Source organism: Janthinobacterium sp. 344 (genome assembly GCF_900112025.1).
Lineage (GTDB): Bacteria > Pseudomonadota > Gammaproteobacteria > Burkholderiales > Burkholderiaceae_D > Janthinobacterium.
The window spans coordinates 1-57,671 of the sequence record NZ_FOKL01000006.1; the positions used below are offsets into that span (position 1 = coordinate 1).

A 57,671-nucleotide genomic window follows, 5' to 3' on the forward strand; every position below is an offset into this window, starting at 1 on the left:
GCCAACTTGGCGGGCCAGCAGGATGTGTTCGCGGGTCTGTGGCATTGGGCCGTCAGCTGCGGAGCACACCAGGATCGCGCCGTCCATCTGCGCGGCACCGGTAATCATGTTCTTGATGTAGTCGGCGTGGCCTGGGCAGTCAACGTGTGCGTAGTGACGGGTTTCCGTTTCGTACTCGACGTGGGCGGTGTTGATCGTGATACCGCGCGCTTTTTCTTCTGGAGCCGCATCGATCTGGTCGTATGCTTTAGCTTCGCCGCCGAATTTCTTCGACAGAACCGTTGCGATTGCAGCGGTCAGCGTGGTTTTACCGTGGTCGACGTGGCCGATGGTGCCGACGTTGACGTGCGGCTTGGTCCGTTCGAATTTACCTTTTGCCATTTTGAACTCCTAATGATTTGATTAGATTGCTCAGGCACACGCCCGACGGTCTGGTTTGAATTGCTTCTGTGCTGCCTGCTGCGAATTCTGGTGCCCTTGACGTGGATCGAACACGTGGCCTCTCCCTTACCAAGGGAGTGCTCTACCACTGAGCTACAAGGGCTGTAATTTGTTGCATGCGATGCATCAAGCATCTGAACGGAAACTGGAGCGGGTGAAGGGAATCGAACCCTCGTCGTAAGCTTGGAAGGCTTCTGCTCTACCATTGAGCTACACCCGCGAGGTATCGTTCACTTTATCTTCACTTGCTTTTTGCTACTACCCAGTTTTCCTTGCAAAAACTTGGTGGAGGGGGCTGGATTCGAACCAGCGTACTCATAGAGAACAGATTTACAGTCTGTCGCCTTTAACCACTCGGCCACCCCTCCGCGGGAACCGCAGAGTATGAAGCATCTACTCACAACTGTCAACCTTATTTACTGATGCCTGACTGCTGCATTTGCTTATAAAGAAGAAGTTGGCTGCTTCGGGGCGTGATTATAAGCTCCCGATTTGAGAATGTGCAAGGGTTGGCGCAAAAAAGTCGTCTTTTTTCGCATTTTTTTTATCCCCCCTACCTGGAAGCCGCATTTTTCCGTCATTTACCCCCATTTCCCTTCCTTACCGGGCGTCGGGCGGATGCATCCAGGAGTTGCCATGGGGCTTATATTTGCGCAACAACTGTTGATGCAGCCCCGACAGCACGGGCAATTTGGGGTTGCGCGGATCCAGGCGGCGCACGCCGGCAATGAACGTCAGCGCCTGCTGCCCCATGCGCTCATCCCAGCCTTCGTGCTCCAGGCATTTCAGCACGGCCACGGCCGCATTGAAGACCACTTGCGGATTCTCGGGCAGGCGCGTGACGGCTTCGCCCATCAGTTCGACGGCGCCGCGGAAGTCGCCCGCCCCCGCCCTGGCCGCGCCGGCCGCCACCATGTCGGCCACTTCCTGGCGGCTTTGCCGCGCCAGGGCCTTGGCCAGTTCCTCGCGCCCCGCCTTTTCAAAGACGGCCATGGCGCGCGTCATGGTGGCGCTGTCGGGCGCATTGCGCATGACTTCGCGCATCACCTCGGCCGCGCCATCTTCGCGCCCGTGCGCCAGGCAGTGGCGCGCCAGTTCCGTCTTGAGCATGTTCGAGCCGCCCACGCTGTGGCGGTTGGCGGCCAGGGCCGCATCGAGCGACTGTTGCAGGCGCTCCCCGTTGCCCGTCTGCGCATGCAGCATGGCGCTGCACAGGGCGCTGCACAGCTCCGCGTTCTTTTGCCCGCCCATCGACTTGTCGAGGTCGCGGATGACGGCGCCCGCCTGCAGCGGATCGCCCTTGCGCACCAGGGTCTGCACGAGGCGCACATGGTCTTCCGGATCGCGGAATTCGGAATACTTGGCCTTGCTGACCACCAATTTGAGGGCTTTTTCCGCCGTCTCGATGTCGTCGGCCGCCAGGGCCGCCTCGCCCAGGCGGCGCAGGCGGCGCACGGCATGCGGCGACAGCGCCACCGCTTCGCTCAGGGCCGCCTGCGCCAGTTCCGGCTTGCCTTGCGCCAAGTGCGTGCGCGCCAGCCAGTCATAGGCGTCGAGAAAGCGCTTATTGTTTTCCAACAAGCCTTCCAGCGTGCCCTGCGCGGCGTCGTACTCGCCCAGCAGGAACTGCGTCTTGGCCTGCCCCAGGCGCGCCCAGCCGATGGCCTTGCTGTCGTACAGGGCCGCATAGATCGGTTCCGCGTCCGCGGCTTCCCCCAGCAGCAGGTGCAGCTCGGCGCGCAGGCGCAGGAAATCGGTGGCATAGCGGGGATACAGGCTGGCGCCCTCGGCGCAGGCGGCGATCGCCGCGCGCTCGTTGCCCACGTCGATCAGCGCGTACACGGGCACGAAGGCGTTGCGCTTGTCGAGCGCGCGGGCTATGCGTTCGAGCATGTTGTCAGCGGTAAACGGCTTCAGGATGTAATCGGTGGGCAACAGCTCGACGGCGCTGACCACCTTGGCGAAGCTGCCTTCGCCCGTGACCATGAAGAACATGGTCGAGGCGTGCATCAACTTATGGTGGCGCAAGTCTTCCAGCATCTGCTGGCCATCCTGTCCCCCTTCCAGGTCGTATTCGCACAGGATCAGGTCATACGCTTTGCTGCCCAACATGCGGATCGCCTGGCCCGAGCTGGCCGCATCGTCGATCTTCGCCAGGCCGCACAGGTTGAGCATGTTGTGCAGGCTCGAGCGCATGCCCGGATGCGGCTCGATGATCAGTGCGCTGAGGCCCTTGAGTTCTTTCATGTCGTGATGTCCGAAAACTCAGCGGCGCGCCACACTGGTGCATGGCGCCAGCCAGCATGAGGCTGCCGAGTATATGCCGGCGCCGCGCGCAAGGGAATGGCGCGGCGCCGAAACTGCCCGGGAAAACCCGTAAATCAGGCGACGGCGCGCTCCGGATGCCACAGTTGCGGCTCATGGTCGATCAGGTCGAGCAGCGCCGCCACCACTTCCGGGTCGAACTGGCTGCCGCTGCGCTGCTCGATGTATTCGCGCACCTGCGGATACGGCCACGGCTCCTTGTACGGCCGTTCATGCAGCAGGGCGTCGAAGACGTCGACCACCGCCACGATGCGCGCGGCGACGGGAATGTCGCGCCCCTTCAGGCCATTCGGATAACCGGCGCCATCGAAATGCTCGTGGTGGCCGCCGGCGATCTGCGCGCCATACGTCAGGTAGCTGACGCCATCGACCATGTTGGCGGCCCGTTCAAGGATGGTGCGCCCGACGCTGGCATGCAGCTGCATCTGCGCCCGCTCCTCGTCCGTGTGCCGGCCCGGCTTGAGCAGCACGGCGTCCGGCGTGGCCACCTTGCCCACGTCGTGCAGGATGCTGGCCAGGCCGATCATGTCGAGCAGCTGCGGCGTGAGCTCGTCGGCATACACGCCGCGCTGCTGCATGCGGCGGGCGATGGCGTCGGACAACTGCTGCACGCGCCGCACATGGCCGCCCGTGTCGCTGTCGCGGAATTCGGCCAGGTCGGCCAGGGCCACGACGGTGGCTTCCTGCGCCTTGCGCAGCTGGCCGAACATGTACAGGTTGTCGAAGGCGGCGGCGATGCGCTGGCAAAACACTTCCAGCAGGTCGCGCTGGATCTGCGCCAGCGGCCACGGCGGCGTGACGGAGATGGCCAGTTCGCGGTTGCCTTCCGTGTGGATGAACAGCACGTTGGCCGGATGCTCGAACTGGCTGCGCTTTTCCGCGAAGGCCTTGTCGATGGTGGGCGTGAGGGCATGGTCGGCCGGCAAGGCTTCCGATTCGGCCAGCATGGCATAGGTGCCCGTGGCGGCCACCACCTCGGGCCGTCCGGCGCCGCCCTGCATCAGGCACAGCACGCCATCGGCGCCCACGTCGAGGATGGCGCTGACCTGGTTCAGCACGCCGGACGCGAATTCGCGCAGGGAATGGATCTGGTACAGGTTGGTGGCGCCGGCGAGGATCTTGCCCAGGCCGATGCGGCTGCGCTCGAGCATCATCAGGCTTTCATACGCGCGCAGGGCCGAGATGACGGTGGTAAACAGCTTCTGCGTCGTCAGCTCCGTCTTCGCCTTGTAATCGTTGATGTCGTATTCGATGATGACGCGCTGCTCGGGCGCCTGGCCCGGCTGGCCCGTGCGCAGCACCACGCGCACGATGGGGTTGTTCAGCTCGGCGCGGATGCGTTTGGCGAGGATCAGGCCCGCATCGTCCGTTTCCATCACCACGTCGAGCAGCACCAGCGCGATATCGGGCGTGTCGCGCAGGATCTCGAACGCTTCGCGCCCGCTGTAGGCGGAAAACAGCTCCAGTTCCCGGCCCTTGAAGCTGACATTGCGCAGCGCCAGCCGCGTCACCGCATGCACGTCGACGTCGTCATCGACGATCAGCACACGCCACAGGCGCTGATCGGGTGCCGCCAGTCCCGCGGGACTGGCCACCGGCTCATCCTCGTCGAGCAGCCAGTTATCATCTGCATCGGCTTTGAGGTCGGTCATGAATACTCCTAATGGATAAGGTCGATGTGGACGCTGCTTTGACGCCTATCAAGCATAATCAGATTAGATGCTGCTTACAACAGGATTCTGCGCGCCCCCTTCGGCACTGGCGGGACTGGGCACGGACGCCGGCACGGCGCTCTGCGCCTTGCCGCCACACGGGTCCTGGCCCGGCCCGACGCTCTGGTAGCGCACCTCATACCTGCCTGCACCGAGCTGTTCCACCGTCAGCTTGTCGTGCGCCAGGATGTACAGGTAGCGCACGTTCGAACGCCGCTCCTGGTCATACAGCTTGACGAACACGGGCGCCGCGTTGGCGCTGTTATCGATCGTCAAGGTCAGTTCATCGCCCCTGTTACCGATCGGAAAACCATCCACATAACCGGACTGCGCCGGCCAGGGTTCGCCATTCGGCGCCACCAGCGCCGCCGACTCGGCCGTGCTGGCGCCATCGCAGGCCGGGTGGATAGGCTTCAGGCTCAACTGGGTGACGGCCAGTACGCGGATCTCGGGCGCCTTGGCTTGTGCAGGCTCGGCCGCATACGGCTTGCCCACCGCCCAGCTGTCGATGGCCACCACCTCGTTCTTTGCCGGCGCTGTGGCGGCAGTATCAGGCGGTGCCGTCGGCGGGTGCGCCCTGGCGCCATCGCGGGCCAGGCCGCTCCAGGCCGATACCAGCGCGGCCGGGACGGGCTGGGAGGTGTCGAGCATCAGCAAGGCGCCCAGCCAGCCCAGCAGCAAACAGACCAGCAGACTCAGCCACCAGCGCCAGTTGCGCCAGATCGGTGCGTGGCCATGCCGCGCCTTGCCCTTGGACGGCGGCACGTCCTGCGCCCAGGCGTGCTCATGCTGCTGAGAATGACCTTTGGCGCGGCCGTCCTTGCCCTTGCCTTCTTCATGATGGGTACTTTCCAGCCATTCGATTTCCCATTCCTCGGCGGCGATCCACTCGTCGTGCTCCTTGCGGCGCTGCGGGTCGGACAGGGTGCCATAGGCGCTATTGAGAATGGCCATGATGCGCGCGGCCTTTTCGTCACCGGGATTTTTATCGGGATGGTATTTCTGGCTGAGGGCCTTGTACGCGGCACGTATGACTTCCTGCGGCGCCAGGCGCGCCACTTTCAGGTTGTCATAGTGTGTATGTATCTTTCCCATCGTTCTATCTTGAAATCGGTGCGCGGCGACGGGTTCTTGCAGGATGGAACCGTGCTGTATCGGTCATCATATACGATATGACAAGATAATAACCACCGGCGGACAGGAAATTGCAGGGCCGTTACGCCCTGCCTTGACATCAGAGTCGGTGGCTGCGGTCGCCTGACAACAGGGCTTCCGGCAATTCCACCCGGTGCCCCACGACCAGCACCTTGAACAGCTCGCCCATCTCGGCCGGCGACAGCAGCTTCTGCACGGCGCTGGCCTGCGGCAGGTAGGTCCTGACCTCTTGCGGGTCGGTGCGCAGCAGCAAGTCGCCGATGCCGGCGCCCAGCAGGAAGGTGGCCTGGTTCATATAGGCCAGCACGTCCAGGCCCGCATCCTGCGCCGCCACGGCCATGGCCGTGAAGTCGACGTGGGCCGTGATGTCCTGCAAGCCGGGCAGATAAAACGGTTCCGCGTGGGCATGGTGGCGGTAATGGCACATCAGGGTGCCCGTGGCGCGCAAGTCCAGGTAATACTCGTGCGCGGGGAAGCCGTAATCGAACAGCACGGCCGCCCCGCCCTTGCCGGCCGTCAGCATGCGCGCCAGCGAGCGCATGAAGCCGCTGGCCACGCCGTGGATCTCGGTGACGTAGCCGACAGGCAAGGCCTCCGCCTCGGGCACCTGGGCGGCGATCTGCGCGGCGACGTCAGCGCCGGCGGGCCGTTCGACAAAGACGAACTGGCCGTCGGCGATGCTGACGTCGAGCTCGCACCAGCCGGCGGGCGTCTTGCTGATCAGGTTGACGGGCATGGCGTCGAGCACTTCATTGCCGAACACGGCGCCTTCGAAGCTGTCGGGGAAACCGTCGAACCACACCACTTGCGGGAAGGCGGCCAGCGCCAGCTCCTGGCGCGCGCGCAATTCGCCGGACAATTCGACGATCGCATACTGCTCGATATGGATGCCGGCCTGCGCCGCTTCCGTCAGGATGTCAACGGCCAGCTTGCCCGTGCCGGCGCCGAATTCGAGGATGCGCGGGGCCGTTTGCGCCATAATAGCGGCTGCCACATGGGCCAGGGTGGCGCCGAACAGGGGCGAAATTTCCGGTGCGGTTGTAAAATCGCCATCTTTGCCCAGCTTGGCGGCGCCGCCGCTGTAATAGCCAAGGTCAGGCGCATACAGCGCCAGCTCCATGAAGCGGACAAAGGGAATGGCGCCGTCATTGCGCGCGATTTCGGCGGCAATCTGGTGCTGCAAGGCATGGGACGCGGCCAGCGCGTCGCTATCGGGTACGGGAAGAGACATACCGTATTGTAGCGAATCGGCGGCGCAAGCCGCCAGTACCGGCCCTGGCAGCCTCACCTCACATATCAATACAGTAAAGACATGACACCAGCATCGACACTGCCACACAGCCCCCCCCGCGTCGCCCTCGTCACGGGCGCCGCGCGCCGCATCGGCCGCGCCATCGCCCTGGGCCTGGCGCGCGACGGCTGGGATATTGCCGTGCATTACCGCGCATCGCACGACGAAGCGCTCAGCCTGGTGGCGGAAATCGCCGCCCTGGGCCGCCGCGCCCACGCCTTTCCGTGCGACCTGGCCCAGGAAGGGGCCGTGCGCCAGCTGCTGCCGCAGGTGCAGGCGACACTGGGCCCCGTCACGTGTGTCGTCAACAACGCATCGTTGTTTGAATACGACAACGCCGGCGATTTTTCCGTCGGCGCGCTGGACGCCCACATGCACGCCAACCTGGCCGCGCCCATCCTGCTGGCGCAGGCCCTGTACCAGGCGACGCCAAGCGGCGGACAAAGCGTCGTCATCAACTTGCTGGACCAAAAACTGTACAATCTCAATCCTGATTTTTTGTCGTACACCTTGTCCAAGGCGGCGCTGCTGTCGGCGACCACCATGCTGGCCCAGGCGCTGGCGCCAAAAGTGCGCGTGGTCGGCATCGCCCCCGGCATCACCATGGTCTCCGGCGAGCAAACGGAAGCGAACTTTTCCAAGGCGCACGAAAATACGCCGCTGGGCCGTTCCAGCACGCCAGAGGATGTGGCCGACAGCGTCTGTTATGTGGCCCGCGCGCGCGCCTTGACAGGCACGACCTTGCTCGTGGACGGCGGCCAGCATTTGATCGGCTTGCCCCGCGACGTCATGTTTTTGACCAAATAATCAGCAGCCACACCAGACAAACCAGCATTCCAGCATCCCCTAAAAGGTAAATTATGTCGTCCGCCCTGTTCCACCCCCGCCTGGCCGATTGCCGGCGCCTGTTCCTGCGCAATTACGAAGTCCTCATCAACATCGGTGTCTATGACTTCGAGAAAAAGGGCGAGCAGCGCGTCCTCATCAACGTCGACCTGTACATTCCCCTGGCCCTGTCGACGCCCAAGGATGACCAGCTGGAAGAAGTGGTCGACTACGACTTCATGCGCGAAACCATCGCCAAACGCATGGCGCAAGGCCACGTGCAGCTGCAGGAAAGCCTGGTCGACGACGTGCTGGCGGCCATGCTGTCGCACCCGCGCGTGCGCGCCGCGCGCGTTTCGAGCATGAAACCGGACGTGTATCCCGACTGCGAAGGCGTGGGCGTGGAAGTATTCAAGATCAAGGATGAAGTATGAGCAACATGAACAACGCCGCCGTGCACGAATCGATGACCGCCGCCGTGGAAATCCCGGCCAACGTGGAAGCGCAGAAACTGGCGCGCAAGAAGGCGGAAAAGATCGCCCTGGAAAACAACAAGCTGCACAAGCGCCTGTGCCGCCTGGTGGGCCAGGCCATCGGCGATTTCAACATGATCGAAGATGGCGACAAGGTAATGGTCTGCCTGTCGGGCGGCAAGGACAGCTACGCGCTGCTGGACATCCTGATGACCTTGCGCGAACGCGCACCGATTCATTTCGATATCGTCGCCGTCAACCTGGACCAGAAGCAGCCGAACTTCCCGCCGGAAATCCTGCCCGCCTACCTGACGGAACTGGGCGTGGCGTTCCACATCGAAAACCAGGATACCTACAGCATCGTCAAGCGTTTGATCCCGGAAGGCAAGACCACGTGTTCGCTGTGCTCGCGCCTGCGCCGCGGCATCCTGTACCGCGTGGCCGACGAGCTGGGCGCCAACAAGATCGCCCTCGGCCACCACCGTGATGATATTTTGGAAACTTTCTTCCTGAATATGTTCTTCGGTGGCAAACTGAAAGGCATGCCGGCCAAGCTGCAGTCGGACGACGGCAAGCACATCGTCATCCGCCCGATGGCCTACGTGAAGGAAGAAGACACGCAGCGCTATGCGGAAGTCAAGGGCTTCCCCATCATTCCATGCGACCTGTGCGGTTCGCAGGAAAACCTGCAGCGCAAGCAGATCAAGGGCTTGATGCGCGAATGGGACAAGAAATTCCCGGGCCGCGTGGAAAGCATCTTCTCGGCCCTGTCGAACGTGGCCCCGTCGCACCTGATGGACCCGAAACTGTTCGGTTTCAAGGACTTGAAGGCCGATGGCGTGGCCAATCCGATGGGCGACATCGCCTTCGACGAAGAGCCGTGCTCGACGCCAACGACGTTTGGCACCATCGCGCTGCAGCCGCTGTAACCTCCCCGGCCTTCGCGCTCCTGTTGTTTCGCCGCCACCATCCCGGTGGCGGCGCCCTTCTCCTTTCCCCCTGCGCCCATTTGAGGTACCGTAGTCAGCTCTGCCGGTACGCGATGTGTCACGCGCGCATTCCTGACCGGCGGTCAGCACGCATTCTTCCGACAACCTCACTGGAATGAACCATGACGCCATCCGCGCTCAAGCGCCCCCTGCTGTTCTCCCTGCTTGCCCTCAGCCTTGCCACCGCCTTTGCCGCTCCTGCGCCTGCCCCCGCGCAGACCGACCGCCAGGCCGACCGCTGGGATTTGACGGCCCTGTATCCAAACGATGCCGCTTTCGATGCCGACGCCAAAAAGCTGTCGGCCCAGCTGCAGCAGCTGGCCGCCTGCAAGGGGCAGTTGAAAGCCTCGCCGGCGCGCCTGAAAAGCTGCCTGGACCTGTACGCGGATGCGCGCAAGCGCGTCAACATGCTCTATACGTATGCGGCGCAGTATTACGATCAGGACACGGGCGACAGCAAGGGCAACCAGCTGAACCAGCGTGCCGCCCTGCTGGGCAATGAGTTCAACCAGGCCACCACGTTCCTGCAGCCGGAAATCCTCGCCCTGGGCGCCAGGCGCATCGATGCCATGCTGGCGCAGGACAAGGGCTTGCAGCTGTACCGCTTCCAGCTGAGCAACATGCTGCGCAGCGCGCCGCATACGCTCGACGCGGCCGGCGAACAACTGGTGGCGCAATTCGGCCTGGCGACCAGTTCGGCCGCCAGCGTCTACCGCACCCTGGCCAACGCGGAAATCCCCTGGCCCACCGTCAAACTGTCGGACGGCAAGGAAGTACGCCTCGACCAGGCCGCCTACACGAAATACCGCGGCGACGACAACCGCGCCGACCGCAAGCAGGTGTTCGACGCCTTCTTCGGCAAGTGGAAGGAGTACGAGCGCACCTTCGGCGAAACCCTGTACGGCCAGCTGAAGACGGACGCCGCGTATGCGAAGGTGCGCCATTACCCCGATTCGCAGAGCGCCGCGCTGGACGCCGACAATTTGCCGCCGGCCGTCTACCAGACCCTGATCGCCCAGACCAACGCCAACCTGCCCACCCTGCACCGCTACTTCAAGCTGCGCGCGCGCATGCTGGGCATCAAGGACCTGGCGTATTACGACGTGTATGCGCCGCTGCTGAAAAGCGACCGCACCTTCCCGCTGGCCGACGGCAAGCAGATGATGCTCGACTCCGTCGCGCCGCTGGGCGACGAGTATGTGCGCGCGCTGACGTCCGCCGTGAACGCGCGCTGGATGGATGTCTATCCGCGCCCGCGCAAGGTGGCGGGCGCCTACATGAATGGCGACGCGTATGACGTGCACCCGTTCGTGCTGCTGAACTACACGGACAACTACGAGGCCGTCAGCACCTTGACGCATGAATGGGGCCACGCCATGCACTCGGTGCTGGCCAACAAGGCGCAGCCGTCGATCTATGCGCCGTACAGCATCTTCGTGGCGGAAATCGCCTCGACCACCAACGAGGCGCTGCTGCTCGACGCGCGCCTGAAGCAGGCCAAGGATGACGACGAGCGCCTGCTGTACCTGGGCGCGGCGCTGGAAAACCTGCGCGGCACCTTCTTCCGCCAGTCCATGTTCGCCGAATTCGAGGCTGCCATCCACGGCAAGGTGGACAAGGGCGAGTCGCTGACGGGCGAGGAGATCACGGCCATCTACGCCGGCATCCTCAAGCGCTACCACGGCGAGGCGCAGGGCGTCATGACCATCGACCCGGCCTACGCGCTGGAATGGGCCTACGTGCCGCACTTCTACCACGGCTTCTATGTGTTCCAGTACGCCACCTCGATCGCGGCGGCGCAGGATTTCTCGCAGCGCATCCTCGACAAGGAACCGGGCGCGCTGGCCGCCTACCTGAAGATGCTCGGTGCAGGCGGTTCCGCGTATCCGTATGAACTGGTGAAGGCGGCCGGCGTCGACCTGGCCACGCCGAAACCGTACCAGGCGCTGGTGGCGCGCATGAACAGCATCATGGACCAGATCGAGGCGATCGAAGCGAAGCGGGGGAAGTAAGCCGCTTGCAAGCCGACGCAACCCCAAGCGAAGGCTGGGGTCAGACCCCCACACACGTTAGCGCAAGCCTCTGCGTTAGCGGTGTTGAGGGTCTGACCCCGGAGTGGCCGTTTCCGCCGCCGCGAACGCCGCCGCATCGCTCTCGAACATGTCTTCCAGTTCCTCGCGCGCCTGGCGCGTGAGGGACATGACTTTTTGCTGGTCCTGGAAGTGCGGCGCCACTTCCAGCAAGGTCTTGAGGTTATGCCGGCCAAAGATGCCGGCCGCGCGCTGCGCCCGCTCCTCGCTGAAGCCCACCTGGCGCAAGGTCTGCTCGCCCAGCAGCAAGGCCGCGGCGAAGGTCTCGCGCTCGATCAGGGTCACGCCCCGCTTCATCAATTCATAGTAATGCGTGACGTTGCGCGCGCGTGCCAGGATCGTCAGCTGGGGCAGGCGCAGGCGCACGGCGTCGACCAGCGCCAGGCTGTCGTCGACGTTGTCGATGGCGATCACCAGCGCCCTGGCCTTCTCGATGCCGGCCGCCACCAGCAGATCGACGCGCGTGGCGTCGCCATAAAACACCTTGAAACCGAACTTGCGCAGCAGCTCGATCTGGTCCGGGTCGTGATCGAGCACCGTCACGCCGATCTTGTTCGCCGCCAGCAGGCGGCCGATGATCTGGCCAAAGCGGCCGAAGCCGGCGATGACGATGGGATTGTCCTGCGCCTCGATATGGTCGTCCGGGCGGCGCTTCTTGTCGCTCTGCAGGCGCGGCGCGACGAATTTGTCGTGCGCCAGCAGCAGCAAGGGCGTGGCCACCATCGACACCGTCACCACCACCACCAGCAAGGCGCCCGTCTCGGGAGAAAACACATGGGCGGCCACGGCGGCGGCAAACACGACGAAGGCGAATTCGCCGCCCTGCGACAGCAGCAGCGCGAAGAACAGCTGCTGGCCGCGGGGAATGTCGAAGAATTTCGACAGCAGGTACAGCAAGGCGATCTTCACCGCCAGCAGCCCCGCCACCAGGGCCAGGATCAGCAGCGGCTGGGCGCGCAGCACGCCGAAATCGACGGACATGCCCACGGCCATGAAGAACAGGCCCAACAGCAAGCCCTTGAACGGTTCCAGATCGGAAATGAGCTCATGGCGGTATTCGGAATCGGCCAGCAGCACGCCGGCGACGAAAGTGCCCAGCGCCATCGACAGACCCACCGATTCCATCAGCACGCAGATGGCGATCACCAGCAGCAGGGCAAACGCCGTGAAAATTTCACGCAGGTCCGTCCTGGCGATGAAGCGCAGGATGGGATTCACCAGGAAACGCCCGCCGATCACCAGCGCCGCCAGCACGGCGGCCAGCTTGGCCACGCGCAGCCAGCCCGGCTCGCCGCCATGCGTGACGAGACCGCCCAGCAGCGGCACCAGCGCGATCATGGGAATGGCGGCGATATCCTGGAACAGCAAAATGGAAAAGCCGGCGGAACCGGCGGGCGTGCTCATCAGCTTGCGTTCGCCCAGGGTGGCCAGCACGATGGCCGTCGACGACAGGGACAGGCCCAGCCCGCCCACCAGCGCCGTGCGCCAGTCCACGCCGAAGGCCATGGCCACGGCGCACAGCCCCGCGCTGACGACGGCCACCTGCGCCCCGCCCCAGCCGAAAATGGGCCGGCGCAGCAGCCACAGGCGCTTCGGTTCCAGCTCCAGGCCGATCAGGAACAGCAGCAGCACCACGCCGAACTCCGAGAAGCTGAGGATCACCTCGACATTCTTGATCAGGCCCATGCCCCACGGCCCGATGACGACGCCGGCCACCAGGTAGCCCAGCACGGCGCCCATGCCCAGGCGCTTGGCCAGCGGCACCAGGATGATGGCGGCCACCAGGTAAAACAGTATGTTGATGAGAAAGCTGTGGTGTTCCATGGGGATTCCGGGCAGAGATGTGGATGAAACAACATCATGCCTGAAGTGGCGCGCCCCCGCCAAAATCGAGTCCCCATCCGGCGCTGGCCAGCGCCGCGTCCTGCCAACGCAAGACGTGCCATTCCAGCCTGTCTTGCGTTAGCGCAAATGGCCGCGGCTCAAACCGGCAAGAATCGTCATGGCGCCTGACGACTGGGGCCACGTGGCGCAACCATCCCGGATGCGCCAGTACCGGAGTTCACCTCTCATGCAACAACGCCCACCCAACGATGGCACGCCAGCGCAGCCCATCCCCCATCCTTCCTCCCCTGCCGCTGCCAAGGCCACGCCGCAAGGGCATCGCCAAGCGGCCAGCGCGGCGGCATCGGAGGGCGAGGATGCCCTGCCCGCGCCGGGGGAAGAGCTGCTCGCGCTGCTCGGCATGGCCCATGCGCTGGGCATGAAAAAGGCGTTGGCCGATCGCTCCATCAGCATCAGTACCAGCATGCTGTTCTTTGCGCTGGCCAGCAGCGATACCGTACCGCCCCTGCCGCAGCAGCCGAGTTCCCCTGCGGGCGTCTGCTTTGCGAGCGTTTTGAAAGAGCTGGCGCAGGAGCGTTACCAGCAGGTGTGGGACGCCTACTTTCATTTTCCGCAGTCCGATTTCAGCTGGACAGGCGATTTCAGCGATGCCGGCAAGCTTCCGCTTTCCACCAATGCGCGCATCTGGCTGCAAGCTGCGGCACGCTACGCGCGGCAATCCCAACGCCAGCAAGTGGAGCTTGCCGACTTCATCGGGGCATTCTGGGGACTCGCACAGGGACGATGCCTGGAAAAACTGCAGCAGATGGGCGTCGATATCGCCATGCTGCGCAGCCAGTACGAACATGACCTGCTGTCAGGGCACATACCGGAAGCGCCGGCCAGGAAAGGGGCGGCGTCGCCGCCTTCGCCGACAACGCAGTCCAACCATATTCGCCAGTATCTGCAGCATGACCGTGCCTCACACCTCGATCAGATGGGTTTCCATCGCTATGCGATCGCCGTTGCGGCCTTTCTCACCAGCGGCGATACGCACGGCCCCATCAGCATCAGCATCCAGGCGCCATGGGGCGCGGGTAAATCCTCGCTCATGCGCCAGATCCAATTTGAGCTCGAGCCCGCCGCGAACCCGCCTGTCAAGCAGGACAGCATCACCACGCGCAGAGTCTTGCAATTTCTTAACCGCCAGAGGTCATCCGCGCCACCAGCGAACATCAATACCGGCAAGCGCTGGACCATCTGGTTCAATGCCTGGAAGTATGAAAGTTCGGAACAGGTCTGGGCCGGCCTCGTCGACGCCATCGTCAGCCAGGTCAGCGACCGCTTGCCCGCCGCCGAGCGCGAGCTTTTCCTGCTGCGCCTGAACCTTTCCCGCATCGACGACGGCTTGGTGCGCAAGAAAATATATGACCGCGTCGCCACCCTCTGGTGGGTCAGCATCCGTCGCTGGGCGCTCACCGCCGGGGCATTGATACTCAGCTTCGGCACTGTCTCGGCGCTCATTTCCCATGTCATTCCCGAGCGCCAGGATTGGAGCGCCGCCAGCCTGTCCGGCGCCGCTGGCACGCAGGTGGCCATCGCGATGTATGCCGTATGGGCCTTCTTTCAATCCAGGAAAAAAATAGAGGATGAGCCGGCGACATTCAGCCTCGCCGAGTATATGCGCGTGCCCGACTATGCGAAATCGGTGGGCATCATGCATCACATCCATCAGGACTTGCAGCGGGTGGTCGAAACTTTGCCGAATCGCAAGATGCAAGATGGCAGCGGCACGCTCGTCAATGAACCGCTGGTCATCTTTATCGATGACCTCGATCGTTGCTCACCGAATAAAATTGCCAGCGTGATCGAAGGACTCAACACCTTCCTTGCCGGTGACCGGTCCGAATTTCTCTTTGTCATCGGCATGGATCCCCAAGTGGTGGCCGCCGCGCTCGAGCATGCGCACAGGGACGTCAAGAGCCATTTGCCCGCCTATGAGCAGACAGTGCCACTGGGTTGGCGCTACATGGATAAATTTATCCAGCTGGCGTTTACCATTCCTCCTGGCCGCGACTTGAAAAACGATACCTTCATCGACTACCTTATCGGTGCCGATACGTCAGCGGCGCCCGCCGCGCCAGATAGCCAACCTGGCGCGACGGCCGGGCCACGGCACGAAGCGCCTGCCGACGATCCGAGCGCGAACGAAACTGCAGCGTACCAGCGGCAGCGCGAAGCAAGCAGGCAGTTCCACAGCGATGGCAAGGATGTGCAACAGATCATGCGCTCGATTAGCCGGGAATATGCCTCCAGCCCTCGCGAGATCAAACGTACGCTGAATTTTGTCCGCTTTCTTTTGCTGCTGCGTATCTCGCGCACGGCACACCAGCGGCCCACGCCAGCATTGGCACAATATCAGCGCTGGGCCGTGCTGTGCATGCGCTGGCCGGATCTGGCGCTCTGGCTGCAATGGGGCAACGCCAATCCGCCGCATGCGGAGACGTCCGCCGCCTTCGACAATATGACGGCGCAGCGCTTGTCCTTGCTCGAGCAATGCACCGTAACTGCCAATGGGGCCTGGGAGGAGTGGGGCAAGCGCGCTGCCGACACCCTGGGTTTGCCCATCGGGAAAGTCAGCTGGCTGGCCAACCCCGATATCTATCAGTTTTTTGTCCAGGAAAATCGGCAGCCTCCCGCGGAGCGCATTTCCGCGGGGGCTGCCATTGGCTACTACTAATTAATCGCCCACTGGCGCCACCTCCGTGCGCAGCACCGGATACAGATTCAGGCGCTCATCCCAGGAAGCGTGGCGGCGGGCGAAGAATTCCAGGCGCGCCTGCGGGCTTTTGGCGAAGGCGGGATCACTGGCCAGCTTCTGGTGGAACTGCGCCGCCAGCGCCGGGTCGGCCGCCAGCTGGGCGCGCGCCACGTCTTCGGCTACGTAGTCTTCCATGTATTCCTTGCGTTCGAAGGCCGTGTTGAAGCTGCCCCAGGCCAGCAGCGAATCGGGCGCGCGCGGCTCCAGCAGGGCCACCACCAGGCGCGCCTTGGCCTGGTTGACGGGCACGTACAGGGCGCCGGCGCCGATCACGCGCGCCTCGTCCTGCCATTCACCCTGCACGGCCGCCGTCTGGCGCCCCTCGAACGACTGCGCGCCGAACGTCACTTGCGTGGCGCGGAACGCCTGCACCGGCTGCTGGCCCCAGGCTGTGGCCAGCACCTGGTAAGTGACGCCATGCTGACGCAGCTTGGCCGCCACCATCGGCGCCTGCGCGGCCGGCACCAGGTAGCCGGCCTTCGGCGCGGCCTGCTGCAGGTCGGGCACGATCTCGTCGCGCAGCGGCACGGTCCACAGCTGCGGCGTGTTTTCATCGTAGCGCGTCATCAGCGCGCCGGAGATTTCGGATGGCGTGCGCGTATAGGCATAGCCGCGAAACGCGATCAGATGGCTCTTCTGCGTCGTCTTGTAGGTGAGCGGCAAGGTACTGCCGGCCAGCCGCGCCGCGCGGCTGTCCGCCTCGAGCGCCGTTTGCCGCCACTGCGCGCCGTGCCGGGCCACTTGCGACAGCAAGGAGACGATGGTGTTGCGCGTGATGCGCACGCGGGTCGGATAATCCTTCCACGAGTGGGTTTCCACCAGCACGCCGAAGCGGTTGCGCAGCAGGAAATAGCCGTGCGAAAAGCGCGGGTTCGGCGCCGAGTCGACAAAGCCCGATTGCGGATTGTCTTCTTCCGCGAACGAGATATAGAACGGCTTCGGGTCCGAGCCCTGTTTTGCCAGGTCGGCCAGGACGTTGTCGCGCAACGCCGTGCCGGCCACGCGCAAGGCAGCATCGCCCGCATGCACGGGTTCGACCTGGATCGAGATGTCCGGTTCGAACTGCGCGCCATCGGTGACGTGCAGGTCGACATACGCCAGCGGGTCCCAGGCATTGACCAGCGCCAGCATATGCTGCATCTCCGGGGAATCCGCCTTCACGTAGTCGCGGTTCAAGTTGAAATTTTGCGCCGTGCTGCGCCAGCCCATTTCCACGGGACCGCGCTGGTTCGGCCGGTTCCACTGGCCGAAGCGCTCGTGGCCATCGACATTAAACACGGGCACGAACAGCAGCACCTGTTTGTCCAGCGCGCCCGGCGCCGCCTTGCCTTCCAGGACTTCGCGCAGGGCCTGGAAACCGGCATCCTTGCCATCGATCTCGCCCGCATGGATGCCGCCCTGCACCAGCAGCACGGGCAGCTTGCGGCGCGCCGCCTGGGCCGCCGTCAGGGCGCCCGTGTTCGTCACGGCCAGCGCCAGCATCGGACGGTTTTCCGGCGTGCGGCCAAATTCCACGCAGCGCACCTGCTTCGGATAACGGGCCTGGAACTGCCGGCACAGGGCTTCCACTTCCGCATAGCGGCCCGTCGTCAGGAAACCGGAGCGCTCGGCCACCGTGGTCAATGGCGAGGCGGCGTAGGCAGGCAGGGCAAAGGTGGACAGCAAGGCGGTGGACAGCAGGGCGTGGCGTAGCATCGGAAGGGCTCCGGCGAGAGTGGACAAGCGGGCAATTATAGGGGCGGTGACGCGCGTAAAACCGCGGCGAAAAATAAAAAAGCCGGCACAGCGTGCGCTGTCCCGGCTTTGCTCTGGCGAGCGTGAGTTAGGAACCGAAATGATAATTAAATTCGACCCAGCCCTGGCGGCCTTGCGGGCTGTAGTTACCCACCGGGTAGTACGGCCAGCCGCCGCTGTTGTCGCGCTTGACCGTATCGAGGACGTTGTTGATGATCAGCGACAGGGTGGCGCGGTCGCTGATGCGGTACACGGTGCTGATGTTGGCCAGGGCCGTCGGCGTCAGGTAGGCCGTGCCGGCACTGTTCGGGATCTTGCCGTAGCGCGTCACCAGCAAGGTGTTCGACCAGTCGCCCGCGCTCCAGTTGACGCTCAGGTTCAGCTTGTCCGGCCAATCCGTGCTGCTCATGTCCTTGAGCTCGTCGATCTCTTCGTCGCCCACGAACTGCTGCGACTTCTTGCTCAGCACCTTGGCATAGTTGGCCTTGAAGGCGAAGCGGCCATAGTCCGTCGTGCGCAGCAAATACTTCAGGCTGATATCGACGCCGCTGGTGCTCTGCTTGGCCGCATTGATCGGATTGACGGTGATGGTCTTGATCTCGCCGGCGCGGTTCAAGGCATTCGCGGCAAAGCGCTCCACGCGGTTCAGGGTATCGACGCAGGTCGGCGACGTGATGTCGGTCTTGCCCAGGCGGCAATCGGCTTCGTCGCGCAGGATCTTGTCGGCGCTCAGGTTGGTCACCAGGTCGTCGATCTTGATGTTCCAGTAGTCGACGGAGACGTCGAAATTGGAGCTCGGCGACCAGACGGCGCCCACGCCAAACGACTTGCCCTTTTCCGACTGCAGGTCCTTGCTGCCGTTCTGCACATAGTCGGCGCCCGGCGATTTATTCGCGTAGTCGCAGTCCTCGATGGCCTGTCCGGCGGCGCCGCAACGGTAGTAGTCGGTGGTGCTCGAATAGTAGCCCGTGCCGCGCGCCTTGTAGATGTAGTTCATGTCCGGTGCGCGGAAGCTGGTGGCGTAGTTGGCGCGGAACAGCACTTCCTTCGTCGGACGCAGCTCCAGCCCGCCGTTATAGGTGAACTTGCCATCGCTGCGGCCGGCAAAGTTGTAGCGGTCGTAGCGTCCGGCCAGGGTGCCCGTCAGCTTCTCGTGCAGCGGCAGGTTGACTTCGGCGCCCAGCGCGTAGCGCGTGCGCGTGCCGGCCGTGATGTCGGACTTGGTGGCGACGTTGAAATAGCCTTCATTGAGGCGCGCATCGGGCACGTTGCTGAAGCCCTGCTTGCCCGCTTCGGCGATGGTGGCGATCTTCGCCACGCCGGCCGGCAGCTGGAACAGGTCGCCGTTGGTGGCCAGGCTCAGGGTATTCGTCCAGGCCTTGTCGTCGCTGTCGGAATTGCCCGTGATGCTGTCGAACTCGGCGGCCGTCAGGCGGCGCGACAGGCGCGCAGGGTCCGGCGCGTAAATGGCCACGCCATTCGCGTCCGTGCCCAGTTTCGGTCCCAGGAAGAAGCTGTCGATATTGGCCAGCGCGCGCGGCGTGTGGCTTTCGCTCTTGTACAGCGAGGCGTTGTAGTTGGCTTCATACTGCCACGATGCCGTGCCGGGAATGCGGCCCTTGGCGCCCAGCGAGATGGCGGTGGCCAGGTCGTCCCACTTGCGGTTGTAGCGCGACACGCCGCCCATTTCCTCGGGCGAGATGTAGCGCGTCCATGCCTCGTAATTGCCCGTGGTCTGGTTCTTGAAATAGCTGTTGCCCGTCGATGAAGACGTCCACGAAGGGCCGCGCGTATTGTTTTCCGTGGCGTTCTTGCCGATCAGGAAATCGGCGAACAAGGTCGTTTCCGGCGACAGCTCGTAGTTGGCGCTGCCGAACACGTTCTGGCTCTGGTTCTTGGTCTGCGTCGTCCAGTAGGTCGGGCCTACTTTCGGGCTGGCGCAATAGCTGCCGTTCTTGGCCTGGTACTTGATGACGCTGCCGCCGAACAGGTCGCCGAACTGGCTGCAGGTGTCGCCCAGGTCCTGGTAGGTGCCGGACGTGCCGGCCTGCACCACGCGGCGCGAAGCGATATTCGTCGGCGTGCCCGAGCGCGTGGACATGAAGTCGCGCTCCAGGCTCGACAGCGGATCGCGCTGGCTCAGCTCCACGCTGAACAGGGTATGCAGCTTGTCGAAATTGCCGCCGCCCGTCAGCTGCACGCGCTGGTTGCCGCCGCCGCCGCGCGTGGTGGTGCCCGCCTTGACATTGATGTCAAAGCCTTCCGTCTGTTTTTTCAGGATCACGTTGATCACGCCGGCGATCGCATCCGAGCCATAGATGGCCGAGGCGCCGCCGTTGAGGATCTCGATGCGGTCGACGATACTCGACGGGATATTCGCCAGGTTGGTGAAGTTCACCGTGCCTTCGTAGGCGACGGGGAAATCGGCCAGGCGGCGGCCGTTCAGCAGGATCAAGGTGTGGTTCGGGCCCAGGCCGCGCAGGCTGATGGTGTTGGCCGATGGCGTGAAGGTGTTGCCGAAGTCTTCGCCTTGCGTAAAGCCGCTGTTCTGCACCTGGTTGCTCAAGGCGTCATAGACGTTCTTATAGCCTTGCTTGGTGATCTCGTCGCCGGTGAGGATGGTGACGGGCGACGGGCCTTCCAGGCTGGCGCGGGGAATGCGCGAACCGGTCACGACGACCGCGTGCGCGCTCGCTTCCGGCTGGGTGTCGGCGGCTGGCGCGGCATTCTGTGCCTGCGCCTGGCTGGCGGTGCCGCCCAGGATGGCCAGTACGGCAACGCTGAGCGGGGTTAACTTGAATTGTCTAGGCATCTTTGCGCTTCTCAAGGTGGGAGAAAGACTGAAAGATATCAAGATGTCAGTATTTACAGAACGAATACTTTCATCTTTCTATATACCATTATTGTTATATGGAAATATTTCATGGAAGAAAACCGCGCCAGTGTCGACGCGGCCAGAAGAACAAAGCCCCGGTTACTGTTTCCTTATGGAAATTTCCTTGTATTGCGGACGCAGCACGCGCATGGCCGTATCCTCAAGGCTTTCCACCCGGCTCAGCAGCCTCGATGCCCCCGTCGCCGGCGCGCAGCTGCCCGTGCTGCGGTAGCGCAGCGCCGCCGCCAGCATGCCCTCGGCCGTATCGCCCAGCTGATGCTCATAATCGTCCGTCACGCCGCACGTCGGCGCCATGCCGTCGGCGTAATCGCCAAAGCCCTTGGCGTTGACGCCCTGGAATTGCACGGCGAAATACGTGTTGCCGCAATTCGGCTTGGGATAGAAGCCATACGGCTTGCCGCACGTCGTGCCGCCGATCAGGTTGACTTCGATATCCACGCCGCGCAAGCCGTTGATGATCGATTCGCTGGCCGAACAGGTATTGCCCGTGGTGAGCAAGGTGACGCGCTTCAGGCCCAGGGATGGCAGCGCCGTGCCCTTGGCGATGGGGTTCGGCCCGGCGAAACCCTGGCTCTGCGCATGGAACGGCAATGGCGCTTCGCGCCTGGTCTTGTCATTCGCCAGCACCTGTTCGAAGACCTTGCCCGCCGTTGCCTGCGGGCCGGCGATCATGTAGGCCAGCTCGCTGGCGACATCCAGGTAGCCGCCGCCGTTGTAGCGCACGTCGAGCACCAGGTCGCTGATGCCGGCCGCCTGGAAGCGGCGCATGGTTTCGATCAGCTGGCGTTCGGCCACGTTGTTGTGCGTGTTGAAGGTCAGGTAGCCGACCTTGCCCGTGGGCGTATTGATGATGCGCTCGTTCTGCACGGCGCTCGTGCTGACCTCGACCGCCTGCAGGCTGGCGTTGAGCAGCGTGCCGCCGCGGCTGAAGCCCAGCGCGTGCGTGCCTTGCGCTTCCGGGAACAGGCCCGCGTTGAGGATCGCCACGCTGGCATCGTCACGGGCATTGACGAAATCGACGCCGTCGACCGTTTGCAGCACGTCGCCGCGCTGCAGGCCCGCCAGCGCCGCCGGCGAACCCGGCTCGACGATCGTGATCACGGCCCTGCGCGGCGGGACGTTCTGCGCCATGGCCAGCAGCATGCCGTAACCGAGTTCGATGCCGTTCTGCGACGCGTCCCATTGCGCGGTCGTATACGTGAAATGGAACTGGTCCTTGGGCTTGCCGGACGCCGTCGTGGCCGTTGTCTTCAGCACGTCGAAATACGCGGTGGGCGTGGCGAAGCTTTGCGCCTCGTACGTCGTCGGCACTTCGCGGTACCACAGATAGGTTTCGTCGATCCAGCTGCGCACCCACGTCAGTTCATCGAGCAGGCTGCCCTGCCGGTCCACGCCGCTGCCGGTACGCGGCTTTTCGCAGCGGTTCGCCACCGTGGACGACGCCACCAATACCGTCGGTCCCGTCGACGTCACGGGCGGGACAACGGCGGCGCTGTCGCCGCCACCGCCACCACCGCCGCAGGCGCTCAGTAGCAGGACCAGGGGCGCAACGGCCAGGAATGAGAGACGCAGGGCATGCATGAAAAACTTTCCAAAAAGAAATTATCGAAAAATTATAATGCGTTTTGCAAATGAGCGTTGTTTTATTTGATACAAAAATGGCGCCCGCAGGCGCCATTGATTGAGCTTATGCCCCTACCGCGCGCATCAGGCCACGGTCGCCGCCACCGGCGCCGCCACGACTGGCGGCAACGGGGTCGGCGCATTGAAGGCGATCAGCAAGCTGGCCTCTTTCTCTTTCGCCGCCTTCAAGTGGCGTTCCTTCACATGGCCATAGCCGCGGATGTCTTCCGGGATGCTGGCGATCGCCACGGCTTGCGCCAGCTTGGCCATCGTCAGCTTCGGCAGCAAGCCGCCCACCGTCGCGCGGTATTCAAGAATCAGCGCGCGCTCCATCTTGCGCTCGGCCGTATGGCCGAAGATGTCGAACGCCGTGCCGCGCAAGCCTTTCATTTTGGCCAGCACGCCAAACGCCTTCATCATCCATGGGCCGAATTCCTTCTTCACCAGATGGCCCTGGGCATCGGTTTTCGCCATGATCGGCGGCGCCAGGTGGAACTTGAGCTTGATGTCGCCGTCGAACATGGACGCGATCTTCGCCTGGAAGGCGCCGTCCGTGTACAGGCGCGCCACCTCATACTCGTCCTTGTAGGCCATCAGCTTGTAGAAGTAGCGGGCCACGGCTTCCGTCAGGCGCAGGTGCGGGCCATTCAGGGCGCTCTCGGCGGCGCGCACCTGGCCGACGAAGTCCAGGTACTGCTGCGCATACGCGCGGTCCTGGTAGGCCGTCAGCAGGGCCACGCGCTTTTCGATCAGGTCGTCGAGCGTCTCGATGCGCTTGAATTCCACCACCTTGGCCGGGGTTGTCATGCGCACCAGGCTGGCCGCATCATGCGCGCCCGCGCGGCCCCAGTTGAAGGCCGCCTTGTTGAATGCCACCGAGACGTTGTTCAAGTCGATGGCCTTCATGATGGCCGCTTCGCTCAATGGCACCTTGCCCTTTTGCCAGGCGTAGCCCAGCATGAACATGTTCGTCGCGATGGAGTCGCCCATCAGCGCCGTGGCGATCTGCCCCGCGTCGATGAAGTCCACGTGGTCGCTGCCGCAGGCCTTTTCGATTTCCATGCGGGCCGAGGCGCCGGGGAATTGCCAGTCCGGGTTCTTCACGAACGCCGCCGTCGACGAGCTGGTCGAATTGATCATGGCCCAGCTGCGGCCTTCCCCCATGCGCGACAGGGCGTCGCGGCTGGCCGTGACGATCAAGTCGCAGCCGATCACGAGATCGGCCGCACCCGTGCCGACGCGCGTCGAGTGGATGTCTTCCTGGCGGTCCGCCAGGCGCACGTGCGACATGACCGGGCCGCCCTTTTGCGCCAGGCCGCTCATGTCCAGCACGGAGCAGCCCTTGCCTTCCACGTGGGCCGCCATGGCCAGGATCTGGCCGACGGTGACGACGCCCGTGCCGCCGATGCCGGTGACGAGGATGCCGAACGGCTCGGCCGTCGAGGGAATGCTTGGTGTCGGCAAGGCCGGCACGGCTGGCGCATCCTTGTCGGCGGCGGCCGCCTTCTTCGGCTTTTTCAGGCCGCCGCCTTCCACCGTGACGAAGCTGGGGCAGAAGCCCGTCGTGCACGAAAAATCCTTGTTGCAGGACGACTGGTTGATCTGGCGCTTGCGCCCCAGTTCCGTTTCCAGCGGTTCCACCGACAGGCAGTTCGATTGCACGGAGCAGTCGCCGCAGCCTTCGCAGACGGCTTCGTTGATGACGGCGCGCTTGGCCGGGTCCGGGTATTCATTGCGTTTCCGGCGGCGGCGTTTTTCCGAGGCACAGGTCTGGTCGTAGATCATGGCCGACACGCCCGGCATGTCGCGCAGTTCGCGCTGCACGTCCATCAGTTCCGAACGGTGGCGCACGGTGACGCCTTCCGCCCAGGCATAATCGGATGGGTATTTTTCCGGTTCGTCGGTGACGACGATGATGGGGCCGACGCCTTCGGCGGCGATCTGGCGCGAGATGATCGCCGGCGACAGGGGGCCGTCGAATTCCTGGCCGCCCGTCATCGCCACCGCATCGTTGAACAGAATCTTGTAAGTGATGTTCACCTTGGCCGAGACGGCCGCGCGGATGGCCAGGATGCCCGAGTGGAAATACGTGCCGTCCCCGAGATTGGTAAACACGTGTTTTTCATTCGTGAACGGCGCCTGCCCCACCCAGGTCACGCCTTCGGCGCCCATGTGGGTAAACGTCGACGTTTCGCGGTCCATCCACAGCACCATGTAGTGGCAGCCGATGCCGGCCAGCGCGCGCGAGCCTTCCGGCACTTTCGTGGAACTGTTGTGCGGGCAGCCGGAGCAGAAGAACGGCGTGCGGTCCTTTTGCGGATCGGGTTTCACGCTGATCGCCTTGAGGACGTTTTCCTTCGCTTCCAGGTAGGCGATGCGCTCCTTCACGCGCTGCTCGACGGGATGGCCCGCGTAGTAGCGCGAGATGCGGCTGGCGATCGCCCGCGCGATCATGGCCGGGTTCAGTTCATACGTGGCCGGCAGCAGCCAGTCGCCGTGTCCCGTGCCCTTCTGGTTGCTCCATTCGCCCGTGTCGTCGAACTTGCCGACCACGCGCGGACGCTCGCCGTCTTTGAGGTTGTACAGCTCTTCCTTCAGCGCGTATTCGAGGATTTGCCGCTTTTCTTCCACCACCAGGATCTCGTCGAGGCCCTTGGCGAATTCGTGCACGCCGTCCGCTTCCAGCGGCCAGGTCATGCCGATCTTGTACAGGCGGATGCCGATGTCGGACGCCGTCTGCTCGTCGATGCCCAGGTCCGCCAGCGCCTGGCGCGTGTCCAGGTACGATTTGCCGGCCGTGATGATGCCGATGCGCGCCTTCGGGCTGTCCCAGATGATTTTATTGAGCTTGTTGGCACGCGCATACGCCAGCGCCGCATACCATTTGTAGCTGTTCATGCGCACTTCCTGCTCCAGCACCGTGTCGGGCCAGCGGATGTTCAGGCCGCCGGCCGGCATCTCGAAGTCGGTGGGCTGGGTGATCTGCACGCGGTCCGGGTCGAAATCGACGGCGGCGCCCGACTCGATGATGTCGGTCACGCATTTCATCGACACCCACAGGCCCGTGTAGCGGCTCATGGCCCACGCGTGCAAGCCGTAGTCGATGTATTCCTGCACCGACGACGGGTACAGCACGGGGATGCCGCAGGCATTCAGGATATGGTCGGACTGGTGCGCCGTGGACGAGGATTTCGCCGCATGGTCGTCGCCGGCCAGCACCAGCACGCCGCCGTGCTTGGCGGAACCGGCGTTGTTCGCGTGCTTGAAGACGTCGCCGCAGCGGTCGACGCCGGGGCCCTTGCCGTACCACATGCCGAACACGCCGTCATATTTGGCGTCTTCGAACAGATTCGTTTGCTGCGTGCCCCAGACGGCCGTGGCGGCCAGGTCTTCGTTCAGGCCCGGGTGGAACTTGACGTGGTGTTCATCGAGGTATTTCTTGGCCTTGATCGCCGTCATGTCGACGGACGTCACAGGCGAACCGCGGTAGCCGGTGATGTAGCCGGCCGTGTTCAGGCCCGCTTTCAGGTCGCGCTCGCGCTGCAGCATGGGCAGGCGGATCAGCGCCTGCGTGCCCGTCATGAAGGCGCGGCCGCGCTCCAGCGTGTATTTGTCGTTCAGGGAAATTTCGGACGCGTGCGCGCCCGGCTCAAGACTCGAGCCCTTGATTGGTGCATTCATTACTTGTCTCCATTATTCTCGGTGCTACGCGTGCAAAGTCGGTTGAACTCACACGTACCGGCTGTGCCTTGTGGGCAATGCCGGTGCGGAAAAATGACTTGTTTGTCGTAGACTACCACAGGAAGGCGCGCAGTTCTTTGCTGCGCTGCACTCCCGTGTTGCTTCTTTTTTGTGACTTCTGGTCAGATCAGCAGAGTGCTGGGGTCAGACCCGTCGGGGCTCGGCGCCCCCGCTTGACCGCCGGTACTTCAGCTTACGCCGCGTTCGTATCTTGCAGCACGCCGCGCTTGATCTGGTCCAGCTCGATCGATTCGAACAGGGCGCGGAAGTTGCCTTCGCCGAAGCCCTGGTCGCCCTTGCGCTGGATGATCTCGAAGAAGATCGGGCCGATCACCGTCTGCGTGAAGATTTGCAGCAGCAGTTCGCGTTCGTTTTCCGTGCTGTGGCCATCGATCAGGATGCGCAGGCGGCGCAGCTCATCGAGCTGCTCGCCGTGGTTCGGCAGGCGGCGGTTGACCAGCTCATAGTAAGTTTCAATCGTGTCCTGGAAATCGATACCCGTATCGCGCATGCCTTGCACGGAGGCATAGATATTGTCCGTGCCCAGCGCGATGTGCTGGATGCCTTCGCCATGGTACTGGTCCAGGTATTCGGCGATCTGCGACTTGTCGTCCGACGATTCATTGATGGGGATGCGGATCTTGCCGCACGGCGAAGTCATGGCCTTCGATTTGAGGCCCGTCAGCTTGCCTTCGATGTCGAAATAGCGCACTTCGCGGAAGTTGAACAGGCTTTCATAGAAGCTCGCCCATTCCTTCATGCGGCCACGGTGCACATTGTGCGTCAGGTGGTCGATATAGGTCAGGCCGTGGCCGACGGGGTTGGCGACGGCGCCAGGAATGGCGACGAAATCGACGTCATAGATGCTGATGTCGCCGATGCCGCCCGGCGCGGCCGCGTTTGGCTTGTCGGCGCCCTTGCCGCGCCAGCGGTCGACGAAATACAGCAGGGAATCGCCCACGCCCTTGATGGCGGGGATATTCAGTTCCATCGGCCCCGTCTTATTGTCGAAACCCCAGGCACCCAGTTCCAGCGCGCGGCGATACACGAAAGCCGCGTCGTCGACGCGGATGGCGATGGCGCACACGGACGGGCCGTGATGGCGGGCAAAACGCTGCGCGAACGAATCCTGTTCGGCATTGATGATGAAATTGATGTCGCCCTGGCGGTACAGGGTCACATCCTTGTGGCGGTGGCGCGCGATGGCCGTGAAGCCCATGTTCTCGAACAGCTTGCCCAATGCTTTTGGGTCTGGTGCTGCATACTCGACGAACTCGAAACCATCGGTACCCATCGGGTTATCCCAAGGCTGAAATTGCATGATGTCTCCTCCAAGAAGTAGCGCACAGTATAGGCGCGGGTCACGGGCATTAAATGCCAAAGATCTCCCGAACAATCATGATTTGCGCAATAATATTGCGTGAAATAAGACCCTCCGGAGGAAGCATGAGCAAAATTACGCTGGATAAAACGGATCGCAAGATCCTGGCCGTCCTGCAGGCCGATGGCCGCCTGTCGAATCAGGACGTGGCCGAGCAGGTCAGCCTGTCGCCGTCGCCATGCTTGCGCCGCGTCAAACGACTGGAGGAAGCGGGCGTGATCCGCCAGTATGTGGCCCTGCTGGACCCGGAAAAGATCGGCCTGGGCTTGCTGGCCTACGTCAACGTACGGCTGGAAAAGCACAGCGACGCCACCGCCCACAGCACGGCACGGGTGCTGGCGCCGAACCTGGTGACGAATACCTCGCCGCGCGCCGACTTCGCCGTGGCCGTGGCGCAATGGCCCGAAGTGGTGGCCTGCTATGCGATGACGGGCGAGATGGATTATCTGCTGCGCGTGCACGTGGAAGACATGGAACACTTTTCGCGCTTCATGATGGCCACCCTGCTGCGCCATCCGGCCGTGCTGGACGTGAAATCGAGCTTCGCCCTGCAGCGCATCAAGGATACGACGGCCCTGCCGCTGGTGTAGTCAGTCGGCGGGCGGGGGCGGCGCCGGCTTCTTGCGCCCCGGCAAACGCTGCAGCAGCTTGCTGGCGGCGCGCGCATTCGCCTTGAACGTATAGTCGAACATGGCAAACTGCTCCTGCACGGCTTCCTGCAGCATGCTCGATGGGTTCGGCGGCAATAGTTTCAAATAAGCATCGGCCTCGCCATAGTCGCGCTGGATTTCCATGCCCGCCTTCTTGGCGATATGCATCATCGTCTTGTTCGACGACAAGCAGTGCATGTACAGCGTATCGACATCGTTGTTGCGGCAGTGAATCGCCGCCCGCTCGAACAGTTTCGAGCCGACCCCCATGCCGCGCATGGATTTCGACACCGACACGCCAAACTCGGCCACTTGCTCCTTGTCCGTCACCACATGTTTCGCCGGCGCCTTGTCCTTCGGCGCGAACGCCAGGTGGCCCACGCCCACCAGCTTGAAGGTGCTGTTGTAGACGCCGTAGACCATGTCGCGCGAAAAATCCATCTTCTGCACATACTGGGCGACAAGCTCATCGGGCAAGGCGCTGCCAAAGCGCAGCAGCCGGTCGCTCTTTTCCAGGGTCAGGAAATGCTTCATCATGCGGCGCCGGTCGCGCTCATGCAATTGCTTGACCAGCACGGTCGGCCGCCCGCCGCCGCTACGGCTGAGCCAGCGGCGAAACGGATTCTGGAACAATTTGGGCAGGGTCATGGCAGTTCCGTACTGCTGATGGCGTTCGTGACAGCCGCGACCCGCGCCGCATGGATGACGGCCGGGATGCGTTTCGGTTCCTGCGCACAGGCCAGCGCCAGCGCGCCCGCATCGACGCCGCGCACGGCCGCCAGCATGGCTTGCAGCCAGGCGGCCTGCGGAAAAGCGCGCGTTTCCTGCGCAGCTTCCCGTGCCTGTACATCGCATTCGATGGCTTGCAGCATCTGCTCGAAGCGCTGCGGCTTGCGCAAGCCGTCGCAGCGCTCGCACAAGCGCACCAGTTCCTCGGCGCTCAAGGCCAGCGCGCCGGTGACGGCCGCCTGCTCGCGCGCCGCCATCACGGCCAGTTCGCGGCAGTCGTTGGGCACGCGCAGGCGCTCGCTCAGCGCATGGATCTGCGCGACGGGCACGGCCAGCATCAGCACGGCAAAGCGCACGCACAGCGCGTGGCCTGCGCCCGCCGCCCTGTCGATCGCCTGCAGCAGCGGCGCGCTGAGCACCAGTTCCGGCAGAATGCGCGCCAGCGCGCCGCATTCCTGCAGCACCGTGAACATGCGCGACGGGCGGCTTTCCATCAAGCCTTTCGCCACTTCCTGCCATACGCGCTCGGCCACCAGGGCATCGACTTCACCGTCCAACACCATCTGGCGCATCAGCGCCATGGTGGCGGGCGCCACCGTGAAATGATGAAACCGGGCGGCAAAGCGGGCCAGGCGCAGGATGCGCACGGGGTCTTCGCCAAACGCCTCGGAAACGTGGCGGAAGACCTTGTTCTGGATATCCGCGATGCCGCCGAACGGGTCCGTCAAGCTGCCGTCCTCGGCCTGGGCGATGGCGTTGATGGTGAGGTCGCGCCGCACCAGGTCCTCTTCCAGGGTGACGTCGGGCGCCGTGTGGAAGACAAAGCCCCGGTAGCCGGGCGCCGTCTTGCGCTCCGTGCGGGCCAGCGCATATTCTTCCTGCGTCTGCGGGTGCAGGAAGACGGGGAAATCCTTGCCGACGGGCCGGAAGCCCCGGCGCAGCATGTCGTCCGGCGTGGCGCCGACGACCACGTAATCGCGGTCTTTCACGGGCAAGCCCAGCAGTTGGTCGCGCACCGCGCCACCGACCGTGTAAATCTTCATAGGAGCGTTCTCTTAGTCAGGCAGTTCCGCGTCGTGCTTGGCCGCCACTTCCGTCTCCGCCAGCGCTTCCGTGATCCAGCGGGCCACGGCCGGGTGCGCCTGCACGCGCTCGCAATACGCGTTCAGGGCCGGCGCCAGGCTCACGCCATACGTGCGGAAACGCATGACGACGGGGGCGAAATACGCGTCGGCGATGGAAAAGTCGCCAAACAGGAACTGGTGGTGGCCAAAGCGGGATAAACACTCTTCCCAGATTTCGCTGATGCGGCCGATGTCGGCCTGGGCGGCGGCCGTGCGGCCCCGGCCCGGCAAGTTCGCCTTGATATTCATCGACATGGCCGTGCGCAAGCCGGCGAAGCCGGAATGCATTTCTGCGCAGACACTGCGCGCCATGGCGCGCGCGGCCACGTCCTGCGGCCACAGGTGTTTGTCGGGAAACTGCTCGGCCAGGTATTCGCAGATGGCCAGGCTGTCCCAGATCGTCATTTCGCCGGCCAGCAGCACGGGCACGCGGCCGCAGGCGGAATATTCGGCGATTTTCGTCGCCGTGTCGCTCTGGTCGAGCAGCACGCGCACTTCCTGGAACGCAATGCCGAAGGCCGTCATGGCCACCCACGGGCGCATCGACCAGGACGAGTAATTCTTGTTGCCGATGATGAGGGTCAAACCTGGCGCGCGCGCGGCGGCCAGGGCTTGCGTCAGGCTGGGGTCAAGGATGGTCGTTTGCATGGTCGTCTATCAGGTCAAAGTAATTACGGCAGGTCGGCCGCGATGGCGCTGTTCTTCGGTCCCACGGTGCCCAGGCGCGCCTTCAGCGACTGCGGGCTCTTCTCGAACAGGGCGGCGTAATAGGTGGCGTTGGCCATCACGTTTTTCACGTAGCCGCGCGTTTCCGTGTAGGGAATCGTCTCGGCGAAGACGGCGCCTTCCAGCGGGCGCGTCATGGTGGCGCGCCAGATGCGCAGGCGTCCCGGCCCCGCGTTGTAGGCGGCGCTGGCCAGCACTTGCGAGCCATCGAGGCCGCCGAGCACCATGTTCAGGTAATTCGTGCCCAGCAAGACGTTGGTGCGCACATCGCTCAGGGTTTCCGTGACGAAATCGGTGAGACCGATCTTCTTGGCCACGTAGCGGGCCGTCGACGGCATCACCTGCATCAGGCCGGAAGCGCCCACGTGCGACTGCGCATCCATGATGAAACGCGATTCCTGGCGGATCAGGCCATACACCCAGGCCTTATCGAGGCCCAGGGTTTGCGTGGCCGGATGCATGACGTCGTCGTGCGGCGTCGGGTAGCGTTGCGTGTAGTCCACTTCCAGGCGCGTGCGGTCCGAGGTATTGACCATGCGGTCGAGCACGTTGTTCTGGCGCGCAAACTCCGCGGCCGCCAGATGTTGCCTGTCCGTCATCGAGCGCAATTCCCAGTTCCACTCGCGCGTGCCTTCGAAGCGCAAGCGCATGTTGAAAAATTTCAGCGCCCGCTGCAAGCCCGGATTGGCGGCCATGGCGGCAATTTCCGTCGGCGTGACGGGCTGGCCCGGCGGCGGCAAGACCAGGTGATTGCCCAGCTCTTCATTGGCCAGCAAGCCATAGAAATTCGATTGATCGGCAATCGTGCGGTACAGGGCGTCCGCCTGCGCATTCGGACGGCCCGGCGTTTCCGCCTGCTGCGCGCGCGCCAGCCAGTACACCCAGGTGGGGTCCGCGCGCAGCGAGGCCGGCATGGCCTGGATGCTGGACTTCACCACCGGCCAGTTACCTTCTCGCAAGGCGATACGCGCCTTCCACTGCATCTGCTCCAGCGTCAACGGGGCGCCATTCGATTTTTGCCAGTATTCAAAGGCTTCCGGCGCCAGCGAATACGACGCCTGCAAGGCCAGGTTGGCCCAGCCGATGGCCTGTTCCTGCGCCGTCAGTTGCCCGCTCGCCTTTTGCAAGGCCACCACGCCCAGCTTCAGGGTACTTTTCGCCATGCGGCCGACGGCCACCAGGTACATCTCATGGTCGGCACGGCTGGCGCCCGCGCCCTTGGCCAGCACCAGGGCCGGCAAGTCGATCGCTTGCGCCATCTTCGCGTCCGAGGCGCCCAGCAGCAGCGCGATGCGGCGCGCCGGGCCCGTGGCGTTGGTCTGGCCCGCCAGGCGGATCTGCGCCCACAGGTCGTTCGCGTCGAACTGGCCATTTTGCGCCAGCACGGCGATCAGGCTGCCGCACGCTTCGCCGTAGCCCGGTGGCGACACCAGCAGGTTGCGCGCTTCGGGCGCCACGTTCTGGCCCTTGGCGGCGCGCGACATCAGCGCATAGCACTTGAGCTGGGTGTCGTCGTCGAGGGCGAATTGCGGGTATTGTTCGTCAAAGATGACCCAGTCGCGCTTGCGGCCCAGCTCCAGCAGCCAGTCGTTGCGGAAGCGGTCGGCGATGGCGCTGCCCTTGTAGCGGTTCAGGTAATCGCGAAATTGCGCTTCGGTCAACTGCCTGATGCGCGGTTTCAGCCGATAATAGTCAACATACGAAGGAATCTGGTAATTCGTCAGGCGTGCAGCATAGAAGTCGGCCTTGTCGACGTCATCCTTGCGCGCGGCATCGCGCAGCAGCAGGAAGGCATCGTCCTCGCTGCGCGTATCGGGCGCAGGCGGTACGGCGGAAGATGCGGTGGCGGACACCTGGGCCAGGGCGGCCAGGGGAGAGATGGCCGATGCAACACACAGCATCGTGCCGGCAATCCATTTCAGTGGGGAAATCAATGTACGACTCTCAATCTTAACTTGATGGTGATATGAATAGCGACCCTAGAATAACATGCGATCCGGCTACACGGCCACCCATTGCGCCAGCGGAAAAAGCCAGCCTGCGCAAAGCCCTGCTGGCGGCCCGGCGCGCCCTGCCCGATAGCACGCGCACGGCCTGGGATGCGGCCATCGCGCAGCGCCTGCTCGCCTGGTGCGCGCAAGAAAACGTCAAGGAACTGGGCGTGTACTGGCCCCTGCATGGCGAGCCGGACCTGCACGACGCCTATGCGCAGCTGGCCGCGCGCGGCGTGCAGTTAAGCTTGCCGGTGGTGCTGGAAAAACACGCGCCGCTGGCGTTTTCCAGCTGGACGCCGGGCGAAGCGATGGTCAAAGATGGCATGGGCGTTGCCGTGCCCGCGCAATTGCGCCTGCGCCCGGCGCCCGCCACCCTGCTCGTGCCCTGCCTCGGTTTTAACGAAGAACGCTACCGGCTCGGCTATGGCGGCGGCTATTACGACCGCACGCTGGCCCAAACGCCCCGTCCGCGCACGCTCGGCATCGCCTATGCGTGCCTGGCGGCCAGCTTTCCCAACGGCGAATACGACATCGCCCTCGATCACATCGTGACCGAGGGCGACCTGTACTGTCAGGCGCTGTAAGCCCGAGGGTCTACTTCACCAGGCGCTGCCACAAGGCCGTCGTGGCGGCCGCCTGGTTCATGCTATAGAAATGCAAGCCTGGCGCGCCGCCTTCCAGCAGGCGTTCGCACAAGCCCGTCACCACATCCAGGCCAAACGCCTTGATGGACGCGCTGTCGTCGCCGAAGCTGGCCAGTTTCAGACGCACCCAGCGTGGAATTTCCGCGCCGCACATGTCCGAAAAGCGCATCAGTTGCGTGTAGTTGGTGATCGGCATGATGCCGGCCACGATCGGCACGTTGATGCCCATCTTCTGCGTCTGCTCGACGAACTGGAAATACGCGTCGGCATTGTAGAAGTACTGGGTGATGGCGGCATTGGCGCCGGCCTGCACCTTGCGCGCGAAGGCGTTCAGGTCATCCTGCGGCGAACGGGCTTGCGGATGCACTTCCGGATAGGCGGCCACTTCGATATGGAAATGGTCGCCCGTCTCGGCGCGGATGAATTCCACCAGCTCGTTGGCGTAGCGGAACTCGCCCGAGGCGCCATAGCCGCTGGGCAAGTCCCCCCGTAACGCGACGATACGCTTCACGCCGGCCGCCTTGAAGTCGGCCAGCACGGCGCGGATCGAGTCGCGCGAGCCGCCCACGCAAGACAGATGGGGCGCGGCTTCCTCGCCGGCCGCCAGGATCTCGCGCACGGTGTCCAGGGTGCCCTGCTGCGTGGTGCCGCCGGCGCCGAACGTCACCGAAAAATACTTCGGATGCAACTCAGACAACTTGGCACGCGTGGCGCGCAGTTTTTCCGCCCCTTCCGGGGTTTTTGGCGGGAAAAACTCGATACTGAAGTTATGGGTTGCCATTGTCATTACTCAAAAGTAAGGTCGACAAGGCCCAGGAAATGATGCTGTACAGAATGGCACCACCCACGGCGGACCAGAAACTGGCGACATGGAAACCATCGATCATCTGCGCCACGAGCCAGAACAGGAAGCCATTGATGATCAGGATGAACAGGCCCAGCGACAAGAACGTCACGGGCAGGGTCAGCAGGATCAGCAGGGGACGGATCAGGGCATTGATCAGCCCCAGCACGGCGGCGGCCAGCAGCGCGGTCCAGCCGCTGCTCATCGTCACCGAGTGCATCAGGTAGGGGACGGCAAACAGGGCTGCCGCATTGATAAACCAAATCAGTAGCAAGCGCATTTCTCTAGCCTGTCGAAAAAGAGGGGCAAGCCGGCATAGCCGGCCTTTTCAAAGTACACCGATCAGTCTTGTTGCCTCAGGAACCGTAGCAAGCGGATGCGCGGCGTGGCCGAGAAGCGCAGCTGTACGAAGGTACAGCGAGCATCGCCGGCCGCGCCCCGCGCCGCGCAGCAGGTTCCCGAGGCAAGCAAGCGATTAATAGCGATAGTGCTCTGGCTTGTAGGGACCTTCCGTGCGCACGCCGATGTAGTCGGCTTGCTCTTGCGTCAGTTCCGTCAACTGCGCATTCAACTTTTTGAGTTGCAGGCGGGCGACTTTTTCGTCCAGGTGTTTTGGCAGCGTGTACACGCCGACCGGGTAGTTGGCCGTGTTCGCGTACAGCTCGATCTGGGCGATCGTCTGGTTGGCGAACGACGAGCTCATCACGTACGACGGGTGGCCCGTGCCGCAACCGAGGTTGACCAGGCGGCCTTCGGCCAGCAGGATGATGCGGCGGCCCGACGGGAAGATGATGTGGTCGACTTGCGGCTTAATGTTTTCCCACTCGTATTGCTTCAGCGAGGCAACGTCGATTTCATTGTCGAAGTGACCAATGTTGCAGACGATGGCCTGGTCTTTCATGCGCGTCAGGTGATCGTGCGTCAAGATATGGTAGTTGCCGGTGCAAGTAACAAAAATGTCGCCGTGTTCGCAGGCGTAATCCATCGTCACCACGCGGTAGCCTTCCATCGCCGCCTGCAGCGCGCAGATCGGGTCGACTTCCGTCACCCACACTTGCGCCGACAGGGCGCGCATGGCTTGCGCCGAACCCTTGCCGACATCACCGTAACCGGCGATGACGGCCACTTTACCGGCGATCATCACGTCGGTGGCGCGCTTGATGCCATCGACCAGCGATTCGCGGCAGCCGTACAGGTTGTCGAACTTCGATTTCGTGACGGAATCGTTCACGTTAATCGCTGGGAAAGCCAGCTTGCCTTCCTTGTGCATCTGATACAAACGGTGCACGCCGGTCGTCGTTTCTTCCGTCACGCCGAGGATTTCCGGCAGGCGCTTCGAATACCAGGTCGGGTCGGCCAGCAGGTGTTTCTTGATCGAGTTGAACAGGCAGATTTCTTCGTCCGAACCGGGGTTGGCCAGCACCGACAGGTCGGTTTCCGCGCGCACGCCCAGGTGCAGCAGCAGGGTGGCGTCGCCGCCATCGTCGAGGATCATGTTCGAGTAGACCGCCTTGCCGTCCACGTTCGGCCATTCGAAGATGCGGTGCGTGTATTCCCAGTAGTCGTCCAGCGACTCGCCCTTGACGGCGAAGACTGGCGTGCCGGCGGCGGCGATGGCGGCGGCGGCGTGGTCTTGTGTGGAGTAAATGTTGCACGATGCCCAACGCACTTGCGCGCCCAGCGCTTCCAGGGTCTGGATCAGCACGGCGGTCTGGATGGTCATGTGGATGGAACCGGTGATGCGCGCGCCCTTCAAAGGCTGCGCTGCCGCGAATTCCTCGCGGATGGCCATCAGGCCAGGCATTTCCGTTTCAGCAATCTTGATTTCTTTGTCGCCCCATGCGGCCAAGGTGATATCGGCGATGGTGTAGTCGTGTTGCGATTTGAGTACGGCGTTCATCACGCCCTCCTTTCAGTTGTTGAAAAAGGTACGTGAGCGCGGTTGCAGGATATTCCGAGCCTGGCGAATTTCTTCGTCGCAACGCTCCTCGGACGGTGGATTTTAACATCGTGCAGGCCGGCGCGCCAGCCTGTTCGCCAGGCATGGCCCCGCAACAACACATAAAAAAAGCGCCCGCGGCCTGGCGGCCGGGGCGCTCATCAGCAAACGGGCTGGATTATTTCAGGCCGGCGGCGTCGCGCAGCAAGGCGACCTTGTCCGTGCGCTCCCACGTGAATTCCGGCTCTTCGCGGCCGAAATGGCCGTAGGCGGCGCTCTTCTGGTAGATCGGGCGCAGCAGGTCGAGCATTTGCACGATGCCTTTTGGACGCAGGTCAAAGTGCGCCAGCACCAGCTTGGCGATTTCCGTATCGGGAATCACGCCCGTGCCTTCCGTGTAGACGGTGATGTTGATCGGCTTGGCCACGCCGATGGCGTAGCTGACCTGCACCTGGCATTGACGGGCCAGGCCGGCGGCGACGATGTTTTTCGCCACGTAGCGGGCCGCGTAGGCTGCCGAACGGTCGACTTTCGACGGATCCTTGCCGGAGAACGCGCCGCCGCCGTGCGGCGCTGCGCCACCGTAGGTGTCGACGATGATCTTGCGGCCGGTCAAGCCGCAATCGCCTTGCGGACCGCCGATGACGAAACGGCCCGTCGGGTTGACGAGGAATTTCGTGTCGGTCAGCCATTCGCGCGGCAGGATCGGCTTGATGATTTCCTCGATGACGGCTTCTTCGATCTGCGCGTGCGAGATTTCCGGCGCATGCTGGGTCGACAGCACGACGGTGTGCACGCCGACCGGGCGGCCATCGACGTAGCGCAGGGTCACTTGCGATTTCGCGTCCGGACGCAGCCATGGCAGGCGGCCATCCTTGCGCAGCTGCGACTGGCGCTCGACCAGGCGGTGCGCGTAATGGATGGCGGCGGGCATCAGCTCGGCCGTTTCATCGCAGGCGTAGCCGAACATCAGGCCCTGGTCGCCAGCGCCTTGATCGAGGTCAATGCCAGCACCTTCATCGACGCCTTGCGCGATGTCCGGCGACTGCTTGTCGTAGGCCACCAGCACGGCGCACCCCTTGTAGTCGATGCCGTATTCCGTATTGTCGTAACCGATGCGTTTGATGGTTTCGCGCGCAACTTGAATATAATCCACATTGGCGTGCGTGGTAATCTCGCCGGCCAGCACCACCAGACCGGTGTTGCACAAGGTTTCGGCAGCCACGCGGGCCGCTGGGTCCTGGGTCAGGATGGCGTCAAGGATGGCGTCGGAAATTTGATCGGCAACCTTGTCGGGATGGCCTTCCGAGACGGATTCGGAAGTGAAGAGATAGTCGTTTGACATTGCAAGCTCCTGTTTACTATGTGAATGTTCTGTCGCAGTAAAGAGGATTTTGCCTGCGACGCTTTAGCGATATTTATATTCCGCTTCGCAAGTTGTCTATTAACTCAGCGGTTACTGCATACGTGGTATTTTACGCTTCTTAAAAAATTTTGGCACGGCAACACGCCATTCCTGGAAACAGCTCATTCATGTTAGTCCCTATTTTCCGCTTTTTATCCCGCTTTCCCTTGCCCGTCCTGCATGGCCTCGGCGCCGCGCTCGGCTGGGTGATTTACGCCATTTCCCCCTCCTACCGCCGCCGCATGCGCGAGAACATGCAGGGTGCGGGGTTTTCGCAACACTTGCGCGCGGCCGTGGCCGAAGCGGGCAAGAGCGTGCTGGAACTGCCCTTCATCTGGTGCGCGCCGGCCGAGCGCGTGGCGCGCCATGCGACGGTGGAAAACTGGGAACTGGTGGAAAAAGCCCTGCAGCACGGCCGCGGCATCGTCTTCCTGACGCCGCACCTGGGCTGCTTTGAAATCGTCGCGCAACAGATCGCCCTGCGCACGCCGCTCACCGTGATGTACCGCCCGCCCAAGCGCGCCGCATTGAAACCGCTGATCGAAGGCGCGCGCGCGCGCGAAAACCTGATGCTGGCGCCGGCCAACATGTCGGGCGTGCGCATCTTCGCCAAATGCCTGAAAAAAGGTCAGCCCATCGGCCTGTTGCCGGACCAGGTGCCGCAGGAAGGCGAAGGCGTGTGGGCCGATTTCTTCGGCCGCCCCGCCTATACCATGACCCTGCCGGCCAAGCTGGCGCAGATGGGCGGCGCCGAAGTCATCATCACCTATGCGGAACGCCTGCCAGGCGGACGCGGCTACGTCGTGCACTTCGTGCCGTTCACCGAATCGCTCGACAGCACCTCGGCCGAGCAGGCGCGCACCATCAACGCGGCCATGGAACAATTGATCGCCCGCAGTCCCGCGCAATACCTGTGGAGCTACAACCGCTACAAAGTGCCGCGCGGCGCGCCGCCGCCCACGCCCGCCACGCCCGAGGCAGGCAAGGAGCCGGCATGAGACTGCTGATCGCCTTCATGTGGCTGCTGCACTGGCTGCCCTTGCCCATCCTCGGCCGCTTCGGCGTGGCCGTCGGCAGCCTGCTGTTCATCGCCATGCCCAAGCGGCGCGACATCGCCCTGACGAATTTGCGCCTGTGCATGCCGGAATTGACGGAACAGCAGCGCGTGGCCCTGGCGCGCCAGCATTTTCAGGCGTATTCGCGCAGCGTGTGGGAACGCAGCATCCTGTGGTGGGCATCGGAAGAACGCCTGAATCGCCTGATCAAAAAAGTGCCGGCCTTCCCCGGCCAGCAGATCGCCGCCAAGCCCACCATTTTGCTGTGCCCGCATTTTGTCTGCCTGGACGTGGCCGGCGCCGCCACGGCCATGGAAATTTCCGCCTCGTCGATGTACGTGCAGCAAAAGAACGCCGCCTTCGACAAAGCCTTGCGCAATGGCCGCTCGCGCTTCAAGCCGCCCAAGCTGTTTACGCGCCAGGACGGCATCAAGACGATTCTGCGCGCCCTGCGCGACGGCTTGCCCTACTTTATGCTGCCGGACATGGATTTCGGCGAAAAGGATGCGGAATTCGTGCCCTTCTTCGGCGTGCCGGCCGCCACCCTGACGGCCACGGCGCGCCTGGCGCTGGCCGCCAAGGCGCAGGTCATTCCCGTCATCGCCACCTTCCTGCCCAACTACCAGGGCTGGAAAGTGACGTATTACCCGGCGTGGGACGACTATCCGGGCGACGACATCACGGCCGCCACGCGCCGCATGAACGCATTCATCGAAGAACGCGTGCGCGAGGCGCCAGCCGAGTATTTCTGGACGCATAAGCGCTTCAAGACACGGCCCGAAGGCGAAGCGTCGTTCTATTCCAACCAGCACAAGTGATACGCCAGAACATGAAACTCCACTTTACCAAGATGCATGGCGCCGGCAACGACTTCATCGTCATCGACGCCATCAATCAGGCTATCGACTTCACGCCGGCCCAGTGGCAACGCCTGGCCGACCGCCGTTTCGGCATCGGCGCCGACCAGATCCTCGTAGTGGAAAAGCCGCGCCTGCCCGGCTGCGACTTCCGCTACCGCATCTATAACAACGATGGCGGCGAAGTCGAGCAGTGCGGCAACGGCGCGCGCGCCTTCGTCAAGTTCGTCAGCGAAAAGGGCTTATCCGACAAGGCGAGCATCCGCGTCGAAACCATGGCCGGTGTCATTTCGCCGCGCCTGGAGCTCGACGGCAGCATCACCGTCGACATGGGCGCGCCCGTGCTGGAGCCAGAACTGGTGCCATTCGACGCGGCGGGCTTGCGCGGCGTGGCGCAAGGCACCGATCTGCTGTGGCCGCTTGACCTGGCCTTGCCGGGCCAGTCCGCCAGCGTACTGGTGTCCGTCGTGTCGATGGGCAACCCGCATGCCGTGCAAGTGGTCGACGATGTCGAGGCGCAAGACCTGGAAACGTCGGGGCCGCTGATCGAGCATCATCCGCGCTTTCCGCGCCGGGTCAATGCCGGCTACCTGCAGATCGTCGACCGCCACCACGTGAAACTGCGCGTGTATGAGCGGGGCGCGGGTGAAACGCTGGCCTGCGGCACGGGCGCCTGCGCCGCCGCCGTGGCCGGCATCCGCCGCGGCTTGCTCGATTCGCCCGTGCGCGTCAGCGCGCGCGGCGGGGAACTTTCGATCGCCTGGCAAGGCCCGGGCCACCCTGTGCTGATGACGGGTCCGGCCGTGACCGTGTTCGAAGGCACGATCGAGCTGTAATCCACTGACGTCATGCCGCCAGGAACTGCTGTTCCTGCGGCTGATCGAGGTCGGCCAGGTAGCATTTCAAGCGGTACAGGCGCTGCCGGTAATTGCCTTCCGGACCATTCACGCCGCAATCGACGCGCTCGAACAGGCGCACCACCTGATCGAGCACTTGCCGCTCCTGCGCCGTGCGGATCAGCACCAGGCGCCGCTTGCCCCGCCCATGCGTGGCGCTGATATCGATCAGCAAACAATGTCCCTGGTCGGCCGCATGGATATCGAGCAGCAAGGCTTCGGCGCGCGACAAGTGGAACCAGCGCGCCAGCTCCAGCCGTGCCGCCAGCAAGGGATGGTTCTGTCCCAGCTGGCGCAAGTGCTCGCCCGCAGGCATGGCGGCACACTGGCCCCAGTCTCCCGGCTCGCCGCGCGGCGCGATGCGCAGCAGCGCCGCCTCCGCCTCGCTGCTGCCTTGCGCCTGCGCCTGCAGCAGCCAGTACGCGGCACGCACATCGCTGTTGACGCATTCCCGCCGGTTGCGCCAGGCATGCATGCCGCATTCGAGCTGCGCCGGAGCATGGCCCAGGTCAGCGGCACGTTCCAGGCACGAATGGGCTTCGACCACATTGCGCTGGGAAAATTCCGGTTTGGTATAAATGCGCGACAGCACGAACCACGCTTCAGCCAGGCCCTGCTCGCCCGCTTGCGTCAACCAGCGCACGGCACGCTTGAAATTGGCGGCGCCATTGCGCGTGGCCAGCCGCTGGCCATGCGCATCCATGCGCGCATAGCCGAGGCCCAGCTCCAGCTGCGCCGTGCGGTCGCCGCCATGCGCGGCCAGTTCGCAACACTGCCAGCCCTCGGCGTCGCCACCAGGCGCCAGTGCCTGCGCGCAACGCGACAGCAGCAGCACCTGCTGCGCATCAAGGGCGATGGTGCGCCCACCCGCCGCGGCCTGGCGCTGCAGCAATTCGCGCGCCAGCGGCATTCCCTGCGCCAGGAAGCGGCCATGCTCGCCGCTGTGCCAGGCCCGCTCCAGCCCCGCGTACAAGGGGGTGTCGCCCTCGCGCCCCTGTTCCGGCGCGCCATGGGCGCCAGAGACGGGCGGCACGCCGGCGCCAGTCTGCATGGATAACAGCCATTGCGCATCCGGCAGATCGGCCCGCGCCGCCGCTTCCAGCGCCAGTCGCGCCTTGGCCCGCAAGGTTTCGCAACTGGTGCTGGCCGCATTGCCCAACACCAATTGCGCCAGCACCAGGCCGGCCTGCACCAGCCCCGCGTCAAACGCCTGCGCATAATACGGAATCAGCGCCTTGGCCGCCGGCTGCGCCACTTCGAAAGGCACATGCATGCCGATCAGCATGCATGCTTCCTGGCTATCCTCCTGCGCCGCGCGCGACAGCCAGTGCAAGGCGGTCGGCAAGCTTTGCGGCACGCCCTGGCCGAACAGATACACCCGTCCCAACGCCAGCTGGCAGGCCACATCGCCTGCACGCGCGCCCTTGATCAATCCTAGTGTTTCGCGATTTGCCATCGATTCTCGATATTGAGTCAATGATTCTAATAATAGTCAGACGTCTCCAGGCCCATCAATGCAGGCCGTCCCTTAGTGTAACGTCCTTGGGCCCGAAATCCGCCACGGCCGGCGCAAGAACTTGATTCAACGCAACAATATCCTGGCATCAACATGTCAATATGCCTACGCTCCCCCGACGGCGGCACGGGGAGAAGTGTGGACGCTGGCGCAGGGGCCGCAGCAAGCGCGCGTTACAAAAATACAACAGGGTCATGGATTTATGCCCATTTCCACCAATCTTTTCACGCATATTTGACCAATCCCGCACGTCTTGCGTGCCAACGAATTAAGGTTCATTCATCGAAACGCGACAGTTAGCGCATTTCAATCTGCTCGGATCTCGGACGGAACTCACTTTAAATAGGGAATAAGACATGAAAAAATCACTCGTTGCCCTCGCTCTCTTCGGCGCCTTCGCCGCCACCGCACAAGCGCAGTCGTCCGTTCAAATCTACGGCACGATCGATGCCGGCGTGGCCAAGGCGACTGGTAATTCCGCCATCGTGACCAAACGCGACAACAACAAACTGGGCTTCAAGGGCACGGAAGATCTGGGCAATGGCTTGAAAGCCATTTTCCAACTGGAAATTCGCTATGAATCCGATACGGGCACCGTTGAGAACACCTCGGGCGCCAATTCGCGTCCGCTGTTCCAGGGCCAAAGCCGCGTCGGCCTGCAAGGCGACTTCGGTACCGTGCGCCTGGGCCGTGGCCTGACCGCCTTCCAGGAAACGAGCACCGCGTTCGAACCATGGTCGGGCATGCCTACGCCAGCCGGCTTCCAGACCGACCTGACCGTCGCCGGCTACACCAGCGATCCGCTGAGCCCAGCTGGCAACTCGCGTAACCGTTTCTCGAACGCCGTGTTCTACAACTCGCCAGTCATCAGCGGCTTCCAGTTCAACGCCACCGTGGCCGCCAAGGAAGCGAACAACAACGCCGCCGTTGCTGCGACCTTGCCGAATGCGACGACGAATGCCACCGGCAACTTCGCGCTGCCAGCCAACGCGGTACCGGCATCGAACCCGTATTCGGTTTCGGCCACCTACAACTACGCGCAGTTCGGCGCCATGGCCGCTTACGAACGTAACGGCGTGCAAGCCAAGCTGTGGTCGGTCGGTGCCTCGTTCAATCCGATCGCGGAATTGAAACTGATGGCAAGCTACCAGCACCAGGATGATGGCAACTTCCGCATCATCAACACGGATACCAAATCGTGGGTACTGGGCGCTAACTATGACGTCGGCCCAGGCAAGATCCGCGCTGGCTATGGTCAAAAAACGCCGGATGGCGTCGCCAAGACCAAACAGGCATCGCTGGGCTACGACTACAACCTGTCGAAGCGTACCTACCTGTACGCAGACGTGTCGAACAAAAAATCGGCCAGCGTCGCCAACTACAACAACACCACCTCGATCACCTACATCGGCGTGGGCGTACACCACAACTTCTAATGGCGCCGCAGGCCACCCGCAAGGGCTGGCCTGACGACCATGGACAGCAAGGCGGCATGGGCAACCATGCCGCTTTTTTCATGGGCGCGCGGAAAATACGTGCACGGCGCGCCCTTTGCGCCTAAGCCGCCGCACTCTCGGTTAGAATTAAGCGTTCCTCTCTCACCATCAGAAGCCATCAATGACCGCCACACTCGATTCCAGCACCGTCGCCCAATATCTGAGCGAGCATCCGAATTTCTTCGAAGAGCATACCGCTCTGCTCGGCGAGGTCAAACTGAGCAGCCCGCTGACGGGACGCACCATCTCGCTGCAGGAGCGGCAGATGGAAGTGATGCGCGACAAGTACAAGGCGCTGGAGCTGCGCATGTCCAAGCTGAGCCGCCTGGCCGAGGAAAATGGCGACATCGCCAGCAAATTCCACGGCTGGAACCAGGCCATGCTGCAGGTACGCAACGATGCGGCCATGCCGCGCGTGCTGGTCGATGCGCTGCAAAGCAATTTCGACGTGCCCTACGTCAGCCTGCGCCTGTGGCAAGTGCTGCCGGAACACGCCAATGGCTGGTTCACGGAAGATGTCACGGCCGACGTGCGCATGTTCGCCAACAGCCTGCAAGCGCCGTACTGCGGCAGCAACCGCGATTTCGAAGCCGTGCACTGGCTGCAGGCGGACAAGATCGAATCGACCGTCATGATCGCCCTGCGCGCCCCCGGCACCACGGGCACCTTCGGCTTGCTGGTGCTGGGTTCGCCCGACAGCGAACGGTTTACGTCCAGCATGGGCACCGACTTCCTCGTGCATATCGGCGCCACGGCCAGCGCCGCGCTGGCCGCCCTGCGCGCCGGTTCGCCGGCCTGAGCCAGCCATGAACGCGGCGCGCGGCAAGGCCGAGTGGCTCGACGCCTACCTGGCCCAGCTGGCCACGCAACGCAAGCTGTCGCCGCATACGCTGGACGCCTACGGACGCGACCTGCGCGCCTTGCTGCAACTGAGCGGCGATACGCCCTGGACGGCGCTGGCGCACAATGAGGTGCGGCGCTACACGGCCAAGCTGCACGCCGGTGGCCTCGACCCGCGCTCGATCGCCCGCAAGCTGTCGTCATGGCGCGGCTTCTTCCACTGGCTCAGCGGCGAGACGGCACTCGACGCCAATCCCGTCGACGGCATCCGCGCCCCGAAGCGGGCCAAGACCTTGCCGAAAGCCCTGTCGGTGGATGACGCCGTGCGCCTCGTCGCGCCCGCGCCGCACCAGCAAGGCGGCGCCGAAGCGGAGCAGCTGTGCAACCGCGCCATGTTCGAGCTGCTGTATTCGAGCGGCTTGCGCGTCTCCGAGCTGACCAGTCTGGACACGCATTATTGCAAGGCGGAAAATGGCCAGGACGCCTCGCTGGGCTGGCTCGACATGGACAGCTTCGAAGTCATCGTCACGGGCAAGGGCAGCAAGATGCGCAAGGTGCCCGTCGGCAAGGCGGCCCTCGTGGCCCTGAGCACCTGGCTGGCCGTGCGCCCGCCAGCGGCCGATGGCAGCGCCGCCCTGTTCCTCAGCACGCGCGGCACGCGCATCTCGCCGCGCGTATTGCAGCTGCGCCTGAAGGCGCATGCGCTGGCGACGGACATCCCCGCCAACGTGCATCCGCACGTGCTGCGCCACTCGTTCGCCTCGCACGTGCTGCAATCGTCGGGCGATTTGCGCGCCGTGCAGGAAATGCTGGGCCATTCCAGCATCACCTCGACCCAGGTCTACACGGCCCTCGATTTCCAGCACCTGGCGCACGTGTACGACCAGGCGCACCCGCGCGCCAAGGTCAAGTAAGCCGGCAACGGCGCTTGCCGGCCTGATCCATATCAAGCGGCGCGGCGCGCATTTGCAAGCTTTTGCAAAATTCCGGCATAATCGTCCGGATTCGCCCGCTTGCGCGGCGGCACCACCGACTACAGCATAGGCATTCCCATGGCACTGATTCCCACCACCATCCTCACCGGTTTCCTCGGCGCCGGCAAAACCACCCTGCTCAACCGCATATTGCAGGAAGAGCATGGCATGCGCATCGCCGTGATCGAAAACGAGTTTGGCCAGGAAAACATCGACAATGACATCCTGGTGCAGGACAGCAACGAGCACATCATCGAGATGAACAACGGCTGCATCTGCTGCACCGTGCGCGGCGACCTGATCGTGGGACTGACGGAACTGGCGCGCAAGCGCGACGCCGGCCTGCTGGCCTTCGACCGCGTCGTCATCGAAACGACGGGCCTGGCCAATCCCGGCCCCGTGGCGCAAACCTTCTTTGTCGACGAGGAAGTGGGCAGCCAGTACATGCTCGACGCCATCCTCACGGTGGTCGATGCCCGCCATGCCATGAAGCAACTGGATGAATACGAGGAAGCGCAGCGGCAGGTAGGCTTTGCCGACAAGCTGCTGCTGTCGAAAACCGACCTCGTCAGTGAAGAGGAGGTGGCCATCCTGACGCGCCGCCTGAAACGCATCAACCCGCGCGCGCCCATCGCCAAGGTCGATTTCGGCCGCGCGCCGCTGGCCGAGGTGCTCGACATCCGCGGTTTCAACCTGAATGAAAAGCTGGAGCTGGACCCGGATTTCCTGGAGACAGAGACGGCGCACGTGCACGATCACGACCACGCGCACGGCCATGAGCACAAGCATGAGCACAGCGACGCCTGCGCCACCGACTGCGGTCATGCCGACCACCACCATGCGCAGCACAGCGATGATATCGCCGCCTTTGTTTTCAAGAGCGCGCAACCGTTCGACAGCGCCAAGCTCGATGAGTTCCTCGGCGGCCTGGTGCAAGTGTATGGCCCACGCATGCTGCGCTACAAGGGCGTGCTGCTGATGCAGGGCGCCGAGCGCAAGGTGGTCTTCCAGGGCGTGCACCAGCTGATGGGCAGCGACCTGGGCGCCAAATGGGGGGAAAACGAGGTGCGCGGCAGCAAAATGGTGTTTATTGGCAAGAATCTACCAAAAGACATTTTTATTCGCGGACTCGAACAATGTTTGGTATAAACTAGCCGGGTTTTGCGAAGTACCCGTTGCAAAGCAGAAACAAAAGGGAAAGTTAAGCACGCTTTCCACTTGTCCGATGACAATCTTGCTGACATAAACCAACAAGCGGCCGTCTCTGATCGCCTAGTCAACAAATCGGGATGGCAATATAAAGCAAAGCGTGCCAAAATCAGCGACGAAAACGGCCCATGTCGTTAGCCTGTCATGAATTGCTGGCAAACTGCCGCTGGCCGCATGCCAGGCATGCAACCGATCCACCCAACACGCCCGTCGACACGTGCATAGCGCGACTGGCATAGAGCGGTAAAAAGTTATCAACATGGCAAATATAGCCGGCCGGTAGTCCTGGCCGCCGCCGGCAAGCCAAGGTCGCAAGCAGTACATCCGGACAGCAATGCCTAGCGGAACCTGTACAGTTGCTCGGCATCGCCGCATCAACTGATCAATTTGAAAACTCTGTCGTATCGAAGGTAAGCGAAGTTATGACCAAAACTAATAAATCGACCCCGGCCGCCAACCAAGACATCCCTCTCATCAGCGAAGAACAAATTCGCGCCATGAGCGAAGATGACTACATGAATCCGGCACAACTGGCATTCTTCAAGGCACGCCTGCAACAGCTGGAGAAAGACCTGCTGAAAAACGCCGGCGAAACCACGGAACACTTGCGCGAAACCGTGCTGGTACCGGACCCGGCCGACCGCGCCACCATCGAGGAAGAGCATGCGCTGGAACTGCGCACGCGCGACCGCGAGCGCAAATTGCTGAAAAAAGTGCAGCAATCGATCGCCAGCATCGACGCCGGCGACTATGGCTGGTGCGAGGAAACGGGCGAGCCGATCGGCATCCCGCGCCTGATCGCCCGTCCCACCGCCACCCTGTCGCTGGAAGCCCAGCAACGCCGTGAACTGAAGCAAAAACTCTACGGCGACTGATCGCCCCGCCCCTCGCGCGGCCGCTGCGGCGGCCCCGCGATGGCGCATAAAAAAGCACACAACTTTCGGTTGCGTGCTTTTTTTTCGTCCCGCGCCGACTACACTGAAGCAGGCACGGCAGTGGCAAGTGGCGCTTGCAATTGCCTTTTCCATCCCCACTTTTGGCCCATGGGCGCGCAATCGCATGGCCTTGCACGCATCGGCACGAATCTTTTGAGGTCACTATGGAACAATTTCACGGCACCACCATCCTCTGCGTCCGGCGCGGCAAGCAAGTCGCCCTGGGCGGCGACGGCCAGGTCACGCTCGGCAACATCGTCATGAAGGGCACGGCCCGCAAAGTGCGTAAGTTATACCAGGGCAAGGTCCTGGTCGGCTTTGCCGGCGGCACCGCCGACGCCTTCACCCTGCTCGACCGTTTTGAAGGCAAGCTGGAAAAACACCAGGGCAACCTGCTGCGCGCCTCCGTCGAACTGGCCAAGGACTGGCGCACCGACCGCGTGCTGCGCCGCCTGGAGGCCATGCTGCTGGTGGCCGACAGCGAATCGACCCTGGTCATCACGGGCAATGGCGACGTGCTGGAGCCGGAAGACGGCATCGGCGCCATCGGCTCGGGCGGCACCTACGCCCAGTCCGCCGCCAAGGCGCTGCAGGAAAACACGGACTTGTCGCCGGCCGAGGTGGTCAAGAAATCGCTGACCATCGCCGCCGAGTTGTGCATTTATACCAACATGTCCCACATCATCGAGACCCTGGACTAAGTCCGGGCGCGTCCGAGCACAGAATAGAAAGCCAACCATGATCATGAACATGACTCCGTCGGAAATCGTCACCGAACTCGACAAACACGTGGTGGGCCAGGCCAAGGCCAAGCGCGCCGTCGCCATCGCCCTGCGCAACCGCTGGCGCCGCCAGCAGGTGGCCGAGCCCCTGCGCCATGAAATCACGCCCAAGAACATCCTCATGATCGGCCCCACGGGCGTCGGCAAGACGGAAATCGCGCGCCGCCTGGCCAAGCTGGCCGAGGCGCCCTTCATCAAGATCGAAGCGACCAAGTTCACGGAAGTGGGCTACGTGGGCCGCGACGTCGACACCATCATCCGCGACCTGATCGACATCGGCATCAAGCAGACGCGCGCCTCGGAAATGAAGAAGGTGCGCGCGCGCGCCGAGGACGCGGCCGAAGACCGCATCATCGACATCCTCGTGCCGCCGGCGCGCGACTTCGGCTTCACGCCGAACACGCCGGCGGCCGTGGACAACGGCAGCGGCGACAGCACGCGCCAGACCTTCCGCAAGCGATTGCGCCAGGGCGAGCTCGATGACAAGGAAATCGAGATCGAGCTGGCCGACGCGGGCCCGCAGATGGAAATCATGGCGCCACCCGGCATGGAAGAAATGACGGAGCAGATCAAGTCCATGTTCTCGGGCGTGGGCGGGCAGCGCAAGAAGGCGCGCAAGGTGAAGATCAAGGAAGCGCTGAAACTGCTGGTTGAGGAAGAGGCGGCCAAGCTGGTCAACGACGACGAGCTGAAACAGAAGGCCATCCAGAACGTCGAGCAGAACGGCATCGTCTTCCTCGACGAGATCGACAAGATCGCCTCGCGCTCGGAATCGGGCGGCGCCGACGTCTCGCGCGCGGGCGTGCAGCGCGACCTGCTGCCGCTGGTCGAAGGCACGACCGTCAACACCAAGTACGGCATGATCCGCACGGACCACATCCTGTTCATCGCCTCGGGCGCCTTCCACCTGTCCAAGCCGTCGGACCTGATCCCGGAACTGCAGGGGCGCTTCCCCATCCGCGTGGAACTGGAGTCGCTGTCGATCGCCGACTTCGAGCGCATCCTGACGAGCACCGACGCCTGCCTGACGATGCAGTACGAAGCCTTGCTGGCGACGGAAAACCTCACATTGCAATTCGCGCCGGAAGGCATCACGCGCCTGGCGGAAATCGCCTATTCGGTCAACGAGCGCACGGAAAACATCGGCGCGCGCCGGCTGCACACGGTGATGGAAAAGCTGCTGGAAGAAGTGTCGTTTACGGCCAGCGAAGGCAGCAGCAGCGCGGAAAACCTGCTGGTGATCGATGCGGCGTACGTCAACGAGCGCCTGGAAGCGTTGTCGGTCAACGAAGACCTGTCGCGCTACGTGCTGTAGTCAGGAAGGGGGAAACCGATGGCAAACAAGGCATTGGCGACGCGGCAGAAAATGCAGTTCCGCGTCGAACCCTCGCAAAAACCGCGCAATCCCGTCGCCACGGCCGCCCTGCAGCGCAGCGCCGGGGCGCACGTGAAAAGCGTGTCCGGCCAGCGCCAGCAGGAAAAACGCCTGCTGGCGGCACTGCTGCTGAAGGTGGCCACGGAAAAATAGGTGGCCGCCCGCGGACACCCCCTTTTCGTGGGGCGTCCGCCATCAGGCCATCATTGCCAGCCGCCTGCCGTCAGAAACGGTAGGACGCGCCCAGCGAAAACATGTCGACCTTGGTCTGCTGGCTGCCGTTGTACTTCACCGGCACGCGGTCCCAGTCGAGATGCAGCGACCAGTTCGGATTCAGCGCATACGCCGTGCCGATGCCGTAGATCAGGCCAGCCTTGTTCTGCTTGTCCGAACCACCGCCCAGATAATCGACCTTGCCCTGCGTGTAGGCCACGCCGAGGCGTCCGCTCAGGGTAAAGGCGTCGAACTGGTAGCCGAGCACGCCCTGCAAGCCCGCGCCGAGGAATTTGCCGCGGCCGGCCACCTTGCCCGCGCCCGTGTCGAAACCGGATGTGACCTCGCCGCCGGTATACCCCACCAGCTCAACCGAAGGCAGGGCCACGCCGCCCTGAAACGGCAGCGCATTGAAACTGTAACCCACGTAGGCCTTGCCATTGCGCTTGCTGCTTTTGTCGCAGTCGCTTTGTCCGGACACGCAGTCAAGGCCGGTATTGGCGCGAAAGCCATAGCTGGCGCCCGCATAGACGGGACCGGGCGCCGGCTCAGCGGCGGCGGCGTGCAGGGGAGCGATGGCGGCCAGCGCCAGCAGCGCCGCCGGCAGGTGTAATTTAGGGAACATGGATAACCTCTACAAGTGGATGGATTGCCTGGTTGTAGCGCACTGCGTGAACCACGCTCCGGCGCCACCAGCAGGAGTGTCATCGCTTTTGCCCAGAAGTACTATCTCCTTGTGCAAAGTGCCATTACGGGCTACATTCGGTACCGTCATCCGCTACCACACTAGTAAAAAGGAACTATCGTGAGTTCACCCGAACTGGTTCTGCGCGTGCTGCGCACGCAACTGCGCGCCGCCGGCATCACCTACAAAATGCTGGCCGAACGCATCGGCATGAGCGAGTCGAGCGTCAAGCGCATGTTCGGCCAGCACGACATGTCGCTGTCGCGCCTGGCCCTGATCTGCAAGGCTTCCGGCATCGCCATGGAAGACGTGCTGCGCGGCGCGGCCGACATCACGCCGCATGCCGACACGCTGACCCTGATCCAGGAAAAGTCGCTGATCGCCCATCCGCGCTTGCTGCTGGTGGCGATCTGCTGCCTCGGCCACTGGAGCCTGGAACAAGTGGTGGAAACGTATGCGCTGACGCAGGCCGAGTGCATCGGCTACCTGGCGGAGCTGGACCGGCTGGGCTTGATCGAGCTCAAGCCCCTGAACCGCTACAGCCTGCGCGTCTCGAACGCCTTCCACTGGCTGGCCGACGGCCCGGTGCAGCAGTACTTCCGCGAATACGTGGTGGCCGATTATTTCAGCGGGCATTTTGACGGCGCCGGCGAAACCCTGATGTGCATCCCCGCGCGATTGTCGCTGTCGAGCGCGCAGGAGCTGGTGCAGAAGATCCGCCAGCTGGCCGAGGAACTGGCGCGGCTGCACCAGAGCGACCGCCGCCTGGCGCCGCAGGAACGCGATGGCTTTACCCTGCTGCTGGGCTTTCGCTCATGGGAATTTGCCGCCTTCACGGCGCTGCGCCGCAGCCCGGCGGCCGCCCTGCACGCCGCACCGGCCGCCAGCTACCAGACGGGCCCCAGGAACAGATAAAAGGTGCTCTCGCCGCCCTTGGTGGCGCCCGACGCCATGTACACGGGGCCGAAGCGCGTGTCGACGGAGATGAAGGCGCTGCTGGCCTGCGTGAATTTGCTCGACCGCCAGTGATCGCTCTGGTCGAAGCCGCCGCCCATTTCCAGCGAAAAGCCGGCCCGCACGGCGCCGCCCAGGGTGCTGGGCAGGGAGCCGATGCGGCGCGCCATCACCAGGCGCGCCAGGGCGATGCTGCGCCCGCTGACCGACTCAAATTCCGTGCCGGACAGGCGCAGGAAACCACCGAGGCTGAGCGGCGCCTCGCCGCGCTGCGCGCGCGCCCATTCGCCATACACATGACCGGCCCAGTTGCCGCTGCTGAAGGCCTTCAGCCCCGTCACGGAGGAGCGGCCCAGGGCCGCCTCGCCTGCACGCGTGCTCGGATCGCGCGCCCAGGTGGCGTCCACCAGCATGCCGCGCGTGGGGAAGCCCGGCGAATCGAGCGTATCGACGCGGAACTGCGCGAACTGCGTGGTGCCCAGCGCCCGCGATTCCGGCTGCGTGGGATCGGCCGGAATCGCCAGCTTGCCCTTGACCTCCGTGCGCGTGACGCCAAACTGCAGGTCGCCCCAGGTACCGAGCGAGCGCCCCAGCACCAGCGCCGCCGTCTGGCCGTTATACGCCAGGCGCGCGCTGCGCCGGCCCTTGTCGAAGACATCCATCGCCGACGAGGTGTACTGCAACTGCGGCGCGATATACCACGGGTTGCCGGCGCCCAGCGGCTGCCAGAACTGCACCCCATAGCCGCGCGCATTGCCGATCTGCGCCGTGCTGCGCAACTCGCCGCCCCAGCTGTTCAGGTTCGAGCGCACGTGCAGCAGCTTCAGGGCGAAGTTATTGCTGTCCCTGAAATCGCTGGCCAGCTCCAGGCCCACGCGCAGGCGGTTGCTGGCCCATGGCGCCTCGACCGCCTTGATGTTCACCGTGCGCTGCTCGCCCGCGTCGACCACTTCCGTCTCCACGCGCGCCACGTCGCCGCGTCCATACAGCTTGGCCGCCGCCTTGAGCACGTCTTCCTGGCTCACCAGCTGGCCCTCGACGAGTCCCGACTGGGCTTGCAGGATGCGCGGATTGATGTCGCCTTCGCTCTCCACGGCCAGGCGCGTCAGCGGCAAGGCCACGTCCAGCAGGGCTGGCGCGGCCAGGCGCAGCTGCTCGCGCGCCGCATACTGTTCCGGCGGCAGGGCCAGCGGCGCCAGGCGCGCGGCCAGCGCCTGCGCCGCCTGTTCGCCGGCGCGCATGGCGCGCGCATAGTTTTCAAAGTCGAGGAAGCTCACGCCCGTCAGGTCCGGCGCCACCAGCACATCCTGCGGCCGCAATTCCTTGAGCGAGCGCTGCACGTTCTGCTCCGTGAGGATCTGCAGCATCTGCTGCGCCACGCCGATGGCGCTGCCCAGGTCTTTTTCCGGCGCCAGCGGCGTGCCCACGTTGACGGCGATGACGATGTCGGCGCCCATGGCGCGCGCCATGTCGACGGGCAGGTTGCGCACCAGGCCACCATCGACCACCAGGCGGTTATTCACGCGCACGGGAGAGAACACCCCCGGCACGGCCAGCGAGGCGCGCATCGACAGGAACAGCGGCGTGTCGACCAGTTCCACCAGTTCGCCGCTGACCAGGTCCGAGGCCACCGAACGGAAAGGCAGCGGCAGCTGGCTGGCCGGGCGGTCGCGCATGCCCGCCGGCAGCAGGCGGTTCAGGGCCATCTCCAGCGCCGCATTGCTGGCGGCGGCGGGCGGCGTGGAAATGCCATTGCGGCTCAGGCCAAACTCGATGCGCGAAGGCAGCAGCAAGTCTTCCTCGCGGCGGCGGAACGTCAGTTCATCGCGTGGCGGACGGTCTGCCACCACGCGCGCCCAGTTGGTTTCACGCGCCATCTTTTCCAGGTCCGCCACGGAAGCGCCGGCCGCATACGCGCCGCCCACCACGCCGCCCATGCTGGTGCCGACCACCATGTCGATCGGCACGTGCAGCTCCTGCAGCACTTTCAGCACGCCGATATGCGCCAGGCCGCGCGCGCCGCCGCCCGACAGCACCAGGGCGATGCGCGGGCGCGCCGGCGCGGGCGCTATCGCGGTGGCGGCAGCGGCGGGAGCAGCGGTGGCGGCGGGAACATCGGCGGCAACGCCGGCTTGTGGCAAGGCGCACAGCGCCGCCATGCAGCCTGCTGCCAGGACGGCACGAATCGAAAACATGAAGACTCCTGTTGCAATGGCAGCACGGCGCCATCGTCACCATGCGATAGCAACGCCGGTACTGCGTAACGTAACTTAATTCGACGGCGGCGGCGGAACGGACGACACCTGCGGCGCGGCCGGCATCTGCACCGTCGGGCGCTGCGCTTCCATCGGCAGCGGCGGCGGCACCAGGTTCGTTGCCGGCGCAGGGGCGGGACCTGGCGTGGGTGACGGCAGCATCGCCGGCATGGCCAGCGCCTTGTCATCGGCCACCAGGTCGATGCGCTTGCTCACGCCGCCGTCCAGCAGCAGCACATGGCGCGCATGCACTTCCTGCACCGTCACGCCGGGCGCCACTTCGGCGCCTTCCGGCACGGCCACGGACGGCTTGCCATCGGTGGAGATGATGGCCACGCTGCGCCGGCCATTCGCTGCCGCCACCACGCCCTTGAGCTGGTAGTTGCTGGCCGTGGCCACGCTGACCTGGCCGCCGAACAGCGAGGCGCCCGCCTCCACGCTGGCATCCTGCACCACCGGCACGGCGGGCGGATTGATGGGGCGCTGCGGTGCCTTGAACAGCTGCATGGCCCAATAGGCCAGCGACACGGACAGCGCCACGACGGCGAGCAGACTTACAAATTGGGGCAAACGCTTCATGGCTTCCTTGAGTTCTTATCTTACGAGCTGATTGATTTCGATAATCGGCATCAGCACGGCCAGCACGATCAGCAGCACCACCACGCCCATGGCCAGGATCAGGGCCGGCTCCAGCAGGCCGGCGATGGTCAAGGTGCGCCGTTCCAGGTCCTGTTCCTGGGCGCTGGCGGCGCGCTCCAGCATGGCCGGCAGCTCGCCCGTGATTTCGCCGGCGCGTATCATGTGGATCAGCATGGGCGGAAAATGCTTTTGCGCCGACAGCGCGCGCGCCAGGCTGACGCCCTCGCGCACGGCGCCGCTGGCTTCCTGCACCAGTTCCTGCATCGCCACGTTGGTCAAGGTATCGCGGCTGGTATCGAGCGCGCGCAGGATGGGCACGCCGGAGCCGGTGGTGATGGCCAGCGTGCTGGCGAAACGCGCCGTGTTCAGGCTGCGCTCGAACTTGCCGTACAGGGGCGCCGTCAGCAGCCACGTATGCCAGCGCCGTTTTAAAGCCGGCTGCTGCAGGGCGCGGCGCCAGGCGAACCAGGCGCCGGCCAGGGCCACGGCCACGATGATGCCGTAATGGCGCACGAAGTCCGACAGCGCCAGCATGATCACCGTCAGCAGGGGCAGCTTTTGCTTGGTATTGGCGAATACCGAGACGATCTGCGGCACCACATAGGTGAGCAGGAAAATCACGATGGAAAACGCCACCACCGTGACGATGGCCGGATAGGTGAAGGCCAGCTTGACCTTCTGCACCAGCGCGTTGCGCCGTTCGATGTAGTCGGCCAGGCGCGACAGCACGCGCGACAAATGGCCAATCTGCTCGCCCGACGCCACCAGCGCGCGGTAGATCTCCGCGAAATCGCGCGGATGGCGCGCCAGCACGTCGGAAAAGGCGGCGCCGCCGATGACCTCCGAGCGGATCGAGGCGATCAGGTCGCGCAGATACGGCCGCTCGGCCTGTTCCAGCAGCGCGGAAAAGGCCTGCTCCAGCGGCAGGCCCGCTTCCAGCAAACTGGCCAGCTGGCGCGTAAACAACGCCAGCTCGGTGCTGGACAGGCGCTCGCCGAAGCCGCGCCGCTTGGTGACGCCGGCCGCATCGACCTGCGCGGCGATCTGCTCGACGGCCAGCGGCACCAGGCCTTGCACGCGCAACTCGGCGCGCGCGGAACGGGGACTGTCGGCATTGAGCACGCCCTTGCGGGTGGCGCCTTGCGCATCGACGGCTTCATAACGGAATGCGGGCATGGTGGCGGGCCTAGTCTTTGGTCACGCGCAGCAATTCTGCCTGCGTGGTGGTGCCGTCGCGCAGCCAGCGTTCGCCGTCGTCGCGCATGCTCGTCATGCCGTCCTGCAGGGCCACCGCGCGCACTTCCGCTTCCGAGGCGCGGTTGTGGATCTGCGCGCGGATCTGCTCCGTCGTGCGCAGCAGCTCGTACACGCCGACCCGGCCCTGGTAGCCCGTCTGGCCGCAATGCTCGCAGCCGACCGCCTGCCAGTATTCGCCATCGAAGGTCTTGCAGGAGCCGCACAATTTGCGCACCAGGCGCTGCGCCAGCACGCCCAGCAGGGACGACGACAGCAGGAAGGGCTCGATGCCCATGTCCAGCAAACGCGTGACGGCCGCCGAGGCGTCATTGGTGTGCAGGGTCGCCAGCACCAAGTGGCCCGTCAGCGATGCCTGCACGGCGATCTGCGCCGTTTCCAGGTCGCGGATCTCGCCGATCATGATCACGTCCGGGTCCTGCCGCAAAATGGCCCGCAGTGCCTTGGCGAAGGTCATGTCGATGCGCGGATTGACCTGCGTCTGGCCGACGCCCGCCAGGTCGTACTCGATCGGGTCTTCCACCGTCAGGATATTCGTCGTCGTCGCGTTGAGCATCGACAGCGCCGCATACAGCGTCGTCGTCTTGCCCGAGCCGGTCGGCCCCGTGACCAGCACGATGCCGTGCGGCTGCGTGATCAGGCCATCGAACTGCGCCAGCATGGGCGCGCTCATGCCCAGGTGCTGCAGGTCCAGGCGGCCAGCTTCCTTGTCCAGCAAGCGCAATACGGCCCGTTCGCCATGCCCCGTGGGCAGGGTCGAGACGCGCACGTCGACGGGCTTGCCGCCCACGCGCAGGGTGATGCGGCCGTCCTGCGGCAGGCGTTTTTCCGCGATGTCGAGCTGCGCCATGATCTTGATGCGCGAGATCAGCGAACCGTGGATGGCCTTGCGCGGGCGCACCACGTCGCGCAGGCTGCCGTCGATGCGAAAGCGCACGACGGAGGTCTGTTCGAACGGCTCGATATGGATATCGGACGCGCCTTCGCGCAGCGCCTGCGTGAGCAGCGCGTTGATCATGCGGATGACGGGCGCATCGTCGGACGATTCGAGCAAGTCCTCGATGGCCGGCACGTCCTGCAGCAGCTTGGTCAGATCGAGATCGGCGTCGAATTCATCGGCCATCTGCGACGCATCGCCGCCGCCGCCCGCGTAGGCGCCGGCGATGGCCGCATCGAGTTCGGCGCGCGGCAGCACCGTCAGTTGAATCTGGCCGAAGCGGCGCGACACTTCGGCGATCGCCGCCGGCGCCGTCGATGCCGCCACCAGCACCTCGACGGGGGCGCCCTCGACGGCGCCGGGCCGGGCCAGCAGGCCGAAATCGCGCGCGTAGGCGTAGGGAAGCAAATTACTCATGGCGACCCGATCACTTCTGCGGCTGTTGCTGTTGTTGATACTGCTGCAGCATCGACTGCGGCGGCGTGGCCGCGTTGGCCGGCGCGCCTGGCGGCGGCGTCGGTGCCGGCGGCACGGGGCGCGTCACCATGTTGCCGCCCACGGGCTGGCCATCCTGCAGGGCCGGCAGCACCGGCGTGCCCAGGTCCTTCAGCATCAGGTTGCCCGTGGCCGGCACGGCGGCCGTCTCGGCCGAACGCATGTAGTCGTAGCGGTCGGCCGCCAGGCTGCCGCTCTGCTCCTTGTTGCGCACGATGACGGGGCGCAGGAAGATCATCAGGTTGGTTTTCTTGCGCTCGCGCGTCTGGTACTTGAACAGGTTGCCCAGCACGGGGATATCGCCCAGGCCGCGCACCTTCTCCGCGTTGTCGCCCGTGCTGTCCTCGATCAGGCCGCCGAGCACGATGATCTGGCCGTCGTCGGCCAGCACATTGTTTTCGATGACGCGGTTGTTGATGGTGATGCCGCTGACGGCCGATGCCGTGGATTTGTCCACGCTCGACGTCTCGTGATAGATGCCCAGCTTGATGGTGCCGCCTTCGGAAATCTGCGGACGCACTTTCAGGGTCAGGCCCACCTCCTTGCGGTCGATGGTCTGGAACGGATTCGTGTTGGTGCCGGCCGTGCTGGTGTACTGGCCCGTCAGGATAGGCACGTTCTGGCCCACCTTGATGGTCGCCAGTTCATTGTCCAGGGTGATCAGGTTCGGTGTCGACAGGATGTTGGCGTTGCCGTCCGATTCCAGCGCATGCGCCAGCGCGCCCAGTCCCAGCGCGCCATTGATCTGCTTGAAGATGCCCAGGGTCAGGCCGCCCGTCGGCAAGGTCTTGCCGCCGCCCGTGGCGATGGCGCCGATGTTGTTGTTGGTGCCCGAGGCGAACGACTGCAAGGCGCCCACGCGATAGTTGCTGGTGCTGTCGCCGGACAGGCCCAGCCACTGCACGCCGAATTCGGAGGCCTTGGCCGA

At 63.9% G+C, this 57,671-nt stretch carries 45 protein-coding genes, 3 tRNA genes and 1 riboswitch (1 of these 49 running past the window's edge); of the genes, 19 read left to right on the forward strand and 29 right to left on the reverse strand.

Going from position 1 to position 57,671, the window contains the following annotated elements; genetic code table 11:
* From BM193_RS16495 to BM193_RS16530, 8 genes are all read right to left on the reverse strand, one after another.
* Window positions 1-381: GTP-binding protein (locus BM193_RS16495; RefSeq protein WP_175533318.1), on the reverse strand; the 381-nt coding region annotated here is incomplete at its 3' end.
* Between the two features lie 88 nt (window positions 382-469).
* Window positions 470-544 (reverse strand) — tRNA-Thr (locus BM193_RS16500).
* A 43-nt stretch (window positions 545-587) separates the two neighbouring features.
* A tRNA-Gly gene (locus BM193_RS16505) sits at window positions 588-661 on the reverse strand.
* Between the two features lie 63 nt (window positions 662-724).
* Window positions 725-809, reverse strand: a tRNA-Tyr gene (locus BM193_RS16510).
* Window positions 810-1,041: 232 nt separating this feature from the next.
* Window positions 1,042-2,688, reverse strand: coding sequence for a tetratricopeptide repeat-containing response regulator (locus tag BM193_RS16515; RefSeq protein ID WP_092798591.1), 1,647 nt, complete (start codon window positions 2,686-2,688; stop codon window positions 1,042-1,044).
* Between the two features lie 134 nt (window positions 2,689-2,822).
* A complete protein-coding gene (locus BM193_RS16520; RefSeq protein WP_092798592.1) occupies window positions 2,823-4,418 on the reverse strand; it encodes a DUF3369 domain-containing protein in 1,596 nt (531 codons plus the stop codon).
* 63 nt (window positions 4,419-4,481) lie between these two features.
* Window positions 4,482-5,573: a J domain-containing protein gene (locus BM193_RS16525; protein WP_092798593.1), complete on the reverse strand. Its 1,092-nt coding sequence runs from the start codon at window positions 5,571-5,573 to the stop codon at window positions 4,482-4,484.
* Between the two features lie 139 nt (window positions 5,574-5,712).
* Window positions 5,713-6,864: a class I SAM-dependent methyltransferase gene (locus BM193_RS16530; protein ID WP_092798594.1), complete on the reverse strand. Its 1,152-nt coding sequence runs from the start codon at window positions 6,862-6,864 to the stop codon at window positions 5,713-5,715.
* An 81-nt stretch (window positions 6,865-6,945) separates the two neighbouring features.
* Between BM193_RS16530 and BM193_RS16535 the strand changes: the two genes are divergently transcribed.
* The 4 genes from BM193_RS16535 to pepF all read left to right on the forward strand — a co-directional run bounded on the left by BM193_RS16535 (window position 6,946) and on the right by pepF (window position 11,223).
* Window positions 6,946-7,731, forward strand: coding sequence for an SDR family oxidoreductase (locus BM193_RS16535; protein ID WP_092798595.1), 786 nt, complete (start codon window positions 6,946-6,948; stop codon window positions 7,729-7,731).
* 53 nt (window positions 7,732-7,784) lie between these two features.
* Window positions 7,785-8,183 carry a dihydroneopterin aldolase gene (locus BM193_RS16540; protein WP_092798596.1) on the forward strand — a complete coding sequence of 133 codons (399 nt, stop codon included), beginning with the start codon at window positions 7,785-7,787 and terminating at the stop codon, window positions 8,181-8,183.
* A 32-nt stretch (window positions 8,184-8,215) separates the two neighbouring features.
* Window positions 8,216-9,151: a tRNA 2-thiocytidine(32) synthetase TtcA gene (gene ttcA, locus BM193_RS16545; RefSeq protein ID WP_092799159.1), complete on the forward strand. Its 936-nt coding sequence runs from the start codon at window positions 8,216-8,218 to the stop codon at window positions 9,149-9,151.
* A gap of 182 nt (window positions 9,152-9,333) precedes the next feature.
* The gene (gene pepF, locus BM193_RS16550) at window positions 9,334-11,223 is read left to right on the forward strand and encodes an oligoendopeptidase F (RefSeq protein WP_092798597.1); all 1,890 of its coding nucleotides are present in this window, start codon (window positions 9,334-9,336) and stop codon (window positions 11,221-11,223) included.
* Window positions 11,224-11,298: 75 nt separating this feature from the next.
* On the opposite strand, the gene kefC is transcribed toward pepF, so the two are convergent.
* Entirely contained in the window at window positions 11,299-13,125 is a 1,827-nt protein-coding gene (gene kefC, locus BM193_RS16555; protein ID WP_092798598.1) for a glutathione-regulated potassium-efflux system protein KefC, read from the reverse strand.
* A 178-nt stretch (window positions 13,126-13,303) separates the two neighbouring features.
* Here kefC and BM193_RS16560 point away from each other — a divergent pair, with 178 nt between their 5' ends.
* Window positions 13,304-15,865 carry a KAP family P-loop NTPase fold protein gene (locus tag BM193_RS16560; RefSeq protein WP_092832441.1) on the forward strand — a complete coding sequence of 854 codons (2,562 nt, stop codon included), beginning with the start codon at window positions 13,304-13,306 and terminating at the stop codon, window positions 15,863-15,865.
* Here BM193_RS16560 and BM193_RS16565 read toward each other — a convergent pair whose 3' ends face one another.
* The 5 genes from BM193_RS16565 to hppD form a co-directional block, all read right to left on the reverse strand.
* A complete protein-coding gene (locus tag BM193_RS16565) occupies window positions 15,866-17,641 on the reverse strand; it encodes a M14 family metallopeptidase (RefSeq protein WP_092798600.1) in 1,776 nt (591 codons plus the stop codon).
* A 127-nt stretch (window positions 17,642-17,768) separates the two neighbouring features.
* Window positions 17,769-20,492: a TonB-dependent receptor plug domain-containing protein gene (locus BM193_RS16570; protein WP_092798601.1), complete on the reverse strand. Its 2,724-nt coding sequence runs from the start codon at window positions 20,490-20,492 to the stop codon at window positions 17,769-17,771.
* Between the two features lie 162 nt (window positions 20,493-20,654).
* The gene (locus tag BM193_RS16575; RefSeq protein ID WP_092798602.1) at window positions 20,655-22,157 is read right to left on the reverse strand and encodes a S41 family peptidase; all 1,503 of its coding nucleotides are present in this window, start codon (window positions 22,155-22,157) and stop codon (window positions 20,655-20,657) included.
* 126 nt (window positions 22,158-22,283) lie between these two features.
* On the reverse strand, window positions 22,284-25,880 hold the full coding sequence (locus BM193_RS16580) for an indolepyruvate ferredoxin oxidoreductase family protein (RefSeq protein ID WP_092798603.1): 3,597 nt from the start codon (window positions 25,878-25,880) through the stop codon (window positions 22,284-22,286).
* 253 nt (window positions 25,881-26,133) lie between these two features.
* The gene (gene hppD / locus BM193_RS16585; protein ID WP_092798604.1) at window positions 26,134-27,261 is read right to left on the reverse strand and encodes a 4-hydroxyphenylpyruvate dioxygenase; all 1,128 of its coding nucleotides are present in this window, start codon (window positions 27,259-27,261) and stop codon (window positions 26,134-26,136) included.
* Window positions 27,262-27,386: 125 nt separating this feature from the next.
* Between hppD and BM193_RS16590 the strand changes: the two genes are divergently transcribed.
* A complete protein-coding gene (locus BM193_RS16590; RefSeq protein WP_092798605.1) occupies window positions 27,387-27,911 on the forward strand; it encodes an Lrp/AsnC family transcriptional regulator in 525 nt (174 codons plus the stop codon).
* On the opposite strand, the gene BM193_RS16595 is transcribed toward BM193_RS16590, so the two are convergent.
* From BM193_RS16595 to BM193_RS16610, 4 genes are read right to left on the reverse strand one after another with little or no spacing between them, the layout of a single operon-like run.
* Entirely contained in the window at window positions 27,912-28,619 is a 708-nt protein-coding gene (locus BM193_RS16595; RefSeq protein WP_092798606.1) for a GNAT family N-acetyltransferase, read from the reverse strand.
* Window positions 28,616-29,743, reverse strand: a complete 1,128-nt coding sequence (locus tag BM193_RS16600) for a tRNA nucleotidyltransferase/poly(A) polymerase-related protein (RefSeq protein ID WP_092798607.1) — start codon at window positions 29,741-29,743, stop codon at window positions 28,616-28,618. The genes BM193_RS16595 and BM193_RS16600 overlap by 4 nt, the downstream gene beginning before the upstream one ends.
* A 12-nt stretch (window positions 29,744-29,755) precedes the next feature.
* Window positions 29,756-30,472 (reverse strand): glutathione S-transferase family protein, encoded by a 717-nt coding sequence (locus BM193_RS16605; protein ID WP_092798608.1) that lies wholly within the window; start codon window positions 30,470-30,472, stop codon window positions 29,756-29,758.
* Window positions 30,473-30,495: 23 nt separating this feature from the next.
* Window positions 30,496-32,451 carry a lytic transglycosylase domain-containing protein gene (locus BM193_RS16610; RefSeq protein ID WP_175533319.1) on the reverse strand — a complete coding sequence of 652 codons (1,956 nt, stop codon included), beginning with the start codon at window positions 32,449-32,451 and terminating at the stop codon, window positions 30,496-30,498.
* A gap of 65 nt (window positions 32,452-32,516) precedes the next feature.
* Here BM193_RS16610 and BM193_RS16615 point away from each other — a divergent pair, with 65 nt between their 5' ends.
* Window positions 32,517-33,128, forward strand: coding sequence for a 5-formyltetrahydrofolate cyclo-ligase (locus tag BM193_RS16615; RefSeq protein ID WP_175533320.1), 612 nt, complete (start codon window positions 32,517-32,519; stop codon window positions 33,126-33,128).
* A 10-nt stretch (window positions 33,129-33,138) separates the two neighbouring features.
* On the opposite strand, the gene metF is transcribed toward BM193_RS16615, so the two are convergent.
* The 4 genes from metF to metK all read right to left on the reverse strand — a co-directional run bounded on the left by metF (window position 33,139) and on the right by metK (window position 37,316).
* A complete protein-coding gene (gene metF, locus BM193_RS16620; RefSeq protein WP_092798610.1) occupies window positions 33,139-33,969 on the reverse strand; it encodes a methylenetetrahydrofolate reductase [NAD(P)H] in 831 nt (276 codons plus the stop codon).
* Window positions 33,956-34,312, reverse strand: a complete 357-nt coding sequence (locus tag BM193_RS16625) for a phage holin family protein (RefSeq protein WP_092798611.1) — start codon at window positions 34,310-34,312, stop codon at window positions 33,956-33,958. The genes metF and BM193_RS16625 overlap by 14 nt, the downstream gene beginning before the upstream one ends.
* Window positions 34,313-34,507: 195 nt before the next feature.
* Window positions 34,508-35,932 (reverse strand): adenosylhomocysteinase, encoded by a 1,425-nt coding sequence (gene ahcY / locus BM193_RS16630; protein ID WP_092713571.1) that lies wholly within the window; start codon window positions 35,930-35,932, stop codon window positions 34,508-34,510.
* A gap of 27 nt (window positions 35,933-35,959) precedes the next feature.
* Window positions 35,960-36,028, reverse strand: a riboswitch (S-adenosyl-L-homocysteine riboswitch).
* A 121-nt stretch (window positions 36,029-36,149) separates the two neighbouring features.
* The gene (gene metK, locus BM193_RS16635; protein ID WP_092798612.1) at window positions 36,150-37,316 is read right to left on the reverse strand and encodes a methionine adenosyltransferase; all 1,167 of its coding nucleotides are present in this window, start codon (window positions 37,314-37,316) and stop codon (window positions 36,150-36,152) included.
* A 188-nt stretch (window positions 37,317-37,504) separates the two neighbouring features.
* On the opposite strand from metK, the gene BM193_RS16640 reads away from it, so the two are divergent.
* The 3 genes from BM193_RS16640 to dapF are packed head-to-tail and all read left to right on the forward strand — an operon-like array spanning window position 37,505 to window position 40,124.
* A complete protein-coding gene (locus tag BM193_RS16640; protein ID WP_092798613.1) occupies window positions 37,505-38,374 on the forward strand; it encodes a lysophospholipid acyltransferase family protein in 870 nt (289 codons plus the stop codon).
* Complete coding sequence (locus tag BM193_RS16645) at window positions 38,371-39,249, forward strand: LpxL/LpxP family acyltransferase (RefSeq protein ID WP_092798614.1); 879 nt, start codon at window positions 38,371-38,373, stop codon at window positions 39,247-39,249. The genes BM193_RS16640 and BM193_RS16645 overlap by 4 nt, the downstream gene beginning before the upstream one ends.
* 11 nt (window positions 39,250-39,260) lie before the next feature.
* Entirely contained in the window at window positions 39,261-40,124 is an 864-nt protein-coding gene (gene dapF / locus BM193_RS16650) for a diaminopimelate epimerase (RefSeq protein WP_092799163.1), read from the forward strand.
* A 10-nt stretch (window positions 40,125-40,134) separates the two neighbouring features.
* Here the strand turns inward: dapF and BM193_RS16655 are convergent, their stop codons facing one another.
* Complete coding sequence (locus BM193_RS16655; protein WP_092798615.1) at window positions 40,135-41,640, reverse strand: tetratricopeptide repeat protein; 1,506 nt, start codon at window positions 41,638-41,640, stop codon at window positions 40,135-40,137.
* 416 nt (window positions 41,641-42,056) lie between these two features.
* Here BM193_RS16655 and BM193_RS16660 point away from each other — a divergent pair, with 416 nt between their 5' ends.
* From BM193_RS16660 to BM193_RS16695, 8 genes are all read left to right on the forward strand, one after another.
* A complete protein-coding gene (locus BM193_RS16660; protein ID WP_092798616.1) occupies window positions 42,057-43,136 on the forward strand; it encodes a porin in 1,080 nt (359 codons plus the stop codon).
* Between the two features lie 181 nt (window positions 43,137-43,317).
* Window positions 43,318-43,995, forward strand: coding sequence for a DUF484 family protein (locus tag BM193_RS16665; RefSeq protein ID WP_086147058.1), 678 nt, complete (start codon window positions 43,318-43,320; stop codon window positions 43,993-43,995).
* Between the two features lie 7 nt (window positions 43,996-44,002).
* Window positions 44,003-44,950 carry a tyrosine recombinase XerC gene (locus BM193_RS16670; protein WP_092798617.1) on the forward strand — a complete coding sequence of 316 codons (948 nt, stop codon included), beginning with the start codon at window positions 44,003-44,005 and terminating at the stop codon, window positions 44,948-44,950.
* 138 nt (window positions 44,951-45,088) lie between these two features.
* Window positions 45,089-46,159: a CobW family GTP-binding protein gene (locus tag BM193_RS16675; protein WP_092799165.1), complete on the forward strand. Its 1,071-nt coding sequence runs from the start codon at window positions 45,089-45,091 to the stop codon at window positions 46,157-46,159.
* Between the two features lie 482 nt (window positions 46,160-46,641).
* Complete coding sequence (gene dksA / locus BM193_RS16680) at window positions 46,642-47,094, forward strand: RNA polymerase-binding protein DksA (protein ID WP_076565074.1); 453 nt, start codon at window positions 46,642-46,644, stop codon at window positions 47,092-47,094.
* 224 nt (window positions 47,095-47,318) lie between these two features.
* Window positions 47,319-47,855: an ATP-dependent protease subunit HslV gene (gene hslV / locus BM193_RS16685; protein ID WP_010394217.1), complete on the forward strand. Its 537-nt coding sequence runs from the start codon at window positions 47,319-47,321 to the stop codon at window positions 47,853-47,855.
* A gap of 43 nt (window positions 47,856-47,898) precedes the next feature.
* Complete coding sequence (hslU, locus tag BM193_RS16690) at window positions 47,899-49,251, forward strand: ATP-dependent protease ATPase subunit HslU (RefSeq protein WP_092799167.1); 1,353 nt, start codon at window positions 47,899-47,901, stop codon at window positions 49,249-49,251.
* A gap of 18 nt (window positions 49,252-49,269) precedes the next feature.
* Window positions 49,270-49,464, forward strand: a complete 195-nt coding sequence (locus BM193_RS16695; RefSeq protein ID WP_092798618.1) for a hypothetical protein — start codon at window positions 49,270-49,272, stop codon at window positions 49,462-49,464.
* A 70-nt stretch (window positions 49,465-49,534) separates the two neighbouring features.
* Here the strand turns inward: BM193_RS16695 and BM193_RS16700 are convergent, their stop codons facing one another.
* Entirely contained in the window at window positions 49,535-50,149 is a 615-nt protein-coding gene (locus BM193_RS16700) for an outer membrane protein (RefSeq protein WP_092798619.1), read from the reverse strand.
* Between the two features lie 180 nt (window positions 50,150-50,329).
* Between BM193_RS16700 and BM193_RS16705 the strand changes: the two genes are divergently transcribed.
* On the forward strand, window positions 50,330-51,124 hold the full coding sequence (locus BM193_RS16705; RefSeq protein ID WP_254786292.1) for a helix-turn-helix domain-containing protein: 795 nt from the start codon (window positions 50,330-50,332) through the stop codon (window positions 51,122-51,124).
* Here BM193_RS16705 and BM193_RS16710 read toward each other — a convergent pair.
* The 5 genes from BM193_RS16710 to gspD form a co-directional block, all read right to left on the reverse strand.
* On the reverse strand, window positions 51,097-53,358 hold the full coding sequence (locus BM193_RS16710) for a patatin-like phospholipase family protein (RefSeq protein ID WP_092798620.1): 2,262 nt from the start codon (window positions 53,356-53,358) through the stop codon (window positions 51,097-51,099). The two genes, BM193_RS16705 and BM193_RS16710, sit on opposite strands and share 28 nt — an antisense overlap.
* 75 nt (window positions 53,359-53,433) lie before the next feature.
* Window positions 53,434-53,997: a type II secretion system protein N gene (locus tag BM193_RS16715; protein WP_092798621.1), complete on the reverse strand. Its 564-nt coding sequence runs from the start codon at window positions 53,995-53,997 to the stop codon at window positions 53,434-53,436.
* A gap of 15 nt (window positions 53,998-54,012) precedes the next feature.
* Window positions 54,013-55,233 carry a type II secretion system inner membrane protein GspF gene (gene gspF / locus BM193_RS16720; RefSeq protein WP_092798622.1) on the reverse strand — a complete coding sequence of 407 codons (1,221 nt, stop codon included), beginning with the start codon at window positions 55,231-55,233 and terminating at the stop codon, window positions 54,013-54,015.
* A gap of 10 nt (window positions 55,234-55,243) precedes the next feature.
* Window positions 55,244-56,665, reverse strand: coding sequence for a type II secretion system ATPase GspE (gspE, locus tag BM193_RS16725; RefSeq protein ID WP_092798623.1), 1,422 nt, complete (start codon window positions 56,663-56,665; stop codon window positions 55,244-55,246).
* A gap of 10 nt (window positions 56,666-56,675) precedes the next feature.
* Window positions 56,676-57,671 carry the 3' end of a type II secretion system secretin GspD gene (gene gspD / locus BM193_RS16730; RefSeq protein WP_092798624.1) on the reverse strand. The gene runs 1,245 nt beyond the window's last position, so only the last 996 of its 2,241 coding nucleotides appear in the window; its start codon lies off the right edge, out of view; the stop codon is at window positions 56,676-56,678.

What these genes read in the sequence shown, in the direction of transcription:
- BM193_RS16515 (WP_092798591.1), bottom strand. Translation starts at nt 2,688, where the DNA reads ATGAAAGAACTCAAGGGCCTCAGCGCACTGATCATCGAGCCGCATCCG.
- BM193_RS16520 (WP_092798592.1), bottom strand. Translation starts at nt 4,418, where the DNA reads ATGACCGACCTCAAAGCCGATGCAGATGATAACTGGCTGCTCGACGAG.
- BM193_RS16525 (WP_092798593.1), bottom strand. Translation starts at nt 5,573, where the DNA reads ATGGGAAAGATACATACACACTATGACAACCTGAAAGTGGCGCGCCTG.
- BM193_RS16530 (WP_092798594.1), bottom strand. Translation starts at nt 6,864, where the DNA reads ATGTCTCTTCCCGTACCCGATAGCGACGCGCTGGCCGCGTCCCATGCC.
- BM193_RS16535 (WP_092798595.1), top strand. Translation starts at nt 6,946, where the DNA reads ATGACACCAGCATCGACACTGCCACACAGCCCCCCCCGCGTCGCCCTC.
- BM193_RS16540 (WP_092798596.1), top strand. Translation starts at nt 7,785, where the DNA reads ATGTCGTCCGCCCTGTTCCACCCCCGCCTGGCCGATTGCCGGCGCCTG.
- ttcA (WP_092799159.1), top strand. Translation starts at nt 8,216, where the DNA reads ATGACCGCCGCCGTGGAAATCCCGGCCAACGTGGAAGCGCAGAAACTG.
- pepF (WP_092798597.1), top strand. Translation starts at nt 9,334, where the DNA reads ATGACGCCATCCGCGCTCAAGCGCCCCCTGCTGTTCTCCCTGCTTGCC.
- kefC (WP_092798598.1), bottom strand. Translation starts at nt 13,125, where the DNA reads ATGGAACACCACAGCTTTCTCATCAACATACTGTTTTACCTGGTGGCC.
- BM193_RS16560 (WP_092832441.1), top strand. Translation starts at nt 13,304, where the DNA reads ATGGCGCCTGACGACTGGGGCCACGTGGCGCAACCATCCCGGATGCGC.
- BM193_RS16565 (WP_092798600.1), bottom strand. Translation starts at nt 17,641, where the DNA reads ATGCTACGCCACGCCCTGCTGTCCACCGCCTTGCTGTCCACCTTTGCC.
- BM193_RS16570 (WP_092798601.1), bottom strand. Translation starts at nt 20,492, where the DNA reads ATGCCTAGACAATTCAAGTTAACCCCGCTCAGCGTTGCCGTACTGGCC.
- BM193_RS16575 (WP_092798602.1), bottom strand. Translation starts at nt 22,157, where the DNA reads ATGCATGCCCTGCGTCTCTCATTCCTGGCCGTTGCGCCCCTGGTCCTG.
- BM193_RS16580 (WP_092798603.1), bottom strand. Translation starts at nt 25,880, where the DNA reads ATGAATGCACCAATCAAGGGCTCGAGTCTTGAGCCGGGCGCGCACGCG.
- hppD (WP_092798604.1), bottom strand. Translation starts at nt 27,261, where the DNA reads ATGCAATTTCAGCCTTGGGATAACCCGATGGGTACCGATGGTTTCGAG.
- BM193_RS16590 (WP_092798605.1), top strand. Translation starts at nt 27,387, where the DNA reads ATGAGCAAAATTACGCTGGATAAAACGGATCGCAAGATCCTGGCCGTC.
- BM193_RS16595 (WP_092798606.1), bottom strand. Translation starts at nt 28,619, where the DNA reads ATGACCCTGCCCAAATTGTTCCAGAATCCGTTTCGCCGCTGGCTCAGC.
- BM193_RS16600 (WP_092798607.1), bottom strand. Translation starts at nt 29,743, where the DNA reads ATGAAGATTTACACGGTCGGTGGCGCGGTGCGCGACCAACTGCTGGGC.
- BM193_RS16605 (WP_092798608.1), bottom strand. Translation starts at nt 30,472, where the DNA reads ATGCAAACGACCATCCTTGACCCCAGCCTGACGCAAGCCCTGGCCGCC.
- BM193_RS16610 (WP_175533319.1), bottom strand. Translation starts at nt 32,451, where the DNA reads ATGCTGTGTGTTGCATCGGCCATCTCTCCCCTGGCCGCCCTGGCCCAG.
- BM193_RS16615 (WP_175533320.1), top strand. Translation starts at nt 32,517, where the DNA reads ATGAATAGCGACCCTAGAATAACATGCGATCCGGCTACACGGCCACCC.
- metF (WP_092798610.1), bottom strand. Translation starts at nt 33,969, where the DNA reads ATGGCAACCCATAACTTCAGTATCGAGTTTTTCCCGCCAAAAACCCCG.
- BM193_RS16625 (WP_092798611.1), bottom strand. Translation starts at nt 34,312, where the DNA reads ATGCGCTTGCTACTGATTTGGTTTATCAATGCGGCAGCCCTGTTTGCC.
- ahcY (WP_092713571.1), bottom strand. Translation starts at nt 35,932, where the DNA reads ATGAACGCCGTACTCAAATCGCAACACGACTACACCATCGCCGATATC.
- metK (WP_092798612.1), bottom strand. Translation starts at nt 37,316, where the DNA reads ATGTCAAACGACTATCTCTTCACTTCCGAATCCGTCTCGGAAGGCCAT.
- BM193_RS16640 (WP_092798613.1), top strand. Translation starts at nt 37,505, where the DNA reads ATGTTAGTCCCTATTTTCCGCTTTTTATCCCGCTTTCCCTTGCCCGTC.
- BM193_RS16645 (WP_092798614.1), top strand. Translation starts at nt 38,371, where the DNA reads ATGAGACTGCTGATCGCCTTCATGTGGCTGCTGCACTGGCTGCCCTTG.
- dapF (WP_092799163.1), top strand. Translation starts at nt 39,261, where the DNA reads ATGAAACTCCACTTTACCAAGATGCATGGCGCCGGCAACGACTTCATC.
- BM193_RS16655 (WP_092798615.1), bottom strand. Translation starts at nt 41,640, where the DNA reads ATGGCAAATCGCGAAACACTAGGATTGATCAAGGGCGCGCGTGCAGGC.
- BM193_RS16660 (WP_092798616.1), top strand. Translation starts at nt 42,057, where the DNA reads ATGAAAAAATCACTCGTTGCCCTCGCTCTCTTCGGCGCCTTCGCCGCC.
- BM193_RS16665 (WP_086147058.1), top strand. Translation starts at nt 43,318, where the DNA reads ATGACCGCCACACTCGATTCCAGCACCGTCGCCCAATATCTGAGCGAG.
- BM193_RS16670 (WP_092798617.1), top strand. Translation starts at nt 44,003, where the DNA reads ATGAACGCGGCGCGCGGCAAGGCCGAGTGGCTCGACGCCTACCTGGCC.
- BM193_RS16675 (WP_092799165.1), top strand. Translation starts at nt 45,089, where the DNA reads ATGGCACTGATTCCCACCACCATCCTCACCGGTTTCCTCGGCGCCGGC.
- dksA (WP_076565074.1), top strand. Translation starts at nt 46,642, where the DNA reads ATGACCAAAACTAATAAATCGACCCCGGCCGCCAACCAAGACATCCCT.
- hslV (WP_010394217.1), top strand. Translation starts at nt 47,319, where the DNA reads ATGGAACAATTTCACGGCACCACCATCCTCTGCGTCCGGCGCGGCAAG.
- hslU (WP_092799167.1), top strand. Translation starts at nt 47,899, where the DNA reads ATGAACATGACTCCGTCGGAAATCGTCACCGAACTCGACAAACACGTG.
- BM193_RS16695 (WP_092798618.1), top strand. Translation starts at nt 49,270, where the DNA reads ATGGCAAACAAGGCATTGGCGACGCGGCAGAAAATGCAGTTCCGCGTC.
- BM193_RS16700 (WP_092798619.1), bottom strand. Translation starts at nt 50,149, where the DNA reads ATGTTCCCTAAATTACACCTGCCGGCGGCGCTGCTGGCGCTGGCCGCC.
- BM193_RS16710 (WP_092798620.1), bottom strand. Translation starts at nt 53,358, where the DNA reads ATGTTTTCGATTCGTGCCGTCCTGGCAGCAGGCTGCATGGCGGCGCTG.
- BM193_RS16715 (WP_092798621.1), bottom strand. Translation starts at nt 53,997, where the DNA reads ATGAAGCGTTTGCCCCAATTTGTAAGTCTGCTCGCCGTCGTGGCGCTG.
- gspF (WP_092798622.1), bottom strand. Translation starts at nt 55,233, where the DNA reads ATGCCCGCATTCCGTTATGAAGCCGTCGATGCGCAAGGCGCCACCCGC.
- gspE (WP_092798623.1), bottom strand. Translation starts at nt 56,665, where the DNA reads ATGAGTAATTTGCTTCCCTACGCCTACGCGCGCGATTTCGGCCTGCTG.